The 57,432-nt window shown below is 68.3% G+C and carries 54 protein-coding genes, 1 tRNA gene and 2 pseudogenes (1 of these 57 only partly in view); 27 read left to right on the top strand and 30 right to left on the bottom strand.

Annotated features, from left to right (window positions below; translation table 11 throughout):
• The 5 genes from A5757_RS01120 to mdlC form a co-directional block, all read right to left on the bottom strand.
• A partial coding sequence (locus A5757_RS01120; protein WP_156618090.1) for a DUF222 domain-containing protein occupies window positions 1-628 on the bottom strand: 628 nt, incomplete at its 3' end.
• 78 nt (window positions 629-706) lie between these two features.
• Complete coding sequence (locus A5757_RS01125) at window positions 707-1,531, bottom strand: alpha/beta fold hydrolase (protein WP_082929253.1); 825 nt, start codon at window positions 1,529-1,531, stop codon at window positions 707-709.
• A gap of 4 nt (window positions 1,532-1,535) precedes the next feature.
• On the bottom strand, window positions 1,536-3,407 hold the full coding sequence (locus A5757_RS01130; RefSeq protein WP_066828131.1) for an FAD-linked oxidase C-terminal domain-containing protein: 1,872 nt from the start codon (window positions 3,405-3,407) through the stop codon (window positions 1,536-1,538).
• Window positions 3,400-3,807 carry a tautomerase family protein gene (locus tag A5757_RS01135; protein ID WP_066828132.1) on the bottom strand — a complete coding sequence of 136 codons (408 nt, stop codon included), beginning with the start codon at window positions 3,805-3,807 and terminating at the stop codon, window positions 3,400-3,402. The genes A5757_RS01130 and A5757_RS01135 overlap by 8 nt, the downstream gene beginning before the upstream one ends.
• A gap of 3 nt (window positions 3,808-3,810) precedes the next feature.
• Window positions 3,811-5,427, bottom strand: coding sequence for a benzoylformate decarboxylase (gene mdlC, locus A5757_RS01140; RefSeq protein WP_066828133.1), 1,617 nt, complete (start codon window positions 5,425-5,427; stop codon window positions 3,811-3,813).
• Window positions 5,428-5,603: 176 nt separating this feature from the next.
• On the opposite strand from mdlC, the gene A5757_RS01145 reads away from it, so the two are divergent.
• Window positions 5,604-8,366 carry a LuxR family transcriptional regulator gene (locus tag A5757_RS01145; protein ID WP_082929254.1) on the top strand — a complete coding sequence of 921 codons (2,763 nt, stop codon included), beginning with the start codon at window positions 5,604-5,606 and terminating at the stop codon, window positions 8,364-8,366.
• Window positions 8,367-8,376: 10 nt separating this feature from the next.
• Here the strand turns inward: A5757_RS01145 and A5757_RS01150 are convergent, their stop codons facing one another.
• Window positions 8,377-10,650 carry an ATP-dependent DNA ligase gene (locus A5757_RS01150; protein WP_156618091.1) on the bottom strand — a complete coding sequence of 758 codons (2,274 nt, stop codon included), beginning with the start codon at window positions 10,648-10,650 and terminating at the stop codon, window positions 8,377-8,379.
• Between the two features lie 438 nt (window positions 10,651-11,088).
• On the opposite strand from A5757_RS01150, the gene A5757_RS01155 reads away from it, so the two are divergent.
• Window positions 11,089-11,670 carry a hypothetical protein gene (locus tag A5757_RS01155; RefSeq protein ID WP_369815900.1) on the top strand — a complete coding sequence of 194 codons (582 nt, stop codon included), beginning with the start codon at window positions 11,089-11,091 and terminating at the stop codon, window positions 11,668-11,670.
• A 60-nt stretch (window positions 11,671-11,730) separates the two neighbouring features.
• Here the strand turns inward: A5757_RS01155 and A5757_RS01160 are convergent, their stop codons facing one another.
• From A5757_RS01160 to A5757_RS01180, 5 genes are read right to left on the bottom strand one after another with little or no spacing between them, the layout of a single operon-like run.
• A complete protein-coding gene (locus A5757_RS01160) occupies window positions 11,731-12,816 on the bottom strand; it encodes an ABC transporter ATP-binding protein (protein WP_066828134.1) in 1,086 nt (361 codons plus the stop codon).
• A 12-nt stretch (window positions 12,817-12,828) separates the two neighbouring features.
• On the bottom strand, window positions 12,829-13,698 hold the full coding sequence (locus tag A5757_RS01165) for a carbohydrate ABC transporter permease (protein ID WP_066828135.1): 870 nt from the start codon (window positions 13,696-13,698) through the stop codon (window positions 12,829-12,831).
• Window positions 13,698-14,678, bottom strand: a complete 981-nt coding sequence (locus tag A5757_RS01170) for a carbohydrate ABC transporter permease (protein ID WP_066828136.1) — start codon at window positions 14,676-14,678, stop codon at window positions 13,698-13,700. The genes A5757_RS01165 and A5757_RS01170 overlap by 1 nt, the downstream gene beginning before the upstream one ends.
• Window positions 14,678-16,048, bottom strand: a complete 1,371-nt coding sequence (locus A5757_RS01175; RefSeq protein ID WP_066828137.1) for a sugar ABC transporter substrate-binding protein — start codon at window positions 16,046-16,048, stop codon at window positions 14,678-14,680. The genes A5757_RS01170 and A5757_RS01175 overlap by 1 nt, the downstream gene beginning before the upstream one ends.
• Before the next feature lie 13 nt (window positions 16,049-16,061).
• Window positions 16,062-17,081 (bottom strand): sugar-binding transcriptional regulator, encoded by a 1,020-nt coding sequence (locus A5757_RS01180; RefSeq protein ID WP_231983849.1) that lies wholly within the window; start codon window positions 17,079-17,081, stop codon window positions 16,062-16,064.
• A 127-nt stretch (window positions 17,082-17,208) separates the two neighbouring features.
• On the opposite strand from A5757_RS01180, the gene A5757_RS01185 reads away from it, so the two are divergent.
• The 14 genes and pseudogenes from A5757_RS01185 to A5757_RS01245 all read left to right on the top strand — a co-directional run bounded on the left by A5757_RS01185 (window position 17,209) and on the right by A5757_RS01245 (window position 27,932).
• Complete coding sequence (locus A5757_RS01185; protein ID WP_066828139.1) at window positions 17,209-18,636, top strand: mannitol dehydrogenase family protein; 1,428 nt, start codon at window positions 17,209-17,211, stop codon at window positions 18,634-18,636.
• On the top strand, window positions 18,633-19,571 hold the full coding sequence (locus A5757_RS01190) for a carbohydrate kinase (protein WP_066828140.1): 939 nt from the start codon (window positions 18,633-18,635) through the stop codon (window positions 19,569-19,571). Before A5757_RS01185 ends, A5757_RS01190 begins: the two co-directional genes overlap by 4 nt.
• Window positions 19,571-20,356 (top strand): annotated as a pseudogene (locus A5757_RS01195) (Ku protein); the annotation flags it as partial. The gene A5757_RS01190 and the pseudogene A5757_RS01195, both read left to right, overlap by 1 nt.
• A 72-nt stretch (window positions 20,357-20,428) precedes the next feature.
• Window positions 20,429-20,542: pseudogene (locus A5757_RS24005) on the top strand (hypothetical protein); the annotation flags it as partial.
• 118 nt (window positions 20,543-20,660) lie between these two features.
• Complete coding sequence (locus A5757_RS01200; RefSeq protein ID WP_066828142.1) at window positions 20,661-21,452, top strand: SDR family oxidoreductase; 792 nt, start codon at window positions 20,661-20,663, stop codon at window positions 21,450-21,452.
• Window positions 21,453-21,461: 9 nt separating this feature from the next.
• Window positions 21,462-22,541, top strand: a complete 1,080-nt coding sequence (locus tag A5757_RS01205) for a diacylglycerol kinase (protein ID WP_066828143.1) — start codon at window positions 21,462-21,464, stop codon at window positions 22,539-22,541.
• Window positions 22,542-22,566: 25 nt separating this feature from the next.
• A complete protein-coding gene (locus A5757_RS01210; RefSeq protein ID WP_066828144.1) occupies window positions 22,567-22,851 on the top strand; it encodes a hypothetical protein in 285 nt (94 codons plus the stop codon).
• Between the two features lie 4 nt (window positions 22,852-22,855).
• A complete protein-coding gene (locus A5757_RS01215) occupies window positions 22,856-23,104 on the top strand; it encodes a hypothetical protein (protein WP_369815901.1) in 249 nt (82 codons plus the stop codon).
• Between the two features lie 52 nt (window positions 23,105-23,156).
• Window positions 23,157-23,351, top strand: coding sequence for a hypothetical protein (locus A5757_RS01220; protein WP_308195017.1), 195 nt, complete (start codon window positions 23,157-23,159; stop codon window positions 23,349-23,351).
• 99 nt (window positions 23,352-23,450) lie between these two features.
• The gene (locus A5757_RS01225; protein WP_066828146.1) at window positions 23,451-24,677 is read left to right on the top strand and encodes an Nramp family divalent metal transporter; all 1,227 of its coding nucleotides are present in this window, start codon (window positions 23,451-23,453) and stop codon (window positions 24,675-24,677) included.
• Window positions 24,678-25,751: a poly-gamma-glutamate hydrolase family protein gene (locus tag A5757_RS01230; RefSeq protein ID WP_066828147.1), complete on the top strand. Its 1,074-nt coding sequence runs from the start codon at window positions 24,678-24,680 to the stop codon at window positions 25,749-25,751.
• Window positions 25,752-25,784: 33 nt separating this feature from the next.
• Window positions 25,785-26,552, top strand: coding sequence for a DUF1365 domain-containing protein (locus A5757_RS01235; protein ID WP_066828148.1), 768 nt, complete (start codon window positions 25,785-25,787; stop codon window positions 26,550-26,552).
• 76 nt (window positions 26,553-26,628) lie between these two features.
• Window positions 26,629-27,210, top strand: a complete 582-nt coding sequence (locus A5757_RS01240) for a sigma-70 family RNA polymerase sigma factor (RefSeq protein WP_066828149.1) — start codon at window positions 26,629-26,631, stop codon at window positions 27,208-27,210.
• On the top strand, window positions 27,207-27,932 hold the full coding sequence (locus A5757_RS01245) for an anti-sigma factor domain-containing protein (RefSeq protein WP_066828150.1): 726 nt from the start codon (window positions 27,207-27,209) through the stop codon (window positions 27,930-27,932). The genes A5757_RS01240 and A5757_RS01245 overlap by 4 nt, the downstream gene beginning before the upstream one ends.
• On the opposite strand, the gene A5757_RS01250 is transcribed toward A5757_RS01245, so the two are convergent.
• Window positions 27,915-29,030: a glutamate--cysteine ligase gene (locus tag A5757_RS01250; RefSeq protein WP_066828151.1), complete on the bottom strand. Its 1,116-nt coding sequence runs from the start codon at window positions 29,028-29,030 to the stop codon at window positions 27,915-27,917. The genes A5757_RS01245 and A5757_RS01250 overlap by 18 nt on opposite strands.
• A gap of 186 nt (window positions 29,031-29,216) precedes the next feature.
• Between A5757_RS01250 and A5757_RS01255 the strand changes: the two genes are divergently transcribed.
• From A5757_RS01255 to A5757_RS01265, 3 genes are all read left to right on the top strand, one after another.
• On the top strand, window positions 29,217-30,041 hold the full coding sequence (locus A5757_RS01255) for an LLM class F420-dependent oxidoreductase (protein WP_066828152.1): 825 nt from the start codon (window positions 29,217-29,219) through the stop codon (window positions 30,039-30,041).
• Window positions 30,042-30,069: 28 nt separating this feature from the next.
• Window positions 30,070-30,142, top strand: a tRNA-Arg gene (locus A5757_RS01260).
• 346 nt (window positions 30,143-30,488) lie between these two features.
• Window positions 30,489-30,674 carry a hypothetical protein gene (locus A5757_RS01265; RefSeq protein ID WP_156618093.1) on the top strand — a complete coding sequence of 62 codons (186 nt, stop codon included), beginning with the start codon at window positions 30,489-30,491 and terminating at the stop codon, window positions 30,672-30,674.
• Between the two features lie 100 nt (window positions 30,675-30,774).
• On the opposite strand, the gene A5757_RS01270 is transcribed toward A5757_RS01265, so the two are convergent.
• Together A5757_RS01270 and A5757_RS01275 are read right to left on the bottom strand one after the other, a co-directional pair.
• Window positions 30,775-31,155, bottom strand: coding sequence for a DUF4189 domain-containing protein (locus A5757_RS01270; RefSeq protein WP_156618095.1), 381 nt, complete (start codon window positions 31,153-31,155; stop codon window positions 30,775-30,777).
• 135 nt (window positions 31,156-31,290) lie between these two features.
• Complete coding sequence (locus A5757_RS01275; RefSeq protein WP_066828155.1) at window positions 31,291-31,974, bottom strand: GAF and ANTAR domain-containing protein; 684 nt, start codon at window positions 31,972-31,974, stop codon at window positions 31,291-31,293.
• 276 nt (window positions 31,975-32,250) lie between these two features.
• On the opposite strand from A5757_RS01275, the gene A5757_RS01280 reads away from it, so the two are divergent.
• Window positions 32,251-32,697: an Hsp20/alpha crystallin family protein gene (locus A5757_RS01280; protein ID WP_066828156.1), complete on the top strand. Its 447-nt coding sequence runs from the start codon at window positions 32,251-32,253 to the stop codon at window positions 32,695-32,697.
• 51 nt (window positions 32,698-32,748) lie between these two features.
• On the opposite strand, the gene A5757_RS01285 is transcribed toward A5757_RS01280, so the two are convergent.
• On the bottom strand, window positions 32,749-33,171 hold the full coding sequence (locus tag A5757_RS01285; protein WP_066828157.1) for a hypothetical protein: 423 nt from the start codon (window positions 33,169-33,171) through the stop codon (window positions 32,749-32,751).
• A 77-nt stretch (window positions 33,172-33,248) separates the two neighbouring features.
• On the opposite strand from A5757_RS01285, the gene A5757_RS01290 reads away from it, so the two are divergent.
• Entirely contained in the window at window positions 33,249-33,695 is a 447-nt protein-coding gene (locus A5757_RS01290; RefSeq protein ID WP_066828158.1) for a cupin domain-containing protein, read from the top strand.
• Here A5757_RS01290 and A5757_RS01295 read toward each other — a convergent pair.
• The 14 genes from A5757_RS01295 to A5757_RS01360 all read right to left on the bottom strand — a co-directional run bounded on the left by A5757_RS01295 (window position 33,685) and on the right by A5757_RS01360 (window position 49,941).
• Window positions 33,685-34,410, bottom strand: coding sequence for a 3-keto-5-aminohexanoate cleavage protein (locus A5757_RS01295; RefSeq protein ID WP_066828159.1), 726 nt, complete (start codon window positions 34,408-34,410; stop codon window positions 33,685-33,687). The two genes, A5757_RS01290 and A5757_RS01295, sit on opposite strands and share 11 nt — an antisense overlap.
• Before the next feature lie 18 nt (window positions 34,411-34,428).
• Entirely contained in the window at window positions 34,429-35,202 is a 774-nt protein-coding gene (locus A5757_RS01300) for a VOC family protein (protein WP_066828160.1), read from the bottom strand.
• 70 nt (window positions 35,203-35,272) lie between these two features.
• Entirely contained in the window at window positions 35,273-36,697 is a 1,425-nt protein-coding gene (locus tag A5757_RS01305; protein WP_066828161.1) for an aldehyde dehydrogenase family protein, read from the bottom strand.
• Between the two features lie 27 nt (window positions 36,698-36,724).
• Window positions 36,725-38,437 (bottom strand): thiamine pyrophosphate-binding protein, encoded by a 1,713-nt coding sequence (locus A5757_RS01310; protein ID WP_066828162.1) that lies wholly within the window; start codon window positions 38,435-38,437, stop codon window positions 36,725-36,727.
• Window positions 38,438-38,439: 2 nt separating this feature from the next.
• Window positions 38,440-39,420 carry an acyl-CoA dehydrogenase family protein gene (locus A5757_RS01315; RefSeq protein ID WP_066828163.1) on the bottom strand — a complete coding sequence of 327 codons (981 nt, stop codon included), beginning with the start codon at window positions 39,418-39,420 and terminating at the stop codon, window positions 38,440-38,442.
• The gene (locus A5757_RS01320; protein WP_066828164.1) at window positions 39,420-40,586 is read right to left on the bottom strand and encodes an acyl-CoA dehydrogenase family protein; all 1,167 of its coding nucleotides are present in this window, start codon (window positions 40,584-40,586) and stop codon (window positions 39,420-39,422) included. Before A5757_RS01320 ends, A5757_RS01315 begins: the two co-directional genes overlap by 1 nt.
• On the bottom strand, window positions 40,583-41,524 hold the full coding sequence (locus A5757_RS01325) for a Gfo/Idh/MocA family protein (RefSeq protein WP_066828165.1): 942 nt from the start codon (window positions 41,522-41,524) through the stop codon (window positions 40,583-40,585). Before A5757_RS01325 ends, A5757_RS01320 begins: the two co-directional genes overlap by 4 nt.
• The gene (locus tag A5757_RS01330) at window positions 41,521-42,459 is read right to left on the bottom strand and encodes an acyl-CoA dehydrogenase family protein (RefSeq protein ID WP_082929256.1); all 939 of its coding nucleotides are present in this window, start codon (window positions 42,457-42,459) and stop codon (window positions 41,521-41,523) included. The genes A5757_RS01325 and A5757_RS01330 overlap by 4 nt, the downstream gene beginning before the upstream one ends.
• Entirely contained in the window at window positions 42,456-43,613 is a 1,158-nt protein-coding gene (locus A5757_RS01335) for an acyl-CoA dehydrogenase family protein (protein ID WP_197497224.1), read from the bottom strand. Before A5757_RS01335 ends, A5757_RS01330 begins: the two co-directional genes overlap by 4 nt.
• A 2-nt stretch (window positions 43,614-43,615) precedes the next feature.
• A complete protein-coding gene (locus A5757_RS01340) occupies window positions 43,616-44,773 on the bottom strand; it encodes a CaiB/BaiF CoA-transferase family protein (RefSeq protein ID WP_066828167.1) in 1,158 nt (385 codons plus the stop codon).
• Entirely contained in the window at window positions 44,766-45,680 is a 915-nt protein-coding gene (locus A5757_RS01345; protein WP_066828233.1) for an SDR family NAD(P)-dependent oxidoreductase, read from the bottom strand. The genes A5757_RS01340 and A5757_RS01345 overlap by 8 nt, the downstream gene beginning before the upstream one ends.
• 59 nt (window positions 45,681-45,739) lie before the next feature.
• Entirely contained in the window at window positions 45,740-47,590 is a 1,851-nt protein-coding gene (locus A5757_RS01350; protein ID WP_066828168.1) for an NAD(P)/FAD-dependent oxidoreductase, read from the bottom strand.
• A 61-nt stretch (window positions 47,591-47,651) separates the two neighbouring features.
• Entirely contained in the window at window positions 47,652-49,079 is a 1,428-nt protein-coding gene (locus tag A5757_RS01355) for an SRPBCC family protein (protein WP_066828169.1), read from the bottom strand.
• A 13-nt stretch (window positions 49,080-49,092) separates the two neighbouring features.
• Window positions 49,093-49,941 carry an SDR family NAD(P)-dependent oxidoreductase gene (locus A5757_RS01360; protein ID WP_066828235.1) on the bottom strand — a complete coding sequence of 283 codons (849 nt, stop codon included), beginning with the start codon at window positions 49,939-49,941 and terminating at the stop codon, window positions 49,093-49,095.
• Window positions 49,942-50,121: 180 nt separating this feature from the next.
• On the opposite strand from A5757_RS01360, the gene A5757_RS01365 reads away from it, so the two are divergent.
• From A5757_RS01365 to A5757_RS01390, 6 genes are read left to right on the top strand one after another with little or no spacing between them, the layout of a single operon-like run.
• The gene (locus A5757_RS01365) at window positions 50,122-51,720 is read left to right on the top strand and encodes an SMP-30/gluconolactonase/LRE family protein (RefSeq protein ID WP_066828170.1); all 1,599 of its coding nucleotides are present in this window, start codon (window positions 50,122-50,124) and stop codon (window positions 51,718-51,720) included.
• Window positions 51,721-51,737: 17 nt separating this feature from the next.
• Window positions 51,738-52,475 (top strand): GntR family transcriptional regulator, encoded by a 738-nt coding sequence (locus tag A5757_RS01370; RefSeq protein WP_066828171.1) that lies wholly within the window; start codon window positions 51,738-51,740, stop codon window positions 52,473-52,475.
• A complete protein-coding gene (locus A5757_RS01375) occupies window positions 52,472-54,067 on the top strand; it encodes an AMP-binding protein (protein ID WP_082929257.1) in 1,596 nt (531 codons plus the stop codon). Before A5757_RS01370 ends, A5757_RS01375 begins: the two co-directional genes overlap by 4 nt.
• A gap of 1 nt (window position 54,068) precedes the next feature.
• Window positions 54,069-54,845, top strand: a complete 777-nt coding sequence (locus A5757_RS01380; protein ID WP_066828173.1) for an SDR family NAD(P)-dependent oxidoreductase — start codon at window positions 54,069-54,071, stop codon at window positions 54,843-54,845.
• Complete coding sequence (locus A5757_RS01385) at window positions 54,842-56,317, top strand: AMP-binding protein (protein ID WP_066828236.1); 1,476 nt, start codon at window positions 54,842-54,844, stop codon at window positions 56,315-56,317. Before A5757_RS01380 ends, A5757_RS01385 begins: the two co-directional genes overlap by 4 nt.
• Window positions 56,318-56,362: 45 nt before the next feature.
• Complete coding sequence (locus tag A5757_RS01390) at window positions 56,363-57,022, top strand: SDR family oxidoreductase (protein WP_066828174.1); 660 nt, start codon at window positions 56,363-56,365, stop codon at window positions 57,020-57,022.
• Between the two features lie 12 nt (window positions 57,023-57,034).
• Here A5757_RS01390 and A5757_RS01395 read toward each other — a convergent pair whose 3' ends face one another.
• Window positions 57,035-57,432 carry the final stretch of a dihydrodipicolinate reductase gene (locus tag A5757_RS01395; RefSeq protein ID WP_066828237.1) on the bottom strand. 676 nt of this gene lie beyond the right edge of the window, so only the last 398 of its 1,074 coding nucleotides appear in the window; its start codon lies off the right edge, out of view; it ends in the stop codon at window positions 57,035-57,037.

A 57,432-nucleotide genomic window follows, 5' to 3' on the forward strand; every position in this document is an offset into this window, starting at 1 on the left:
GGTCATCGCGCTGTTTGTGCTTGGTCACGCCGCGCTTGCGGGCCCGTTCGGTGTCGTCCGGCTCGGGTCCGTCCTGGTCGAGCAGGAACAACATGCGATCAGCGCTGTCCTTGAGCTCCTTCGGACCGGCACCGACTGCAGCGCGGACCAGGTCGACTTCGAACTGCCCACGGGTGGCCGGGTCGACGAAGCCCGGCAATTTGTCGACGGCCTTGCGGATGACATCGACGTGTTCTCCGTTGATGAGCCCGTGGGCTTGGGCCATCGCGGTGGCGGGCAACTTCGGCGGCAGGCACGGCCCGGTCACCGACTGCCGCGGAGCCAGCAGGGCGGCTTCGGTCAGCCGGCGATTGGCCTCGCTGGTCGAGATGCGCCAGCGGACCGAGAGCACCTCTTTCCACGATTTGGCGCCCATCTCCTGCGGGGTGGCCTCGGCCTGCAGGCGGGCCAGCATGCGGTGGCTCACCGAGGGTAGTCGGCACACCAGGATTTCGAGTTCGTCAAGCGCTGCAACGAGATCCGAACGGGCCAGCAGATCGACATCACCGGCGGCCACCCCGTCGAAGGCAGCCCGCAGCGCGGTTACCGCCTCTCGCAGAGCCTCACCCGACATACTTCGAACATACATTCGACCACCGACAAAAATCCTCAGCCATCTGGATCAGAACGCACTCGGCCTTGGCGGTACGCCGGGTGTCCCAGGTCCTCACGTCGGCTGCGTGGCATCGATGGCCTGCTGGATCACTGCCGTCACCGCATCCGGATGCGAGATCAGCGTCAGGTGTGAGCCACCGTCGAAGACGGTGACCTGAGATCTCGCACGTTGCGCCATCGCATGTTCCGACGCGGGCGTGATGATCTGGTCACCGCTGCTGATGAAGTACCACGAGGGGACGTCCTCCCACGCCGCGAACCGCGACGGCGTCTCGAAGGCACTCGTCGACGCCGCCCGCTGGGTCGCCCACAGCCGTGTCGCCTGGTCGGCGGGCAGATCATTGCCGAAGTGCCGCAGGAAGATGTCCCTCTTCAGGTACAGGTCGGAGGCACCGGCGGGTGCACCGGGATACGGAAGTCGGTCGAACAGTTCGCTTTCCGGCTTCTCGTTGAGCACCGAATCGGCACCGCTCAGCGAGCCGTTGGTCTCGCCGACGGCCGGCGCCGCGGCGTCGACGTACACCAGCGCCTTGACATTGGGGTTGCCGGCCGCGGCATTGGTGATCACCGAGCCGCCGTACGAATGTCCGGCCAGCACGATCGGACCCCGCACCGTCGCCAGGAAACCTGCGACATAATCGGAATCGGTGGTCAGGTTCTCCAGTGGATTGGCGATCGCCCGCACCTCGTATCCCCGCTGCTGCAGGGCCGCGACGACGCCGTCCCAGCTGGAGGCGTCAGCCCACGCGCCGTGCACCAGCACGACGGTGGGCGGCAACCCGTCGAGAGGTGCCGCAGGCGCAGGGCCCGAGGCGGCGCCGAGCAGCGCAGCGGCCACGGCCACGGCGCGCAACCCCCGGGTCAGGAGGCCTGGCATCGATTCATCCCCTGACGCCGATCTTGAAGATCAGCGTGGCCAGCGCACCGAAAGCGCCTCGCGCACTGATGTAGAGCCGTTTGGTGTCGTAGCCGGCGACGTCCTTCATCGTTTCCGCCCCGAAGCGAGCCGGCGTCTGGCCGTCGATGACGGTGACGTCGGCCCCGAGCAGGGCGTGTCTGATGTGGTCCCGTTCGACGCCGGCGGCGGTGGCCACCAGCTCGCCGACGGAGCGCTCCGTGGCGGTGGTCGGGATCGCGACGCAGGTGACGCCCTGCTCGTCGAGGTAGCGGTTGACCGACTCGAGGGTGGCGTCGGCGCCGACGACGAAGCTGAGGTTGCCGAGATTGACCGCCATGTCGCTCTTACCGCCGATGGTCAACGGCGCATTCGGATCCGGTGCCCCGCCGCCGGCAAGGGCGGCCCGAACGGCCGCACCGAATCGGCTCACGTCCGGTTCGTCGGCGGATCGTTCGGGCAGCATGACGCCGGGGTTGAGCAACCCGGCTGGATCGAACGCGGTTTTGATCGCCCGCTGGGCGGCGACCTCCACCGGGGTGAAGCGCTCGGTCATGAACGGGATCTTCTCGGTGCCGACGCCATGCTCACCGGTGATGGTGCCACCGAGTTCCAGTGCGGCGGCGATGATCTCATTGTTGGCCGCTTCCAGGGCAGAGGCGGCCAGCGGATTGTCCCTGTCGTAGAACGTCGTCGGATGCAGGTCACCGTCACCGGCGTGCCCGCAAACCGCGATGAACAGCAGTCCGTCGGAGTGGCGCGCGGCGGTGCCCTGGATGGCCTCCTGCATCTCGGGGATCCGGTCCCTCGGCACGGTGACATCACCGATGAAAAAGCCCTTGCCGCTCTGCACCACCGAGTCGGGGGCGTGGAGCCGTCCGTACCAGAGCGCCTCGCGGTCGCTGTCTTCTTCGGCGATCCGCACCTCGGTGGCCCGCTCGCGCAACACCCGCTCGACGATCGGTTGGTCCCGCGCGACTTCCTCAGCGGTGCCGTCGATGTCGATGAGCACGATGGAGTCGGCGTCGAGCGGATAGCCGGTGTCGTAGAACTGTTGCAGCCCGGCGATTCCCGCGCGGTCGAGCCACTCCACCGCGGCGGGGACCACGCCGGTGGCGATGATCGCGGCGATGGTGTCGGCGGCCTCCCTGGCGGTGGCGAACGCACCCATCAGGCTGTGGGTGACCGCGGCGATCGGCCGCAGGGCGACGGTGGCCTCGGTGACGATGCCCAGCGTCCCCTCAGAACCGATGATGAGGCCCAGCAGGTCCGGCCCTTCGTCGTCGGCGCTGAACGTCGCCGTCGACCCGTCGGGCAGCACCACGTCGACCGACAGGATGTGGTTGTAGGTGACGCCGTATTTGAGGGCGTGCGGACCACCGGCGTTCTCGATGATGTTGCCGCCCACCGTCGCCAGGTGCGCGGAGACCGGATCCGGCGAGAAACACAGTCCGTGCGGACGCAGCGCCACCTGGAGATCGAAGTTGATGACACCGGATTCCACTTGGGCACAGCGTTTCTCAGGATGGATATGAAGAATCCGGTTGAGCCCGGACAGGTCCAGCAGGACCTGGCCCGCGGTGGGCATCATGCCGCCCGAGCAGTTCGACGCACCACCGCGCGGGACGATCGCCACACCGCATTCGGCGGCGAGCCGCATGATCGGTGCGATCTCCTCGCGGCCGTGCGGGCGGAGCAGCAGGCCGGCCACACCACCGACTCCCCAGAAGTCGCGGCCGCGTTCGACGAGGACGCCCCGGTCGGTGGTCACCTCGCCGTGGGCCGCGGCGGCAGCGGCGAACCGCTCGACGGCATCGATGCCGACGATGCGCGATGTGTCAGCGGTCGTGTCAGTCATCGTACTTGTGCTCCTTCAACCAGGCCTCTTCTTCCCCTGGCGCGGGTAACGCGCGGCCGCCCTCGACGGCGAGATGCGCTGGGCTGTTCTGGATCACGACCAGGACCCGCTTGGCGGGGATTCCGGTCACTCGGGAGGCGGCCGCAGCGATCTCGGCGACCAGTTGGCTGCTCTGGGCCTCCGGGTGACCGGTACGGACCCAACCGTTGATCAGCAGCGGCTGTGCGGGTTGTCCGTTGGTGTAGACGTTGTCGGGCGCCAACTCGTGGAAGACCACGTTGACGTAAGTGCCGGGGACGTGGTTGATCATCGAGTGGATCCTGGTCACTTCGGCCGCGAGTTCGCCTTTGACGTCCGTGCTCAGGACGGACGTCACCGTCGTACAGGTGTAGACCGGCATCGCTCAGCCCAGGACCGGGAGATGCGACTGGGTGGGTATCACGAGGACGGTGGGCCCGTCGGCCTCGAGCGCGGCCTTGAATTCCCGGGTCAGTTCCTCGGTGCTGCCGACCGTCGCCGTCCGGCATCCGAAACCGGCTGCCAGCAAGGCGATGTCGAGATCTGGTAGATCCAGACCGGGGACGTTGGGAGTCTCCTCGAGGATGGCGAACGACTTGAGCACGCAGTATTCGCCGTTACGTTGCACCACGAACACGATCGGGAGCTTGTGCTGAGCCGCGGTCCAGATGGCCTGTATCGAGTACTGGAATGATCCGTCACCGATTGAGGCGACGACGGTCCGCTTGACTCCCCGGGCGCGGTCTCCGAGCGCGACGCCCACCGCCGCGGGCACACCCCAGCCGATACCGCCGCTGCCGGTCGCGAAGAAGCTGCCCGGGCGTCGTGTGGGCCACCACCGGATGAGATCGGCCAACGTGGAGGTGGACTCCATGACGACCGCCGCATCCTCGGGTTTGACCGAGCTCAGCACCGCGTAGACGTCGTTGGGCAGCAGAGGTGCGGTGGCCATCGGGAGATCGCCGCTGAAGTCCCGGCTGAGCCCCGGCGGGGCCTTCCGGTCCGCCGGCACCTCCACCAGGTGCACGAGCTGTTCCAGGACGGTGCCCATGTCGCCGAGCAGGCTGTCGCCCACCGGCGCCACCGCGGCGAGGTGCGGGTCGCCGGTGACCTGGATCAGCTCGGTTCCTTCGGGCAGATACTCGCCCGGGATGAAGGGGTAGTAGCTGAACACCTGGGCGCCGATCACGATGACCAGGTCAAAGCCACGCACGGCGTCGGCGACGCCGGCGATGGTCAGCGGCAACGGCCCCGCATACAGGGGGTGGTCCTCGGGGAACGAGCACCGGGGCGCCAACGGACCGCCGTGGACCGGCGCCCGCAACTTCTCCGCGAACGCGATGCCGGCATCCCAGGCGCCGGCGCGGTCCACCTCGGGACCCAGCACCAGCAGCGGTCGCTGCGCCCGGCTGATCCGGTCGGCGAACTCGCGTAACCGGTCCTCGTCGGGCTGGACGCGCCGGCTGACCGTGCGCACCACCGCGGGGCCCAACGCCGGCTTGTTCCAGTCGTCGAGCGGAATGGACAGGAAGACCGGGCCTGCCGGCGGCTGGGTCGCCACCGCATATGCCCGCATGAAGGCTCCGGGCACGTCCTCGGCGCGCGCCGGTTCATAGGCCCACTTCACCCAGGGCTGCGGCATCAGCGTCGCGTCCGGATTGTTCAGATAGGGGTCGCACAGCGTCATCTCGCGGGTCTGCTGGCCGGCGGTGACGATCATCGGCGTATTCGCCCGGTAGGCCGCGATCAGGCTGCCCATCGCGTTGCCGGTACCGGCCGCAGTATGCAGATTCACCAGTGCCGGCTTTCCGGTGGCCTGCGCGTAACCGTCGGCCATCGCCAGCACCGACGCCTCCTGGAGGCCCAGTACATAGGTGAAGTCGTCCGGGAAGTTCTGCAGGAACGTCTGTTCGGTCGACCCCGGGTTCCCGAACACAGTGGTCAGCCCCAGCTTGCGGAGCAGATCGTAGGTGACCTGATGGACGGTCTTCTCGTCGGTCATGAGGTTTCCTTCGTCAACGGGTCGGGTAGTGGACTCGTCAAAATCAGACACCTTGCCGGGCCCGGGCGACCCCGTGGAAACCACGGGTCGCACGAAACCAGGCAGACCGGTATGGCCCTGGGCGGCCCATTTCTGATCGTGATTTCGGCCTGCCGTCGCGGCGCTGAGGTGCGAGGATGACCCGCATGGGCCGCGAGGACGCCACCCGCGCCGCGCTACTGGGGCGTCGCCGCGAGCAGCGCCTGCTGACCGAGTTGGTCGACCGCGGGCGCCAGGGCCGCAGCGGCACCCTGGTTCTGCGTGGCGATGCGGGCATCGGAAAAACGACCCTGCTCGGCGACGCGATTGCTGACGCACCCGACCTCCGGACCATCCAGATCAGCGGTGCCGAATCGGAGTTGGAGCTGGCCTACGCAGGCGTACAGCAACTGTGCACTTCTTTGCTGACCGGCCTCGATCGGCTACCGCAGCCACAGCGCGACGCCTTGGAGGTGGCACTGGGCCTACGGTCCGGCGCCGTACCGGACCGGTTGCTGGTGGGGCTGGCGATCCTGTCCCTGCTCGGAGAGGCCGGCGCCGGGCACGCGACCATCTGCGTCATCGACGACGCGCAGTGGGTCGATCACGCGTCGATGCAGGCGTTGGCCTTCGTCGCGCGCCGGTTGGCCGCCGACCCGGTGGTGATGATCTTCGCGGCGCGTCCCTTCGGCGCCGAGGAACTGGCCGGGCTGCCCGAACTCGTCGTGGGTAGCCTCGCCGATGCCGACGCCCGCGCCCTGCTCGAAGTCGTGCTGCCGGGCCGCATCGACGAGACCGTGCGGGAGAACATCCTGACCGAGGCGGACGGTAACCCGCTGGCATTGCTCGAGTTGCAGGGCGCGCTGGCACCCGCTGCGTTGGCGGGCGGCTACGGGCTGGCGGCCGCCGAACCGGTGGCGACGCGCATCGAGCAGACCTACGGCCGACGCCTGCGAGAACTGCCCCAGCCGGCGCGCACGCTTCTTCTGCTCGCGGCCTCCGAGCCCACCGGCGAGCCGACGTGGTTGTGGGCCGCCGCCGCCCGACTCGACGTGCCGGCCGACGCGAGTGTCCCCGCGGAGAAGAGCGGGCTCGTAACCGTGGATTCGCGTCTGCGGTTCCGTCATCCGCTGGTGCGTTCCGCTATCTACCGCAGCGCGTCGCCGTCAGAACGACAGCAGGCCCACGCGGCGCTGGCCGAGGTCATCTCGGGTCCCACTGCGGACGAGCACAGAGCCTGGCACCGCGCCCACGCCACGAACGCTCCCGACGAGGCGGTGGCGACCGCATTGGTCGACGCGGCCGAGCGGGCACGCCGCCGGGGCGGCGCGGCGGCAGCCGCGGCGTTCCTGGCCTACGCAGTGGAAGTGACGCCCGATCCCGTCGACCGGGCGGAGCGCGCCCTCGCGGCGGCCAGGGCGAAATTGGATGCCGCCGACCCCCCAGCGGCTACCAGACTGCTCGGCTGGGTGGCCGCGGCGGGGAGCGAATTACTCGATGCGCGAGCAGATCTGGTGCGGGCGAAGGTCGCCTTCGCGGCCCGGCGTGGTCGCGATGCACCACCGCTGCTGCTCGCCGCAGCCGAACGGCTGCGGTCGTTCGACCCCGTCCTCGCGCGGGAGACCTACCTCGAGGCGTTGATGGCCGCGATGATCACCGGCCGGCTGTACGCCGGCGAGCACACCTCGGCCGCGGCGATGGCAGAGGCGGCACGTCATGCGCCTCCCCCGTCGGATCCGCCCACGTCGGTCGACCTGTTTCTCGACGGGCTCGTCGTCCGGCTCACCGAGGGCCACGGCCCCGCAGCTTCGTTGTTGACGCGAGCAGTCGAGAAATATCTGGAGGACGACGAGGCCGGCACCGCCGATCCGCGCTGGCACGACATCACCAACCGGGTGATGCTCGATCTGTTCCTCCAGGACACCTACTACACCCTCAACGCGCGGCAGACCGCCATGTTGCGCGCGGCCGGCGAGCTGACGATCCTGTCCGCCGCTCTGACCACCCATGCGGGGGCGTGTGTCACAGCGGGCGACTTCACTGCGGCCGCAGAGTTACTCGAGCAGTCCGACGCCATCGCCACGGCAATCAGCGCACCCCCGCACCGGTCCATCCGCACCTACCTCGCCGCCTGCCGCGGGCGGGACGACGAGGCACAGCGGTTGGCGGAAGCCACGATCAGAGAGGCCACCGAACGCGGTGAAGGCAGCGAGGTCACCGTCGTGCTCTTTTCACTGGCAGTGCTGCACAACGGCCTCGCCCACTACGAGGACGCGTTCAGGGCGTCCGCCACGGCACTGGAGTTCGACGACGTCGGCATGACCGGCCATCTGCTCAACGAACAGGTGGAGGCCGCCGCGCGCACCGGCCGTCGGGACATCGCGGAATCCGCGGCCGGTCGGCTGATCGAACGCGCCGCGGCGTCACCGACCCCCACCGCCCTGGGTTATGCGGCGCGCGCGAGAGCACTGCTGTCCTCGGGACCTGACGCTGAACGCGAATACCTCACGGCGATAGCGGAATTGGAGAACGCCCCGCTCGATGTGCTCACCGCGCGCACGCACTTGATTTTCGGTGAGTGGCTGCGACGAGCGAACCGGCGTGCCGACGCGAGCAGCCGACTGCGCGTCGCCTACGAAAAGTTCGTTCAGATGGGGGCCGACGGTCTCGCCGAGCGGGCGCGCCGGGAGCTCCACGCGGCGGGTGAACCACAGCGCAAGGAGCGAGGTGACATCTCGATGACCACGCTGACGACACAGGAGAGCTACATCGCCCGGCTCGCCGGCGACGGCTACACGAACTCGGAGATCGCCGGCCACCTGTTCCTCAGCCCCCGCACCGTCGAATGGCACCTGAGCAAGATCTTCGTCAAACTCGGGGTGTCGTCGCGCCGCGAGTTGCGGCGCCTGCGCGGTGAATGAGCGTTCCGCACTACTCCCACACCACGTCATCCGGACTCTTGTCCGGCCGCAGCCCGCGCCAGCTGGCCTGTCGGAGTCGTCCGTCCGACGTGCGTTCGCTGTAACGCACCTCCCCGACCAGTTCCGGCCGCACGAAGGTCACCCCCTTCGAATCCTGGGTGGGAAGCCTTGCGGCGAAGGGCGATTCATCGGTGTGCAGCGGTTGCAGGGTTTTCTTGAGGTCGGCCAGCGCCTTGTCGGTGAATCCGGTGCCGACGCGGCCGGCGAACTCCAGGCCGTCCGGCCCGGGGATACCGAGCACCAGCGCCCCGATACCGCTGCTGCGACCGCCTTCACCCTGCCGCCACCCGCCGATCACGACTTCCTGGGTCATCCACAGTTTGTCCTTGATCCACGCCGACGACCGTCGCCCGGGCTGATACGTCGAGTCCCATTTCTTGGCGACGACCCCTTCCCATCTGCGTTCGCGCGCATGCTCGAGCGCCTCCGGCCCGTCGCCGTCGAGCAGGTCGGGGACGATGAGACTGCCGCCTTCGGCGAGGGTTTCGAGAATTCTCCTGCGATCGCGGTACTTCGCCTTGAGCAGCCAGCGCCCGTCGAGGCGCAGGATGTCGAACGCCCAGAACTCGACGCGGGTGGCGCGGGCGCGGTTCTGCATCTGTCCGAAGCTCGGCACCCCCTTCTCGTCGAGCGCGACGATTTCACCGTCGAGCGTCACATGATGGTCGGCGAGATCGGCTGCCAGCGCGCGCAATTGAGGGAACTCGGCGGTGACGTCACGCCCGCTTCGCGACTTCAGGCACAGCGTGCCGTGGTCGGCGTCGACGAGCAGGCGGTATCCGTCCCACTTACCCTCGAACGCCCACTGTTCGGCGGAGTATTTCTCGATCGAGCCGTGAGTGGCGAGCATCGGCGCGAAGTCCTCGAATGTGGGGTTCGCCTGCTCCTTCATCCGGTGCGCGAGCCAGTTCTTACCGTCGGTCTGGATCAGGGCGTAGCGGCCGTCGATCTTGCTGCCGTGCAAGGTGACGATGACTTCGCCGCCCTTCGCCGGACCGTCCGGCGCATGATCGTTGAACTTCTCGGTCTCATAGGTGCCGGTATCCCAGACGATCATGTCCCCGCCGCCGTACTCCCCTTTCGGGATGGTGCCGTGGAAGGTCAGGTACTCCAGCGGATGGTCCTCGGTGTGTACGGCGAGCCGGTTCTCAGCAGGACTCTCGGGCAGGTTCTTGGGCACCGCCCAGCTGACCAGCACACCGTCGCGTTCCAGGCGCAGGTCGTAGTGCAGCCGTCGCGCGTGGTGTTCCTGGATGACGAAGCGATCGTTGTTGCCGACTTTCGGCGGCCGCGGTGGCACCGGCTCCGGCGTCTTCGACGGATCGCGCATGCTGCGGTATTTGGTCAGCCGATCCTCGACAGGCACCTTGTCGTCGAGATCGGCGAGCAGATCGCCGAACTGCTCGATGCGCTCGAGGACCTCGTCGAAACGCAGATGCCGTAGATCGGGGTCGGCGAACTCGTCCCAGGTGCGCGGCGCGGCGACCGTCGGCTCGTCGCGGCCCCGCATCGAGTACGGCGCGATGGTCGTCTTGTTGCCGTTGTTCTGGCTCCAGTCCAGGAACACCTTGCCGTCGCGCAGGCTCTTGGTCATCGTCGCGGTGACCTGTTTGGGCATCGTCTTCTCGAGCTGCTGGGCCACCCGCTTGGCGAGCACGGAGGCGCCCTGGCTGCTGATCGGCTCGTCGAGCGGCACGTACAGGTGCAGGCCCTTGCTGCCGCTCGTCACCGGATACACCGTCAGCCCCATCCCGGTGATGAGGTCGCGGACCTCGTGGGCCACCTCGCAGAGCTGTCGGAACGTGACTCCTTCGCCGGGATCGAGGTCGAACACCACGCGGGTAGCCGGGCCGGGCTTCAGGTCACCCGGTTCACCGACGAAGCGCCACTGCGGGACGTGCACCTCCAGCGACGCCTGCTGTGCCAGCCACGCCAGACCTTCGCGGGTGTTGATCAGCGGATAGGTGGTGGTGCCGGACTTGTGCACGATCGTGCCGCGGTCCAGCCAGTCCGGGGCGGAGCTGGCCAGCTGCTTCTCGAAGAACTCCAGCTCGCCGACGCCGTTGGGCCAGCGTTTACGGGTGACCGCCCGGCCGGCGATGTGCGGCACCATCGCCTCGGCGACGTTGACGTAGTACTCGAAAACCTCCGCCTTGGTGGTACCCGTCGCCGGGTACAGCACCTTGTCCGGATTGGTCAGGCGCACCCGACCGTAATGGTCCATCACCTCTTTCCCCACGACTGAGTATTACCCCTTTGACCCGCTCGGCCCTCGCCGAGTTCTACCTGAGGGTTGTTCCGCACGTCCGACAACGACCCTCACGTCGAACTCGCCGTCCACAGCCGCCGCTTTGTCCACAGGCCGGGCCCCGCCGCGCCCGCGACGGTCGCTTCGCGTCGGGTGGCCGCAACAGCATTCGATGCATGCCAGAACCCCTGATTGGAGTCGAAGCCATCGCCGGCGGTGCGTTGACGCGCGGACAACTGCGGGCGCGCTACGCGCCGCGCACTATTCTCCTCCAACGCCTCGGCCGCCTGGCTGTGGACCGGGCGCCGCGGCGTCATCGCCGGCCGAGCCGCCGCCGCGTTGCACGGTGCGAAGTGGGTCGACGCGACGACGCCAATCGAGATCATCGCCGAGCACGGCCGCCGTAGAGACGGTGTGATCGTCCGCGAGGAGAGGATCGGCGACGAGGAGGTCGCCTACCTCGGCGACCTCCCCGTCACCTCGCCGGCGCGCACGGCATTCGACCTCGCCCGCCATCTTCCGCGCGTCGCCGCCGTCGTTCATCTCGACGCCTTGGCCGCCGCAACGGGCGTGCGCGCTGCCGACACCGCGCCGTTGTTCCTGCGCTACCGCGGGGCGCGAGGCGTCCGGGCCGCGACCGTCGCACTGGGCCTGTTGGACGCCGGTGCCCAATCACCGCAGGAAAATCGGCTGCGTCTCACACTCATCGACGGCGGCTTGCCCAGGCCCAGGACACAGATCCGCGTCACCGACGGATATTCGGAGGCCTTCATCGACATGGGGTACGACGAGCCGAAGGTCGGTCTCGACTACGAGGGGGCGCATCACGCGACGAATCGGGGCCAGTACGTGCACGACATCGGCCGCGCCGAACTCCTCGACCGCGAAGGCTGGATCGACCTTCGCGTGGTGGCCGAGCACAGCAAGCTGTTCATTCTGCACCGCGTCCGGCAAGCCTTCGCCGAACGCGGTTGGAAGCCAACGACTTCTACGTGAGGGTCGTTTCCCACGCCGAAGCACGACCCTGGCGTAGAACTCGTCGCGAGCAGACGCCGGCTAGTTCAACCGCTCACCCGTCTGCGGGTGGAACAGGTGCACCGCACCCTCGGGATGGCGGTCCAGCCGCACCGTGTCGGCCAGCCGCGGCGCCGTACGCGGGTTGCACCGCGCCACCAGTTCGACGCCTGAGCCCGAGCTGGCGTGGGTGTACACATACGCCTCGCTGCCGAGGTCCTCCACCAGGTCGACGACGACTTCGACGCCCCCGGAGTCGACGATCTCGAGCTGCTCGGGCCGGATACCGAAAGTGACCTCGGACAGTCCCGCCTCGCTCACCTTGGTCAGGTCGTCGCGTTGCAGCACGAGCGTGGAGTCGCCGACCTTCAACCCGTCGGGCACCACCGGCAGCGTGACGAGGTTCATCGCGGGCGAGCCGATGAAGCCGGCGACGAACGCGTTGGCCGGCCGGTCGTACAGATCGTTGGGCGACGCGAACTGCTGCAGTTTGCCGAAGCGCAGGACCGCCACCCGATCCCCCATCGTCATGGCCTCCACCTGATCGTGGGTGACGTAGACGGTGGTGGTACCCAAACGCCGCTGCAGCGCGGCGATCTGGGTGCGGGTCTGCACGCGCAGCTTGGCGTCCAGGTTCGACAGCGGCTCGTCCATGCAGAACACCTGCGGCTCACGGACGATGGCGCGACCCATCGCCACGCGCTGGCGCTGCCCGCCGGACAGCTTGGCGGGCTTGCGGTCCAGGAACTCGGTGAGGTCGAGGATTTTGGCCGCCTCCTCGACTTTGCGGCGCCGCTCGTCGGCCGACACTCCGCGCAACTTCAGGGCGAAGCCCATGTTCTCGGCGACGGTCTTGTTCGGGTACAGCGCGTAGTTCTGGAACACCATCGCGATGTCCCGGTCCTTCGACGGCACGCCGACCATGTTCTTGCCGCCGATCTCGATGGCGCCTTCGTCGATCTCCTCGAGACCTGCGAGCATCCGCAGCGCGGTGCTCTTACCCGAACCGGACGGCCCGACCAGGACGACGAATTCACCGTCGACGATGTCGAGGTTGAGCGAATCCACCGCGAGCTTGTCCGAACCCTCGTAGATGCACGAAGCGTTCTTATACGTGATCGATGCCATTGGTCGCTTCCTTTACTTGATCGCGCCGAACGAGAGTCCGCGCACCAGCTTGTTCTGCGCCAACCACCCGCAGATGATGACGGGCAGTGCGGCCATGGTCGCGGCCGCCGACAGGACGGCCCAGTACTGCCCCTCGCCCGCGATGAAACCGACGAGGTAGACGGGCATGGTCTGGGCGTTCACCGCGGTGAGGTTCACCGCAAAGAAGAATTCGTTCCACGCGAAGATCACGCAGATCAGCGCGGTGGCCGCGATACCGGGTGACACCAGCGGCAGGATCACCTCACGCACGGATCGCCACAGGCTGGCGCCGTCGAGGCTGGCCGCCTCCAGCAGTTCAGCGGGCACTTCGAGGAAGAACGACCGCATCATCCACACCGCGATCGGCAGATTCATCGCGGTGTAGAGGATGACCAGCGCCCAGATATTGTCCAGCAGGCCGATGTTCGACACGATCACGTACAGCGGCAGGATGACGGCCACGATGGGCAGCATCTTGGTGCTCATGAAGAAGAACAGCGCGTCCTGGGTCTTGCGTACCGGCCGCAGCGACAGCGCGAATGCCGCGGGCACGCCGAGAAGCAACACGATCACCGTCGAAAGACCGGTCGCGAACAGCGAATTCAGCATCGCCGGGCCGATGGCCTGATCGAACACCGCCGTGAACTGGTCGAGGGTCGGGGTGAAGAACAGTGTCGGCGGGCTGGTCGCGGCGTCGCCCTCCTGCTTGAAGGCGGTCAGCACCATCCAGAACACCGGGAAGAAGAACCCGAGCGCAACCAGCCAGGCCACCACGCCCCACGGACTGAACTTGCGGCTCTTCTTCTTCGACTTGACGGCGGGTTCGGTTGTCGCCGAATCCTTCTCGACTGTGGTAGTCATCAGGCCGCCTCTTCCTTTCCGGTGAACGATTTGAAGATCAGCCGCAGCGCGAAGTTGGCGATGACGATCGTGAAGATCACCACCACGACGCCCATGGCCGCCGCCTGGCCCATGTCGAAGCCGAGGAACGCGCGCTGGTAGATGTAGAACGGCAGATTCGCACTCGCGATGCCGGGCCCACCCTGGGTCATCATGTAGATGGCGTCGAAAGTGTTCATCAGATAGATCGCGCCGAGCACGACGCCCAGCTCGATGAAGCGCCGAAGGTGGGGCAGCGTCAGCTCGCGGAAGAGCTGGAGGGCGCCCGCACCGTCGACTCGACCGGCCTCCAGGATGTCGCGAGGCATCGACTGGAGGCCGGCGAGGATCAGAAGCATCATGAACGGAGTCCACTGCCAGATCAGTTCGACCATCACCATCGTCAGCGGGAACTGGCCGATCCAGTCCACCTTGCCGACACCGACCAACGACAGCAGCCAGTTGAGGATGCCGTTGTTCGGATCGAGGATGGTCGTCTTCCAGATCAGCGCCGCCGCAACGGGTGTGACGAGGAACGGTGTGATGAGCAGGGTCCGGACGATGCCGCGCCCGAGGAACGCCCGGTCGAGCAGCAGTGCCAGCATCAGGCCCAGGAACGCCGAGATCAGCACCACGCCGACGATGAGGACGACGGTGTTGAACGCCACCGACCAGAATTGGCTGTCCTTGACGACGGCGACGTAGTTCTGGAATCCGACGAACTGACGTGATCCGGGACGGACCAGGTTCCACGACAGCGTCGAATAGTAGAGCGTGAACAGGAACGGGATCTGCGTGACGAGAATCATGAAGATCAGCGCCGGCAACAGCGGTCCACGCCGCCGCCAGCCCTCGGCCCGGCTCACCCCGGCGCCCTGAGCCGCCTTGATCTTCCGGACCCGTTCGGCCACCGCCTGTTCGGAGGCGTCGGCCTCGGATGCGGTTTCGGAGGTAACGGTCATCACTTCTCCTGGTAGGTCCGGCCGACGACCTCGGCGTATTCCTGCGCCTGATCGAGCGCCTCGTCCACCGACTTCTGTCCGGCGATCGCCGCGCTGATCTGCTGGCTCACCCGCGTCCCGAGGTCCTGGAACTCCGGGATGCCGACGAACTGGATCCCGGTGTAGGGCACCGGTTCCACGGTCGGCTGGTTCGGCGTGGCGTTCTCGATCGACCGCAGTGTGAGCGGCCCGTACGACTGTGAGATCGCCTCGTATTCAGGCAGTTCGGTGTAGGTCGACACCCGGCTGCCCGGTGGGACGCGGGCCCAGCCCAGCTTCTCGCCCACCAGCTTCATGTAGTCCTTGCTGGTCATCCAGGAGATGAACTTCCATGCGCCGTCGGGGTTCTTGGCCCCCTTCGGGATGCCGAGGGCCCAGGTGTAGAGCCATCCGGAATTCGGCTTCTCGACGATCGGGGCCGGCAGATAGCCGATCTTGCCCACCAGTTCCGGATACTCCTGGGGATCCTCGAGCACCGAGACCGCCGACGTCGCGTCGTACCACATCGCGGTCTGGCCTTGGCCGAACAGGTTGGCGCACTCCTGGAAACCTGTCGAGGCGGCGCCGAGTTCGCCGAAGTTCTTGACCGTGTCGACGTAGAAGTTGACGGCCTCCTTCACCTCGGGGCTGTTGAGCTGCGCGTTCCACTGTTCGTCGAACCAGCGTCCGCCGAAGGTGTTGATCACCGTGTCCAACGGAGCGAGCACCTCACCCCATCCGGGCTTTCCGCGCAGACAGATCCCGGCGCGGTCGTCGGTCTTGAGCTGCTCCGCCCACTGCGCGACCTCCGGCCACGTCGGCTGGTAGTCCGGGCTCTGGTCGACGGTGATACCGGCCGCCTCGAACAGGTCCTTGCGGTACATCAGGAACGACGATTCGCCATAGAAGGGCACCGCGTACATGTCGCCCTCGTAGGACAGCGATTCGCGCAGCGACGAGATGAAATCCCCTTCGTCGTAGCCGGGTGTGTCCGCCATGTACTCCGAGAGGTTCACCAGCCAGCCGTCCCTGGCCCACTGCGGCGTCTCGAAATTGCTGATCATGGCGACGTCGAATTCGCTGCCGCCCATCGCCGCGGACATCGTGATCTTGGCGCGGGCCTGATTCTCCGACAGCGTGATGAACTTGAGCTTGGTGCCGGGGTTTTCCCGCTCGAACTCGCTCGACAGCTGCTGGGCGTCGGTCATCTGTGAGTTGGACACCAACGCGATCGTGACCTGATTGTCCGAGGCGCCGAGGCTGCCTGCGCCGGAGCAGCCAGCGGTGAACGCCAGTGCGGCCGCGGCCGTACATGCCGCCAACCGGTGGAGCACTCGTCGTCGAGTCTTCACGGGGAACCTTCCTTCACAACTCTTGGGAGCGGGCCAGCAACCAACGGGCACAGTCGATGTCGCAGACGAGCAGTTTGGCCAGCCCGCCGCGCAGCGCGGCGAGCGTCGCGTGGTGTTTACCGGCGCCGCTTGAGATCAGCAGCGATTTGCCGCACTCCCGGACATCTTCGAGCGGCACCGAGACCGCGCGCTGCTGCAGTTCGGTGTCGACGGGTTTGCCCTCGGCATCGAAGAAGCGGCCGCCGATCTCACCCACCGCGCCGGCGGCGATCTGCTCGTCGAGCATGCGGGAGTCGAGATAGCTGCCCTCGAACAGCGTGGTGGACGTCGACACGGCGCCCACCCCGAACATCATCACGTCGGCGCGCCTACCCGCTTCGAGCGTCCGCGAGATCACCGAATCGCTGCGCATCGACGCCACCGTGCTGGGGTCGGCGTACAACGGGGCCGGCAGCCGGATCGTCTCGGCGTGCAGCAGGTCCGCGCACCGGCCCAGGATCAACTCCACACCGGTTTGATAGGCCGCACTCGACATCGCGCCGTCGAGCTGGACCACCGCGCGACAGGTGGCCACCCCGGGGGACATCGCCGTCGCGACCGCCACCTGCTCGGGCCCCCAGGTGAATCCGAGGACGTCGTCGGGAGCGAGCCTGCGCAAGAGCAGCGCGGCGGCCGCGCGCCCGACGCTGGCGAACGCCGACGGCCGGCCCGGCGCGCCGACGTCGGCACCGTGCCCGGCCACCACCACCTCGGTCAGTCCGAACCGGGCTTCGAGCTCGCGCTCCTCGTCGGCGTGCAGGTCGTCGCGCAGATCTGGCGGCACCACGACGTCGATGCGCACCAGCCCCCTGGCCTTGGCGCGGGCCACAAGCCGGCCCGCGGTCGGTCGGCTGACACCCAACCGCGCCGCGATCTGCGCCTGGGTCAGGCCGTCCAGGTAGTAGAGGGTCGCCGCCCGCAGCGCCAGCCGCAGATCCTCCGGAGCGCGCGCAGCCGGCTGGCCGTTCACCACCGATGCGGGAGCTGACGCCACCCGGACACTCCTCTCTCCACCGTGAGCATATGCTCACGGGTGCGTGTAGATGCTCATCACGCTAGCATGGGGGTGTGACGCAGACAACACTCCGGTTTCCGCGCTTCGACGAAGGTGTGCAGGCCGCATGAAGCTCAACGCCGAAACCCTCGGACGATTCGACGTCGCCAAACCCACCTACCCGCGAGACGAAATCACGGTTGGCATCGTGCATTTCGGTGTCGGCGGGTTCCACCGCGCGCACCAGGCCATGTACGTCGACCGCCTACTGCAGCAGGGCGACGCCCCCGAGTGGGGTATCTGCGGGATCGGCGTACTGCCTGGAGACCGCAAGATGGCCGACGTCCTAGCCGAACAGGACGGGCTGTACACCCTCATCCTGGAGAACCCCGATGGCACCCGGGAGGCGCGGATCATCGGTTCGATCGTGGACTACCGGTTCGCCTCGGACGATCGGGATGGCGTGATCGAATTGCTCGCCGCGCCGACCACCCGCATCGTCACCCTGACGATCACCGAGGGCGGGTATGACGTCGCCTCGCTCGAGGACGACGCCGGCAGCGTGTTCGGACTGGTGACCGCCGCGCTGGGCCGCCGCCGCGACCGGGGGGTGCCCTCGCCGACCATCGTCTCCTGCGACAACATCGAAGGAAACGGAGAGGTGGCCCGCGCGGCGTTCACCGCGTTCGCCGAGCGCACGGATCCCGAACTTGCCGAGTGGATCACCGCCAACACCCGGTTCCCCAACTCGATGGTCGACCGCATCACACCCGTCACGACGCCGGAGGTCACCGCGAGCGTGCGCGCGGATTTCGGGATCGAGGACGCCTGGCCGGTGGTCGCCGAACCGTTCACCTCCTGGGTGCTGGAAGACGATTTCGGCGACGGCCGGCCCGCCTTTGAGGAAGTCGGGGTGCTGCTGGTCGACGATGTCACCCCGTACGAGCTGATGAAGCTGCGGCTGCTCAACGCCAGCCATCAGGCGCTGTGCTATTTCGCCTACCTCGCGGGATACCGGTTGGTGCACGACGCCGCCGGCGATCCGCTCTTCGCAGAACTCCTGCGTCGCTACATGGATCTCGAGGCCGGTCCGACGCTCAAGCCGGTGCCGGGCATCGACCTCGACGACTACAAACGCACGCTCCTCGAGCGGTTCGCCAATCCCGGTGTGCGCGACACGATTGCGCGGCTCTGCTACGGGTCCTCTGATCGCATCCCGAAGTGGCTGCTACCGGTCATCCGGGAGAACCTCCGCACCGGTGCGCCGATCCGGCTGTCGACCGCCGTCGTCGCCAGCTGGGCGCGCTACGCGGAGGGCGTCGACGAGGACGGCGAACCGATCGATGTCCAGGATCAGCTGGCCGACACTCTCGTCCCACTGGCCCGCCGCCAGCGGGAGAACCCCACCGCCTTCATCGAGAACCGTTCGGTGTTCGGCGATCTCGTCGACGACGAACGGTTCGTCACCACCTATGTCAACGTCCTCACCGCCCTACATCGTGACGGCGCCCGGGCCACCCTGGAGGCGCTGCTGGACCGGGAGCGCACGTCATGACCGACCGGGCGCTGGTCATCGGTGAGGCGTTGATCGACATCGTCGTTCGCGACGGTGAGGTGACGGGCGAACACGTCGGCGGCAGCCCGCTCAACGTGGCGGTCGGCCTGGGCCGGTTGGGCCGGGGCGTCGACTTCCTCACCCACATCGGCGACGACGACCGCGGCCGCCGCATCACCGACCACCTCGCCTCCTCCGGCGTCGACCTGGTCCGGGGCAGCACCGGCGCCGCGCGCACCCCGACGGCGCGGGCGACGCTGGACGCGGCCGGTTCAGCGCAGTACGAATTCGACATCGACTGGCAGCTCTCGGGGACGCCGGAGGTCACGCCTCCGCTCGTCGTGCACACCGGGTCGATCGCGACAGTGCTCGAACCCGGTTGCCTGGCGACCGCAGCGCTCGTCGACACCTATCGGCCGTCGGCGACCGTGACGTTCGACCCGAACGTGCGGCCCGCGCTAATCGACGACCCGCAGGCGGCGCGCACCCGGATCGAGCGGCTCGTCGAACGCTGCGACGTCGTCAAGGTCAGCGACGAGGACCTCCGCTGGATCGACCCCGAGCGGTCACCGAAGCAGACGGCCCGCACCTGGCTGGAACTCGGACCGTCGGTCGTCGCGGTGACCCTCGGCGATCAGGGCGCGTTCGCCATGTGCGCGGCGGGATCGGCCCGCGTGGCCGCGCCGGCGGTCGACGTCGTGGACACCGTCGGCGCGGGCGACGCATTCATGGCCGGCGTGATCGACGCGCTCTGGACCCTCGGCCTGCTCGGCGCACCGCAGCGCGGCGCTCTGCGCGGTATCGGATTGGACGCGCTGCATGTGATGCTGCAGACCGCCGCGCTGAACTCCGCGCTGACGGTGGCCAAGGCCGGGGCCGACCTGCCGGACCGCGCTACCCGCGATGCGGCGCGGACATCGGCCATACTGGGCTGATGCGGTCCATCTGGAAGGGCTCGATCGCCTTCGGCCTTGTGAACGTGCCGGTCAAGGTCTACAGCGCCACCGAAGACCATGACATCAAGTTCCACCAGGTGCACGCCAAGGACCACGGCCGGATCCGCTACAAGCGGACGTGCGAGGTCTGCGGCGAGGTGGTGGAGTACCGCGACATCGCCAAGGCTTTCGAATCCGACGACGGACAGTCGGTCATCATCACCGACGAGGACATCGCGACGCTGCCCGAGGAACGCAGCCGGGAGATCGAGGTGCTCGAGTTCGTGCCGGCCAGCGACCTCGACCCGCTGATGTACGACAAGAGCTACTTCCTGGAACCCGACGGCAAGTCGTCGAAATCCTATGTGCTGCTTGCCAAGACGCTCGCCGAGACCGATCGCGTAGCGATCGTGCACTTCGCGCTGCGCAATAAGACCCGGTTGGCGGCGTTGCGGGTCAAGGACTTCAGCAAGCGCGACGTGATGGTGATCCACACGCTGCTGTGGCCCGACGAGGTGCGCGATCCCGACTTCCCCGTGCTCGACAAGGAAGTCGAGATCAAACCGGCCGAGCTGAAGATGGCCGGTCAGGTCGTCGAGTCGATGACCGACGACTTCAACCCCGACCGCTACCACGACGACTACCAGGATCAGCTGCAGGAGCTGGTGCAGGCCAAACTCGAGGGTGGCGAGGCGTTCGCCGTCGAGGAGCAGCCGACCGAACTCGACGAAACCGAGGACGTGTCGGACCTTCTGGCCAAGCTCGAGGCGAGTGTCAAGGCGCGCCGGTCCGGCGGGAAGTCGTCCGCGGACGACGACTCCGAGGACGACGACTCGGACGACGACGACTCGGACGACGACGACAAGCCGGCCAAGAAGACCCCGGCCAAGAAGACCGCCGCCAAGAAGGCCCCCGCGAAGAAGACTGCCGCCAAGAAGGCCCCGGCAAAGAAGACCGCCAAGAAGGCGGCCGCGAAGAAGTCCTGAGCGGACCGCGTCCACCGGTTACGTAACTAGAACCTGTTCCAGAAACCGCCCTCGCCGCGGCCCGCGCCTTGCTAGCGTGACGCCCGCGAGGGAAAGGGAACCCATGATCCTGGACAGATTCCGGCTCGACGACCGTGTCGCCGTGGTCACCGGCGCGGGCCGCGGATTGGGCGCCGCGATCGCGGTCGCCTACGCCGAAGCCGGTGCAGATGTGCTGATCGCGGCCCGTACACAAGGGCAGCTCGACGAGGTCGCCGAACAGATCCGCAGCACCGGCCGACGCGCCCACGTCATCGCCGCCGACCTGGCCCGCCCCGAGGCGACGGCGGAGCTGGCCGCTGCGGCGGTTGAAGCGTTCGGGAAACTAGACATCGTCGTCAACAACGTCGGCGGAACCATGCCCAACGCCCTGCTCGGCACGTCGACCAAGGACATGCGCGACGCCTTCACCTTCAACGTGGCCACCGCACATGCGCTGACGACCGCCGCCGTCCCGCTCATGCTCGAACACTCCGGCGGCGGCAGCATCGTCAACATCACCTCGACGATGGCGCGGTTGTCAGGTCGGGGTTTCGCGGCCTACGGCACCGCGAAGGCCGCGCTGGCCCACTACACCCGCCTCTCGGCACTCGACCTCGCCCCGCGCGTCCGCGTCAACGCGATCGCCCCCGGGTCGATCCTCACCTCAGCCCTCGACATCGTCGCGAGCAACGACGAACTGCGCGAGCCCATGGAGAAGGTGACCCCGATGCGCCGCCTCGGCGATCCGGCCGACATCGCCGCCGCCGCCGTCTATCTCGCGTCACCGGCCGCCGACTACCTGACGGGTAAGACCCTTGAGGTCGACGGCGGCCTCACGTTCCCCAACCTCGACCTCCCCATCCCCGACCTGTAGAGGACATCCATGGCGATCCGCGTCGCACACATCGGCACCGGCAACGTCGGCGGACATGCGCTGACCCAGCTCATCACCGAACCGCAGTACGAGCTCACCGGCGTGTGGGTGTCGTCGGAGGCCAAGGCGGGCACCGATGCCGCCGATCTCGCCGGCCTGCCGGACAAGACCGGCGTCCTGGCGACCAACGACCTCGATGCGCTGCTCGCGACCCAACCGGACTGTGTCGTCTATACGGCGATGGCCGACAACCGGTTGCCCGAGGCGCTCGAGGACTACCGCCGCATCCTGGCCGCCGGGATCAATGTCGTCGGCAGCGGTCCGGTGTTCCTCCAGTACCCCTGGCAGGTGCTGCCCACAGAACTCATCACCCCGATCGAGGAAGCAACGCGCACCGGCGGCTCGACGCTGTTCGTCGGCGGCATCGACCCTGGCTTCGCCAACGACCTTCTGCCGCTTGCCCTTGCGGGCACCTGCCAGAGTATTCAGCAGATCCGCTGCATGGAGATCATCGATTACGCCACCTACGACAGCCCGACGGTCATGTTCGACGTCATGGGCTTCGGCAAGCCGCTCGATGACCTGCCGATGCTGCTGCAGCCGGGCGTGCTCAGCCTGGCGTGGGGTTCGGTGGTGCGCCAGCTCGCCGCGGGTCTGGGCATCGAACTCGACGAGGTGACCGAGACCTTCGTTCGCGAGCCCGCACCCGAGGACTTCGAGATCGCGTCGGGCCCCATCGCCAAAGGCACTGCGGCGGCGCTGCGTTTCGAGGTGCGCGGTGTCGTCGACGGCAACGTCGCCGTGGTGCTCGAACACGTGACGCGCCTGCGGGAAGACCTCTGCCCGGATTGGCCGCAACCGGCGCAGGAGGGCGGGTCCTACCGCATCGAGATCACCGGCGAACCGACCTACTCGTTGGACCTGTGCCAGAGCAGCCCCAACGGGGATCACAACCGCGCCGGACTGGTCGCCACCGCCGCGCGAATCGTCAACGCGATCCCCGCAGTCGTCGCGGCCCCGCCCGGCATCACGACCACACTCGCTTTACCTCTCATAACTGGTAAAGGGCTGTACGCTGCTGGACAATAGCTGTAAGCCGATAGAAGGACTGCCTATGCGTACTACTCTGCGCTTCCTCGTTCCTCTCGCTGCAGCCGCGGGCGCAGCCGCTGCGATCGCCGCCGCTCCGACCGCCATCGCGAACCCGAACACGCCGCCGGACCCGAACAAGCCCTGCCTCAACGCGCCGCCGAACGCGCTCGGTGAGCAGACGCAGACGTGCCCGCCCTGGGACACCCAGTTCGCCACCCAGCCGAGCCAGCTCCACAATCAGTCCACATACCTGTACCCGGGCTTCGACAGCTTCTACGGTGCCGGCACCGTGGTGGATTGGGGCTGACGCGGTGCTCAAGACCTTCGGCGTCATCGCGCCACTCGTCGCTGCCGGCGCGATGCTCTTCGCACCGACGGCGGCCGCGCAGCCCAACTGCGTCAACACCGGCCAGACCGCCTTCGGCGGTTCGACCACCGTGTGCCAGAGCCCGGGCAACGCACAGATCACCACCTCCCCGGGCGCGGTCCCGGGGGCGTCGTACCTGTACCCGTACGGCGACCTGTACTACGGCCCCGCGCTGATGATCGGACCCTGGTAGGAAATCCGCCATGCGGATTCGGGCGCGCTCCCTCGGACCACTGTCAGTGGCCGTGGGAGTCGCCGCCCTACTGAGTGCGCCGGTTGCCACGGCCACTCCGAACTGCGTCAACACCTCGCCCACCACGACTGTCTGTGAAACGGGCGGCAGCACCCAGATCGTCACCTCACCCCCGCCGATGAACTACGGAAACTTCGGCTTCCCGTTCTACGGCTACGGCCTCGGCGGGCTTTTCATCGGAATCTGACAGATCCTCGGCGTTCCCGGGGTGCCGCTGCGTTACGCCTCCGAGGTTTCGGCTACCCTCACTTTTCGATTCGACCAGCCGGACAACTGAGGAGGCCGCGTGCTGCCACCTGCCGAGACCCGTCAGCGGCCGACGTGGCTGCTGTTCGGCCCCGCGTTCGTCGCCGCGATCGCCTACGTCGACCCGGGCAATGTCGCCGCCAACGTCAGCGCAGGCGCGCAGTTCGGCTTTCTGCTTGTCTGGGTGATCGTGCTGGCCAACATCATGGCCGGTCTGGTGCAGTACCTTTCGGCCAAACTGGGCCTGGTCACCGGCCAATCGCTCCCCGAGGCCGTGGCCGACAACACCCGCACCAGGACCCGCATCGCGTACTGGCTGCAGGCCGAACTGGTCGCCATGGCCACCGATCTCGCCGAGATCGTCGGCGGGGCGATCGCGCTGTACCTATTGTTCGACCTACCCCTGCTGCTGGGCGGTGTCATCACCGGCGCGGTGTCGATGGGGCTGCTCGCCGTTCAGAACCGCCGGGGCCAGAACGTGTTCGAGCGCGTCATCACCGGCCTGCTGCTGGTCATCGCCATCGGATTCCTCGCCAGTCTGTTCGTCGCACCGCCGTCGGCGGCCGACGTGGCCGACGGATTGGTGCCGAGATTCGACGGCGCGGAGAGCGTGCTGCTGGCCGCAGCGATGCTCGGCGCGACCGTCATGCCGCATGCGGTGTACCTGCACTCCGGGCTCGCCCGCGACCGGCACGGCCACCCGGACGCCGGTCCGCAGCGGCGCCGGTTGCTGAAGGCGACGCGCTACGACGTCGCGCTGGCGATGTTGGTCGCCGGCGCGGTCAACATGGCGATGCTGCTGGTGGCTGCGACGAATCTGCAGGGTATGGAGAACACCGATTCGATCGAGGGTGCGCACGCCGCGGTGCAGCAGACGCTGGGGCCGACGGTCGCGTTGTTCTTCGCCATCGGACTGCTGGCCTCCGGGTTGGCATCGACATCGGTGGGCGCGTACGCCGGCGCCATGATCATGGGCGGCCTGCTGCGGCGCTCGTATCCGCTGCTGTTGCGTCGGCTCATCACGCTGATCCCGGCGCTGGTCATCCTCGCCATCGGGGTCGATCCGAGTCGGGCGCTGGTGCTCTCGCAGGTGGTGCTGTCGTTCGGCATCCCGTTCGCGCTGATCCCGCTGATCCGGCTCACCAGCAATCGCACCCTGATGGGTGGGGATGTGAACCATCGCCTGACCAGCGCATTGGGTTGGGTGGTCGCCGCGTTGATTATCCTGCTGAACGTGGTGCTGATCTATCTGACCGTGATGGGCTGAATGCCCCGGTCCGTCCGGCATGCCTACTTCGCGTACGGGTCCAACCTGTGCGTGCGGCAGGTGGCGCAGCGCTGCCCCGAGGCCGCCGAACCCCGGCGCGCAACGCTGGCCGACCACGACTGGCTGATCAACGAGCGCGGCGTCGCCACCGTCGAACCCGTCGACGGCGCGCAGGTGCACGGCGTGCTGTGGCAGGTGTCGGACCGCGATCTGGCCACTCTCGACAGCGCTGAGGGCGTCCCCGTCCGCTATCGCCGCGACCGGCTCACCGTGCAGACCGACGACGGGCCGGCCCCTGCGTGGGTGTACATCGACCACCGCGTGGAGGCGGGACCGCCGCGGCCGGGCTATCTCGAACGCGTCATCGACGGCGCCCTGCATCACGACCTGCCGCACCGCTGGATCGAGTTTCTCCGCCGGTGGGACCCGACGCACTGGCCGCAACGCGGTCACCTAGCGGACACCGCTGCGCCCCAGTCGCTTTCGGAGTTGCTCGCCGATCCGGCGGTGGTGGAGCACTGCACTCTGCGATCCCGGTTCGGCTTCCTGGCCATCCACGGCGGCGGGCTTGAACAGATGACCGGCGAGATCGCGACTCGCGCCGCCGACGCCGCGGCGGCGTCACTGTACGTCGTCCGTCACCCCGACGGCTATCCCCACCATCTGCCGTCGGCGCGCTACCTGGCCGACGAGTCGGCCCGCCTCACCGAGTTCCTCGACCACGTCGACGTTGCGGTGTCGCTGCACGGTTACGGCCGCGTGGGGCGCAGCACCGAGCTGCTGGCCGGCGGACGACATCGCGTCCTGGCCGCGCATCTGGCCGCACACATCGACATCCCCGGCTACCGCGTGATCACCGATCTCGACGCGATCCCCCGCGAACTGCGCGGGTTGCATCCCGACAACCCGGTCAACCGGGTCAGGGCCGGCGGTGCGCAACTCGAACTCCCGTCGCGGGTCCGCGGCCTGAGTCCGCGCAGCCCGCTGCCGGGCGATGACGGCCTCTCCCCCGCCACCTCGGCGCTGGTCCACGGCCTGGTGGCCGCCGCCCGGACCTGGGATCGGCAGTCCTGACGTTCCGGCCATCCATCCGGGCCACGGCTCCGAATGGAGAGTGTGGAGAGGGAACAGACACCGGCGATCTACCGGACCCGTGTCACACACCTACGTCGGGCACCGGTGCATCACTATTTCGAACACAACAGCTACAGCTGGTACGTCGACGTCGACGACCTGCCCCGCCTGCCGGGTTGGCTCGCGCCGTTCGCACGGTTCGAGGCGACCGACCACTTCGACGGGGCGGCCGACGACACCCTGCGGGACCGCGTCGACGCGTTCCTGGCCCGGCGCGGCATCGACCTCGGCGGCGGGCGTGTCACCGCCCTGCTTCAGGCCCGCGTGCTCGGCTACGTGTACAACCCGGTGAGTCTGTACTGGTGCCATGACGCCAAGGGCGTGCTGCGCCACGTCATCGCCGAGGTGCACAACCCCGCCGGCGAGCGGCACGCGTATCTGCTTCCACCCTGCGGGCCCACCCCGACGATGGTGCACAAACAGCTCTACACCTCCAGTTTCACCGGCGTCGACGGTTACTACCTGGTGCGCGCCCCACGCCCGGAGGACCGGCTGGACATGACGGTGTCGCTGCACCGCAGCGACCAGCCCGCGGTCGTCACGACCCTGCGCGGCAGCCGGCGTCCGGCTACCGCAGGGCAGTTGCTGCGGTTGCAGTTCACCGCTCCGCTGGCGCCGTGGACGACGGCGATGAGCATGCGTATTCAGGCGGCGATCCTGCGGATGCGGCGTGTCCCGGTGGCGCCGCGTCGAGCGGCCGAGCGCCTGCCGGTCGACACCCGGCAGGTGGCGCAAGCGTGAAGCGTGAGGCGCCGCCCACCGAAGCCCGTTGCTGCGCAGCCCGTTTCGCGGGCAAAACGCCAGGATGGCCATAGTTGTGACTGCACTACTACCTGCGGTTAGGCTACCGCTCGTGACCAGCCATCTCGACGATCTCCTGCGTCGGGTCGGTGAGCGCGACGTCGATGCCTTTGCCGCGTTCTACGACGCGACCCGTGCGCGCGTGTACGGCTTGGTCACCCGGGTGTTGCGGGACCCGGGATACAGCGAGGAGACCACGCAAGAGGTCTACCTGCAGGTCTGGCGGTCCGCAGCCGGATACGACCCCACGTCGGGGTCGCCGATGGCGTGGCTGATGACCCTCGCGCACCGCCGCGCAGTCGACCGCGTGCGCAGCGAACAGGCCGCCTCGGACCGCGAATCGCGCTACGGCGCCCTGACGGTCGACCCGGCCATCGATCACGTCGCCGACTCGGTGCTCCTGCTCGACGAGCAGCGCCGTGTGGTCGACTGCCTGGATTCGCTGACCGACGTCCAGCGCGAGGCGATCCAGCTGGCCTACTACGAGGGTCTGACCTACGTCCAGGTTTCCGAGCGCCTCGCGGCGAACCTCGCGACGATCAAATCGCGGATGCGCGACGGCATCCGCGGCTTACGGAACTGCCTGGGAATCTCATGACCGAACCGACGAACTCCGATCTGCTCGACCTCGCGACACCGTTCGCGCTCGACGCGATCCCGGGCGCGGAAGCAGACGAGATCGACCGGCTGCTGGCCGCCGCCCCGCGGGATCTGGCCGAGGCCTTCGCCCGCGAGGTGCGCAGCGTGCAGGAGACAATGGCGGTGCTGTCGGCGTCGACCGCAGCCGAGCCGCCCCCGCAGCTGCGGGAGAACCTGCTCGCCGCGATCACGGCGGACCCCGTGCGCGAGCTCCGTCCGCGCCGCGAACCGCGTGCACCGTCCCGGTGGCAGCGCACAGCGCTGGCCGCCGCCGCGGTTGTCGCGGTGGGCGGCGCCGCACTGGGAGTGGGGCTCGCGCTCCGCCCGGACACCCCACCCTCAACCGCTGAGCAGGTGTTCGCCGCGCCCGACGTGCAGACCGTGTCCACTCCCATCGCCGGGGGCACCGCGACGGTGGTGTACTCCAAGGAGCGCGACGCCGGCGTGCTGGTGATGAACGACGTCCCGCCGCCAGAACCCGGCACGGTGTACCAGATGTGGCTGGTCGGCGCCGACGGTCCGCAGTCGGCCGGAACGATGGACGACGAGGCGGTCTCGCCGTCGACCACCGCGGTGCTGCAGCGCATCGACTCCTCGCAGCAGCTGGCGTTCACCGTGGAACCACCCGGCGGTTCGCCACGGCCCACCTCACCGGTCATCGCGTCACTCTCCCTGGCCTGACGTTCCCGCGAGCGTCGCGGCGGCGGCGTCCTCGATCACGTCGAGCACCTCGTGGCGCCGGCGCCAGGACGCCTGCTGGCGTATCGCACCGTTGCCCTGCGCGTCGAGGCGGGCCAGTTCGTCGCGAACCAGTTCGGTGTCGCCGACCGCGGTCAGCGCGGGAGTGATGTGCTCGACCAGCCGGTCGAGCAGTTCCCGGGCCGGGACCGGTGCGTGGGACTCGAAGAGGTCGACGGCCATCCCGTCGAGGCCGTCGCGCGCTGATCGCCAGTAGGCCGCCCGCAGGGCGAGCGGCGAGAGGTGCGGCAGCCCGGCCCGGCTGCGCTCGTCGTCCAGCAGCGTCATCACGGTCCCGCGCACCAGCGCGGTGAACAGCACGGTGTCGGCGATGGTGGCGGGCACATCGGCGACGCGCACCTCGATCGTCGGGAAGGCGGCCGACGGCCGGACGTCCCAGTAGATCATGCCGTCGTCGAGCATCGCGCCCGAGCGCTGCATCATCGCCACCACCGCGTCGTACTCGTCGGCGGATTCGAAGTGCGGGGGCGGGCCGGCGCTCGGCCACCGCGCCCACAGCATGTGGCGCCAACTGGCATAACCGCTGTCGGCGCTGCGGTAGATCGCGGAGTTCGCGGTGACGGCCAGCAGCAGCGGCAGCCACGGGCGCAGGCGGTTGCTGACGCGGATGGCGGCCTCCCGTGTCGGCATGGCGACGTGGACGTGTGCCCCGCACACCCCCTGCTCGCTGGCGACCATGCCGAACCGTTCGGCGATCTGGTGGTAGCGCGGGTTGTCGGTGATCGGGAAGTCGTGGGGCACCGCGGGCGGCACCGCGACCGCCAGCAGGCGGGCGCCGCTGGCCTCGGCCGCCCGGGCCGCGACGGTGCGTAACCGCACGAGGTCGTCCCGGATCTCGGCGAGGTTGCTAGACACCGCAGTCGCCGTCTCGACCTGGCAACTGGTCAGTTCGAGCTGGAGCTGCACCCCGTCGGTGGCGGCGTGGTCGGCCACCGCGCGGTTGAGCGCGACGGGTTCGCCGGTGCCGGGATCGACGAGGAGGAATTCCTCTTCGACGCCGATCGTAGGGTGGGTGGCCATGTCGTCGCCGCCGGGATCCTTCCCTGAAGCATTGATCCGGCCCGTCGGACGTACTCACGACGGGCCGGATCTGGTGGTTGGTCTGTGTGGTTGTCCTCCGCGGCGCCGCGAAGTGTGCGGAGCATTAGTGCCCCTGTCGACACGCGATCAAACCCGTTTTACTGAGAAACTGCTTAGGATCGCTTGGTGATCGGCGACTTCCGCTTCGGCATCGGCCTGCATTCCGCGACATCGCTGGTGGCGGTGCAGAACGCGGCGCGACAAGCCGAGAAGCTCGGGTTCGACGTACTGCATGTGCCCGACCATCTCGGCGCACCGGCGCCCTTCCCCGTGCTGACGGCCGTCGCCACCGCGACGACGAGGCTGCGGCTGGGCACGTTCGTGCTCAACGCCGGGTTCTACAAGCCGGCGCTGCTGGCCCGGGATGTCGCGGCGTTGCGGGAGCTGTCGGGCGGCCGCCTGGAGCTCGGGTTGGGCGCGGGGTACGTCCGCCGGGAGTTCGAGGCCGCCGAGATCCCGTTCCCGACGGCGCGGCAGCGCGTCGAGTATCTGCAGCACGTGACGGAGTATCTGCGCACGAATGTGCCCGACGTGCCGCTGTTGATCGCCGGTAACGGCGACCGCTTGCTGACGGTGGCCGCGCGATACGCCGACATCATCGGTTTGACGGGTGGCGACCGGGCGCCCGAGGGCGACAGCGATCCGTTGGCCGACCGGATCGCGTTCGTCCGTGACGCCGCCGGCGAGCGGTTCGGCCAGCTGGAGTTGAACGTGGCGATCACCGCGATGCCGATCGACGACAGCGGGCAGCCCGATCTGACCATCCCGCGCCAATTCCTGCCGCATCTGACCGACGAGCAGCTGCTGCGACACCCGGGCGTGCTGTCGGGGTCGACGCGGGACATGGCCGACCGGCTGCGGCATTACCGGGACCACTACGGGATCAGCTACATCATCGTGCAGGCGCCGCACGCCGAGCCGTTCGCGAAGGTCATCGCGCAGCTGCGCTGACCGTGCCGGGCGGTAAGCTCCTCGCGTCGCCCCCGTAGCTCAGGGGATAGAGCACGGCTCTCCTAAAGCCGGTGTCGCAGGTTCGAATCCTGCCGGGGGCACAACGCGTTTTTGCAGGTAGAAGCCCGTTCACCCCAACGCAGTAGCGCCGCGCGACAATGAGCACGTTCCGGCTCGGTTGCACCCCGGCGGCAGCCGATTCTGACCCTTGAAATGATCTCTGACCTGGGCGTACCTTCAGATCAGGCCGGGGGATTCGAACGGCGGTTCGGATCAATATCAATCCCTGGGGGCTGCCATGCCACTACTCAGCACACCAACCAGCCGCCCCGTGACAGCCCATGACGCGGCTCAGCACCCCGGCATGCCTGAAGGGCCACACCCGCTCGAGGTGGCGCTGATCCACCGCACCGGGGAGCGGCCGGTATGAACGGCGGCGGCTCCCTGATGACACTGGTGGTCGCGGTCCTGGTGTTCGTGGCCAGCGCGGCCGTCTCGACGCTGGGCTACGTCGCGGCAACCTGGGCTGTCCAGCGCGCCACGGTCAATACGGTCAGCTGGACCACAGCCGCGTCCTTGGCGGCGTTGGCCTGCTGCGCAGGTATGGCCCTGGTGATCGCAGGCCACCCGTGAGGCCCGGCTGTCGGGTAGCGACTGCGCGGCGATCTTCAGTCACATGTCGACTGAGCGGCAAGCAATCACCTAGTCGCTCGGCTTTTTTGAGTCGCCGCGCTCAGCTACACGCCCCGCCGACGACGCGGCAGCCCGGGCCGTGTCGACTGCACGACATCAACGCCATCCGTTGGGCACCGGCGATGTCCCGGTCCACGCCCGACGCCCAGGCCGCGTTGGGCGCCTGCGCGACGACGCCGCAGCTCTTGGTGAAGTTCACCACGGTGCGGCAGTCGCGCGCATTGCACAGGCCGATGGCCGCCCGCTCGGCTTCGAGGGCCGAGTTGAAGCCCTTCGCGTAGCCCACCTTGCCGGTGTTCACCGAGACCGCGATCGCACCCCATCCCAGCGCGCCGGCGGTCGGCGCCGCGACGGCCGCACCGCCGGTCAGGCCGGCGGCCAGCAGCGAGACCGCAAGCACACGCCGGAGAGCCACTCGCATAGTGCGGAGGGTATTGGGCCTGGGCATGCACGGGCAGCCCGGCGACCGAAGCGTTACGCGTTCGCGTTCACTTTGCAGTGAGATCGCGATCCGGCTCGGTACGGCGATCTGTGTGCATTCTCAACGCGTCGACCGTCAGCCGCGCGTGTCGATCACCTGCTGCGCGATGTCGACCAGCCGGGTGTTGCTGTCCTGCGACAGCCGCCGCATCATCTCGAAGGCCTGCACGTCGTCGACCTTGTAGCGCTCCATGATGATGCCCTTGGCCTGGCCGATGCGGTCGCGGGTCGACAGCGCCGACTCGAGCTGGGCGCCCTGACGACTCGCCAACACCGCCGCCGCCGCATGTGCGGCCAGCACCATGCCGATCGTCTCGGCCTCGGTGTCCCAGACGCGGGGCTGGAAGCCGAACAGATTGAGCGCACCGGCCGTCCGGTCGGCGGTGTACAGCTTGAACGACAGTCCGCTGAGCACGCCCATCTCCACGCACGCCGGCGAGTACCGCGGCCACCGCGGCTCGTCTCGAAAATCGTCGGTGCGCACCACGATGTCGTCGAGGGCCGCCTGCACGCACGGCCCCTCCTCGAACTTCATCTGCAACTCGTCGAGAAGGTGCGGTAGCTCTGTCACCTCCGCCAGCGACTCGAAACTGCCCCCTTTGCCGATCAGGAGGATGCCCGCGGCGTCGACGCCGGGGATGAGTTCCTTGGCCGCCGACGTGACGCCGGCCAGGACCGCTTCGAGAGACCGGGGCGCGGCAACGCTGCGCGCCAGTTCGGCCATTCGCAGGGCCAAGTCGTGCTGATGCGACTGGGTCATAGACCGCAGTCTTCCCGATGTGACACTCGTGCACACGCGAACGTTTGTGATGTCCAGACAGGGGCATGCTCGGGTGCAGGCGAGCGTGGCGGTCGACCACCACTCTGGCCGAGGTCTCGCCGGTTCAGACACGAGCCGGTGAGACCGCCCTCCTGCCCGCGGATCGGCCCAACGAAATCTGGCACTCTCCGGTGTCGAGTGCTAATCTCGGTGTTGCACAGTGATTGGTCGCCCGCCAGGGTGGCGGGCTCCGGAACGACGAGGAGGTGCATTGCTGTGCTTCGCTTCGACCCCTTCAGCGATCTCGACGCCTGGACTCGTGCTCTCACGACCAACCAGAGCGGATCGACCCGTACCCCCCGGTTCATGCCGATGGACCTCTGCAAAATCGACGACCACTACCTGCTCACCGCAGATCTCCCGGGCGTCGATCCGGGCTCGGTAGACGTGAATGTCGACAACGGCACCCTGACGATCTCCGCCCACCGCACCGCCCGCTCCGAGGACGCCGTGCAGTGGCTGGCCAACGAGCGGTTCTTCGGCACCTACCGTCGCCAACTCTCCCTCGGCGAAGGCATCGACTCCTCCGCCATCACGGCGACCTATGAGAACGGCGTGCTGACCGTAACGATCCCGATGGCCGAACGGGCCAAGCCCCGACGCATCGATGTCGCCCACGGCGGCGGCCAGAAGTCCATCAACCCCACCGTCGACGCCGGCTGAGCCGGACTCGGGGCCGCGGGCGGATTCCCATCCGTCCGCGGCCTCGCCGCGTCAGCGGGTCGCGCGTCCGGACAGCGCGGTCACCAGCGCCCATACCGAGCACAGCACCGCGACGACGGCGAGCGCCCCCGCGATGTACAGCCCGTAGTCGGCCGTCACCGGCTCTTTGACGTTCACCCGGTAGTACCACACGGTCAGTCCGGCGATCAGCGCCGAGAGGGCAAGGGCCGCAGCCGAAGCCGTCCGCACCGACAGCCCGCGGGCGCTCATCGCGCCGGCGATCAGCAGCGCCGACGCCAGCAGCACGATCAGCTGACCCGCACCGAACCGCGGGGCGAGCACAATGCTGCCCACCGCGCCGCCGATCGCGTTCGCGCGCCCCCCGCCCTGCGCGCTGGTGACCAGCCACGGCAGCCATGCGCTGACCGCCAGCGCGGCCGCACACACGGCGATCACCCACCCGGGACGCAGCATGCTCGGAGCCTATCGCGCGCAATCCGCCGCGCCACCGCACTACGCTGGGGGCTTCCGTCGACCCAAGGTGGTGCCGCGTGAGTGAACTCCCGGGCTGGGCCCGTCAACTCGACCTGTCGCCGCACCCCGAGGGGGGCTGGTATCGCGAGACCTGGCGCAGCGAGCTCACGGTCACCCAGTCGGCGCTACCGCCGGACTACACCGGACCGCGCAGCGCGGGCACCGCAATCCTGTTCCTGCTGATGCCGGGCCAACAGTCGGCCTGGCACACCGTGCGCAGCGCCGAAGTCTGGCTGTATCACCGCGGCAGTCCGCTGCTGCTCGAGATGGGGCCCGAACACGATTCGGCGACAACGCATCTGCTCGGTGGCGACATCGACGCCGGCGAACATCCGCAGTTGGTCGTCCCCGCCCGGCACTGGCAGCGCGCCCGGCCCCGCGACGACGAGCCCACGCTGGTGAGCTGTGTTGTGGTGCCCGGCTTCGACTTCGCCGACTTCGAGCTGGGCGCCGCTATCGACTGAGCAGATCGACCGCCGCGGACACCAGTGCCGCATTGTCCGGAGCCACCGAACCGTCGGGCAGCAGCAACGTGTCCTCCAGCCCGACCCTGGTCTGCACGCCGCGCGCGCCGGCGTGCCTCAACAGCGGCCAGAAGCTCTCGTCGAGTCCGTGCAGCAGGACCGGCGCAGGCGATCCGACCGCCTGCACCTGGTCGAGCAGGCGGTCGGCGAGTTCGGTGTCCGCGTCGGGCTGTAGCTCGATCATCACCCGCATGCAGTGCTGGGCAAGGTCACTGGCCGCCCACGATGCGGCGGCCTCGGCGTGGAAGATCCCGACCTCGACGCCGAGACCCTTACCGAGCAGCACCTCCGCCAGCTCCGGGGAACCCGGCTCGTGCCAGTTCAGCGACGCGAAGTCGGGCAGCACCTCCCACGCCTCGACGGCCTGTCTGCGCTTGTCGGCGTCGGGCAGTGCCCAGAACCCGGTGGTGACGCCGAGCGGCAGTCCGGGTGCGGCGTGCCGGACGGCCGACACCGCAGCGGCGACGTCGTCGGGCAGCAGCGAGTCGACGCCGTCGGCGGACTTGGGGTGCATGTGCACGGCCTTCGCTCCCGCCTGATGCGAGGCGACCGCCGCCTCCGCCAGTTGCTCCGGGGTGACCGGAAGACGGGGATGGGCATCGGGTGTGCGCGCACCGTTGATGCACGCCTTCACGTAGATCATGGGGTTCGGCATACCCCATCTTCACGTGTGTCAGGCCTCCAGGGAGGACAGGTTGAATCGGGCGCCCGTCGGGTCGGCTACCGCCGCGAGCCGGCCGTAGGGCGTGTCCTCCGCGGCCCGCACCACGGTGCCGCCGTGCTCGACGATCAAGTCGACAGTCTTGTCGACGTCGTCGGATCCGAGGAAGACGCTCCAGTCCGACGGCTGGCCTTCGGCGAGGTAGTGGCTGCCGTCCATCACCCCGAGCAGCGCCTCTCCCTCGAACACGGCTGTGCTGTAACGGAACTCGTCGGTATCGGAGACGGTGTCGATCTGCCAGCCGAACACCTGCCGGTAGAAGTCGAGCGCCGCGCCGTAGCCGCGGGTGGTGAGCTGGTGGTAGACCGGGGCGCCGTGCGCACCGACGAGCTCATAGCCCGGGTGCCCCGTCGGCTGCCACAGCCCGACGAATCCGCCGGCGGGGTCGGTCAGTATCGCCATCCGGCCCTTCTCCGGAATATCCATCACGCCGCCGCAGCTCGTGCCGCCCGCCGCGGACGCGGCCGCGACGGTGGCCTCCACGTCGGCGGTGTGCAGATAAGTCGTCCAGCCGTCGGGTGCGTTCCACTGCGGATCGTTGCGCATCAGGCCGGCCACCGGGTGGCCGTCTTTGGCGGCGATGACATAGCCGCCGTACTCGGGGCCCGACGTCTCGAACGTCCACCCGAACACCGCTGCGAAAAACGACTGTGCGCGGTCGAGGTCGGACGTGGCCAGGTCGATCCAGGTGGGGGCGCCCAGCGGCGCAGAGCAGCGAACGGTCATCGGAGTCTCCTTCGGGTGGGGCGGTCGTCATTTCGACCGCCCCACCGACGGAAACTCATCGATTTCGGCGCTACTGGGGCGCGTAGCCGAGTGCCGCCTTGGTCTCCAGGTACTCGTCGAACGCGAACTGACCCCACTCCCGGCCGTTGCCGCTGCGCTTGTAGCCGCCGAACGGTGCGCTCATGTCGAAGGCGTGGTTGATCGCGACGGAGCCGGCGCGGATCCGGCGGGCCACCGCGCGCGCCTTGTCCAGGTCGGCGGCCGAAACGTAGCCCGCGAGACCGTATTCGGTGTCGTTGGCGATCTCGACGGCCTGGTCGAGGTCGTCGTAGGCCAGGATGCACAGCACGGGCCCGAAGATCTCCTCGCGCGCGATGGTCATGTCGTTGGTGACGTTGGCGAACACCGTCGGCTTGACGTAGTAGCCGGACTCCAGACCCTCGGGCCGACCCGGACCACCGATGACGACGGTCGCGCCCTCGTCGACGCCGGACTGGAGGAGCTTCTGGATCTTCTCAAACTGTGCCCGGGAGGCGACCGGACCGATGGCGGTCTGATCGGAGGGATCACCCACCTTGACGGATTCCACTGTCGTGCGTGCGATTTCGATGGCGTCGTCCATCCGCGACCGGGGCACCAGCATCCGGGACGGGGCGTTGCAGCTCTGTCCGCTGTTGACCATCATCACCTTGACGCCCGCGGTCACGCTGTCGGCGAAGGCCTCGTCGTCGAACACGATGTTGGGGCTCTTGCCGCCGAGTTCCTGCGTCACCCGCTTGACCGTCGGGGCGGCGTTGCGGGCCACCTCGACACCGGCCCGCGTGGACCCGGTGAACGAGACCATGTCGACGTCGGGGTGGCTGGAGATCGCGGTGCCGACCCCCGGGCCGTCGCCGTAGACGAGGTTGTAGACGCCGGCGGGAGCGCCCGCTGCGTCGACGATCTCGGTGAAGATCTGCGCCGAGTACGGCGCCACCTCGGAGGGCTTGAGCACCATCGTGCAACCGGTGGCCAGCGCCGGGTAGACCTTCACCGCGATCTGGTTGATGGGCCAGTTCCACGGCGTGATGAGGCCGCAGACGCCGATCGGTTCCTTGACCACCAGCGTCGAGCCGTGCTGCTCTTCGAACTCATAGTTCTTCAGCACGTCGATGGCCGTCATCAGATGCCCGAGACCGAGTTTGACCTGTGAGCCGGCCGCCAGCGACGGCGGCGCGCCCATCTCCTCGCTGACCGCGTCGGCGAGATCGTCGACACGCTTCTGGTATTCGGCGAGGATGGCCTGCAGCAGGTCCAGCCGCTCCTCGCGGCTGCTCTGCGACCAGCTCGTGAACGCGCGGCGGGCCGCCTGCACGGCCACGTCGACGTCGACCGCCGAGCCGATGGAGATCCGGCCCGACGCCTGCTCGGTGGTCGGATTGTCCACGTCGAGGGTGTTGGGCCGCACGGGGTCGACCCACTGGCCGTCGATGTAGAACTTCAGGTATTCACGCATGGGTTCAGCCTTCCCTATCCCGGTGCCCTACTGGGTGCCTTCTGCGTACCACGTGCGGAACCGGTCGTATTTGGGCATCTCCTCCGAGTTGGCCGTCGGATCGATACACACGTGCACCACCCCGACCTTGCCGCTCGCATATGCGCGGGCGATCGCCGGGCCGATCTCGTCTTCCTTCTCGACGTATTCGCCGTGGCAGCCGAAGCCCTCGGCGATCTTGTCCATCCGGACGTCTTTGCTCCAATGCACACCCGGTTGCGGAGAGGGCTGCTCGAACGTGCGCTTGTACACGCCGACCTCCAGACCCCACTGGTGATCGACGCCGACCACGCACACCAGCGGCAGGTTCAGCCGGGCCGCGGTCTCCAGCTCCGCGATGTGGAACAGGAACGCCGAGTCGCTGGTCAGCAGCATGACCGGGCGCTTACCGCCCTCGGCCACAGATGCGCCGACGGCGTAGGGCAGGCCGGTGCCGAGGTGCCCGAAGTTCTGATTCCAGATCACGTCCCGCGGTTTGGACTGCGAGTAGGTCCACTGGAAGATGACGGTCGCACCGCCGTCGCGCACCATGATGGCGTCCTCGAGTTCCTTGAACGCCTTGGTGGCTTCGACCACGTAGCGGGCCGGGTGGATCGGCGACCGTCCGGTCGGGGCCTCCTCGGCCACCCGAGCGAGCTCGGCGGCGTCGGATTCGACCAGCGACTCGAGATTGGGCGACGGAGCCCGCGGGGTGTCCCGCAGTGCCGCGACGAGCTGCGGGACGACGCCGCGCAGATCTCCGACCAGTGGCACATCGAACGCCCGGTTGACTCCGATGGCCGTCGGATCCTGTTCGACGTAGACCCATTTGCGGGTGTCGTTCTTGCCGGCCCAGTGCTGGGTGCGGCCGTAGTGCATGGGCTCACCGAGTTCGGTGCCCAGCGCCACGCACAGGTCGGACTGCTCGACCGCCTCGTTGGCGGCCGGCGAGAACAGGTACGGGAACGTGCGGTCCTCGAGGCCGGGGATGAACGACGTCCCGCCGGAGGTCTGGATGACCGGGCAGTTCATCAGCTCGGCGAGCTCCCTGACCTGCTCCTGGGTGCGTGAGGTGTGCACCCCGTGACCGACCAGCAGCACCGGGTGCTCCGCGTTGCGGATCAGCGCCACGGCCTCGGCGACCTCGCGCTCGCCTGCGCCCTGGTTCACCAGCCGGTACCTGTTGGGCGGCAGCACCTCCGGCAGGTCCAACTCCTCGAGGATGACGTGCGACGGGAACTCGACGTACGTCGGCCCCGGCGTGCCGGACATCGCCTGCCGGATCGCCTCGTGGATGATCTCGTCGGTCTGGTCGGCGTACTCGATGGAGCTGCTGTATTTGACCGACGCCGCGACCAGCGGCTCCTGCTGCACGAACTGGATCCGCCCGCGGCGCACCCGGCGCTCGGTGACCCGGGCCCGCTGACCGCCGAGGAAGATGACCGGCGAGTTCTCGACGAGTGCGCACTGGATCGCCCCGGCGATGTTCGCCATACCCGGGCCGAGGGTGCCGATGCACAGTCCGGGTCCACCCGTCATCCGGGATGCCGCCTCGGCCATGAAGCCGGCGCTGAGTTCGTGGTGCGGGGCGACGACGGACCAGCCGCGTGCGTCGGCCTCGGTGAACATGTGCACGAAGTTCGGGTCGGGGATACCGAACAGCGTGTTGACGCCCTCTGCCTCGAACAGGTCGAGGATGCGCTTGTAGACGGGGACACCCATGGTCATTTCCTTTTCATTTGGTATCGGGCGGCGAGTCTGCTGCGGTGTGCCGCAGGGGATCCGAACAGCGAACGATTGAGCGCAGCGCGTTTGAGGTAGACGTGCACGCCGGCCTCCCACGTGTAGCCGATGCCGCCGTGCAGCTGCATGGCCTTGCCGGCGACGGCGACGGCGGTCTCGCAGGCGTGTGCTTTGGCCATCGCCGCGGCGAACTCGCAGTCGGCGGATCCGTCTGCGACAGCAGCGACGGCGTCGTCGACGAGCTGGCGGGTGACGGCGATGTCGACGAGCATGTCCGCGCAGGCGTGTTTGACCGCCTGGAACGAGCCGATCGGCCTGCCGAACTGGTGGCGCACCTGCGCATAGGACACGGTGGCGGCGAGCATCGCCTCGGCCAGGCCCAGGCTGTCGCAGGCGATCGCCACAGCGGCGCGATTGTGCAGTCGGCGGACGGCGGCCTCGGAATCCCCTGCGAAGCGCAACATCTCGGGTTGGTCCTCGGTCCGCGCCGATACGGCGGCAAGCCGGCGGGTGTCGTCGACCACCGGGACGGGGGTGAGCGTCAGGTCGGCGACGGCGACAGCGCCGTTGACCACAACGAGCAGTTGGTCGGCGCCGTCGGCGTCCGGTACGAAGTCCAGGGATTCGAGCGCGACGGCGACCCTCCGCTCACCCGAGGCCACCTCGGTGAGCAGCCGGTTTCGAGTGTCGCTGGGCTGCAACGCGTTCAGTGTGCCGACGGCCAGGACAGCGCTGCCCAGATAGCTGTTGGCGGCGGCGGCCCGTCCGATCTCTTCGCAGATGACCGCCACCTCGGCGAAGGTCGCGCCCGCTCCCCCGAATTCGTCGGGCACTTCGAGGCCGACCCAACCGGCGTCGACGAGAGCCGACCAGTCCGCGGCGGTCTCTTTGGCGAGGACCTCCCCGGCGACCGACCGCAGCTCGTCGTGGAACTCCGCGAATTCGCTTCCCGCCCTGCCCATCACACCGCGCTCGGTTCCCGGGGCAGGCCGAGGCCCCGCTCGCCGATGATGGTGCGCTGGATCTCGCTGGATCCGCCCGGGATCGTCCACTCCCAGGAGCCGATGAAGTCCAGCACCCACGAGCCGGACTCCCAGCTGCTCGACATCGGTCTGGAGATCTCGGTGTGCGCGGCGAGTCCGCCGATCTCGGCGCCGAAGTCGGTGAGCCGCTGCAGCAGCTCGCTGTAGTACAGCTTGACGATCGACGCGTCGGCGGGTCCACCGGTTCCGGCGGCCTCGTGGTTCTGCACCACCTTCCGGCACAGTCCGCGCAGTCCGGTGATCTCGGTCTCGAAGCGGGCGAGCCGGTCGGCCACGATCGGGTCGTCGACCGGGCTCGCCGCCACCAGTCTGCGGAAGCCGGCATTGCCGAGCCGTTCGGCGAGTTCGAGCATCGTCATACCGCGTTCCGCGCCCAGCGTCGCCTGCGCGACCTGCCAGCCCGTGTTCTCCGGCCCGACCAGGTTGCTCTCGGGGATCCGGACGTCGTTGAGGAAGATCTCGCAGAAGTGCGAGTCGCCGATGGCGTTGCGGATGGGGCGCACCTCCACACCGGGGGTGGTCATGTCCAGCAGGAAGTAGGAGATGCCCTTCCGCTTCGGCGCATCGGGATCGGTGCGGGCCAGCAGGAGACACCAGTCGGCGTGTGATCCGCCACTCGCCCAGAGCTTCTGGCCGTTGACGACGAATGTGTCGCCGTCGCGCCGTGCCGTGGTGCGCAGGCTCGCCAGATCCGAACCCGCCTCGGGTTCGGAGAAGCCCTGCACCCAGATCTCCCCCTCGGTGATCGCGGGTAGATGCCTGTGCCGTTGTTCGTCGGTGCCGGCGACCAGCAGGGTGGACGCCGCGTGGTGAATGCCGACGAACGCCAGCACCAGCCGCGGGGCGTCGTGCGCGGCCAGCTCCTGGTACAGCACGATCTGTTCTTCCACGGACATACCGCCGCCCCACTCCCGGGGCCAGTGCGGAACCGCGTAGCCGGCCCGGTGCAGTTCGGCGAACCACTCCTTCTGGAAGCGCACGAATTCGGCGTCGTCGACGCCGGTCTGCTGCCGGCGCCAGTCGGTCGGGATGTGGTCGGCGCACCACGCCCGCACCTGCGCGCGGAACTCCTCGAGGTCCGTCATGGGTTGCCCCGCAACCGGTCCATCACCTTCGCGACGGCGACCCCGTCATCGAAGGACGGGGTGATCTGCGTTCCGGTGCGCACGGCGTCGACGACCGCCCGCAGATGACCGGTCACCGCTGGGTCCGGGGCGCGAGGTGCCGGCGTGGCGAATTCGACGGTCTGCGTGTCCTTTCCGGGCCGGGTGATGACGAGCCGGGTGTCGGCGATCAGTTCGAGGGATCCCGCGTCGCCCAGCAGGAGTGCCCGCGGGGTGCCGGCGACGGCGGCGGTGAAGCCGGTGTCGTGCGCGGCGGTGGCGCCGTTGTCCATCCGGAACCACGCGGTGTACGCGTCCTCCGCCGTGGCCGTGCGCATCGTGCCGTCGGAGTCCGGGTGCTGCGGGTCGTCGGTACGGGTGAGACCACCGCAGTCCGCGACCTCGCTGCCGAACAGGAACCGCGTGTAGTCGATCAGATGCGAGCCATACGCGCCGATCCACCCGCCGCCGAGTTCGCGGTCGTTGAGCCAGCCGTACCGCCGGCCGCGCAGCCCGCTGCCGAACCACGTCCACTGCAGATGGGACGGCGTGCCGACATCGCCCGCGTCGACCCGGCGCTTGATCTCGGCCCACGACGGACGCAGCCGGAACTCGAAGTTCAGGAAGTGCAGCACCCCGGCGGCCGCGGCCCGGTCGCGCATCGCCTCGGCGTCCGCGGTGTTGCAGCCGAACGGTTTGTCGCACAACACCGGGATGCCCCGGGTGACCGCGGCGTCGACGTGGGCGCGATGCAGGAACGGCGGTGAGTGCACCGACACCAGGTCGGCGCCGGCATCCAGTGCGCGCGCAACCGCGTCATCGTCGCGCGGGCTGACGATCTCGACGTCGAGACCGAGGTCGCGGTAGGCCGGGGCGGCGGCGTACTTGCCGAACCCGGTCCCGATCACCAATGCCTTCACACGATCTCCCCGCTGTAGAGGCCCGTCAGACCGCGACTGCCGACCCGACTCGTGAGCCGGTCCCGGGTGGCGGACAACCCGAGGGGCAGCCGGCGCAGCGGCTGGCTGTAGCGCGACAGCCACGACAGCGTGGTCTCGTCGCAGAAGCCCACTGCGCCGTGCAGTTGATGGCACACGCGGAAGACCACTTCGGCCGCCTCCAGCGCCGCCATCCGCAGGGCGAGCGCGTCGTCGAGTGCCTCGGGCCGCCGTTGCGCGATGCTCCACAGGGCATACTTGGCCAGGATGTCGACGCCGCTGCGCTCGACTTCGGCGTCGGTGAGCTGGAACTGCACCCCCTGGAACGACGACAGCGTCTGACCGAACTGTTTGCGCAAGCTGATGTGCGCGACGGTGAGTTCGAGTGCGCGGTCGAGCATGCCCAGCAGCGTCCAGCACGACAGCACGATCGCCGGTGCGAGGTCGGCTGCGCCCGCGTCGTCGACCGCGGACAGTTCCAGCTCGGTGACGAACGCCGGCCCCGCCGCGCCCTGCCCTGTCACGGTACTGCGCCTGCCGTCGAGATCGACTGCCGCCCAGTGCCCTTCCAGGCCGGCGAGCGCGGCCGACGGTCGGTTGGCAGCGACCACGACCAGCCCGTCGGTGGCCAAATCTTCTGCGCGGGCCAGCCGTTCGGCGACCGGATACGGCGTGGCCCAGTAGCCCGCGCTGCGGCACAGCGCCGCGGCGGCCTCCAATTCGTCGGCGTCGCCGCGCACGTCGAGATCCCAGGCACCCAAGCCCGCCAGCACCGGGCCGACGAGGGTTTCCCGCTCGGCGGGTTTGGCCTCGGCCTGCTGCACGAGCAGGTCACCGCCGGCGGCCTCCAGGGCCTGCCGGGCCCCGCGGCCGAATTCTCCTGCATCGTCGGACAGTTCGAACATCGGCCCGGTCATCGTGCCGCCGCCAGGAGCGCGCGGGACAGCAGAATGCGCTGCATCTCGATGCTGCCCGAGGAGACGGTCGACGCCTGGGAGTACCGCCAGTGGTCCTCCACCTCGCCGAGGAACCACGGTGCCCGCGGGTCGTCATGCGACACCTCGGCGGCGATGTCGGACAGCACTTCTGCGCTGTCCTGGTCGAGTTTCGTGACCGCGATCCGGTAGGCGGCGGCGTCACCGGGGGTGATCCGCCCGCTGCTCTGCAGCGACACCACTCGGTAGGCCAGCAGCCGGGCCCGGCGGCAGTGGGTGAGCATGCGCACCCAGCGGCCGCGCAGTTCGGCGGACAGTTCACTCCAGCGGTCGCCGAGCACGGTGGGCGCGGCCAGCAGCAGCCGTTCACAGCGTGCGTAGCGGGCGATGCCGACGCGTTCGAAGGCCATCACGTCCTGCACGATCGACCAGCCCGCGTCGACGGTGCCGAGGACGTCGGCCTCGGTGACCCGAAGGTCGTCGAAGAAGACCTCGTTGAGATGGTGCGGGCCCAGCATGGTGCGGATCGGGCGCACCTGGATGGCCGGATCATCCATGGGGACGAGGAATATCGTCAAGCCGTTCTGTTTGCGCTCGCCCCGGGAGGTGCGGGCGAGCAGGAAGCACCACTGCGCCATCGTCGCGTAGGAGGTCCAGATCTTCTGACCGCTGATCAGCCAACCGTCTCCGTCTTCGACACGACGCGCATGGGTGCGCAGCGACGCCAGGTCCGATCCCGCCTCGGGCTCGGAGAACCCCTGACACCAGATCACCTCCCCGCGGGCGATCGGCGGGAGATGCCGGCGCTGCTGGTCCTCGGTGCCGTGGCGCATGATGATCGGCCCCACCCAGTTGACGCCCATGTACTGCGCCCCGCGCGGTTCGTGGTGCGCCCACATCTCCTCGCGGACCACCGTCTGCTCCCACACCGACGCACCGCCGCCGCCGAACGCCGCCGGCCACGCCAGGCACAACAGTTCGCGCTCGGCGAGCAGCCGGCAGAACTCCTGTGCGGTCTCGAGGTCGGCGGGATCGTCGGTGAACGCGCCCAGGAAGTGTTCCGGCACATGCTCGCGGACGAGGTCGCGCAGGTCGCTGCGTAGCGCCTCGGCGCGCGGTCCGAGGTCGAAGTCCATGCTCATGCCAGTTCCACCTTCTCTGCCAGACCGAGTTCGCCCAGCACTTCGGCGGTATCGGCACCCAGCTCCGGCGCCGCACCCCGGACGCGGCCCGGTGTGCGCGAGAACCACGTCGGCACACCGGGAAAGCGCACCTTGCCCTGCGGTGTGTCGAGAGTTTCGAACATCCCGACGGCGTTGAGCTGCGGTGAGTCGAACAGCGCATCAAGGGTGTTGATCGGCGACGCGGGGATCTCCAACGACGCGAACAGGGAGAGCCACTCCTCGGTGGTCCGCTCCAGCATCGTCTGCCCGAGCAACCCGTAGACCGTGTCGATCTGTTTGGCCCGCATGGCCAGGGTGGTGTACTCCTCGCGATTCCACGTAGGCCGCACGGCGTCGACGAACGCCTTCCAGTGCTTGTCGTTGTAGATCAGCGCGGCGACGTAGCCGTCCTTGGTCCGATAGGGGCGGCGGTTCGGCGCGACGGTGCGCGGGTAGACGGCGGGGCCGAGCGGCGGATCGAACATCGCGCCGTTGGCGTGCTCGACCAGCATGAAGGACGCCATCGTCTCGAACATGCTGACTTCGACTTCCTGGCCCTCGCCGGTGCGCTCGCGGTGGAACAGCGCCATCATCGTCGCGTAGAGCGCGGTGAGCCCGGTGACCTTGTCGGCCATGATCGTTGCGACGTAGGTGGCGTCGCCGGTGAGCTGCTTCTGGACGGCAGGCAGCCCGCATTCGGCCTGGATGGTGTCGTCGTAAGCGGGCCGGTCGGCGTCGGGACCGCGCCGGCTGTACCCGTAGCAGTTGGTGTAGACGATCTTCGGGTTGATCCTCGCCACCGACTCGTAGTCGAAGCCGAGCTTGGCAATCGCCTTACCCCGCATCGAGTGGATGAACACGTCGGCTGTCTCGATCAGCGAGCGCAGCGCCGCGGCGCCGTCGTCGGATCTGAGATCGAGGACCACACTGCGCTTTCCGCGGTTCACATTCATGAACACGCCGTTCATACCCGGTGTGGGACCCAGTGCGACGTTGCGGGTGATGTCCCCCTCGGGCGGCTCGATCTTGATGACGTCGGCGCCCATGTCCGCCATGATCTGCGTGCAGTAGGGACCCATCACCACCGAGGTGACGTCCAGCACCCGGATCCCGTTCAGTGGACCGTCACTCATGATTCGCCGCCCCGCCGAAGCTGTATCGAATGTGATCGCTGTGGCCGTCGGGGACCGGCGCGAACACCAGGGGCGCCCTATCGTCGCGGATGGCGTCGATGCCCGCTGCGACGTCCTCGATCGACCAGTCCGGCTTGTACAACCCCGGCGTCTCCGCGACGAAGGCCCTCGCCACGCGGCCGGCGATCGCTACGTACATCTCGCCGGTGACAGAACAGGTTTCGTGCGCCAGCCAGCCCACCGTCGGGGCGACCAGCTCCGCGCCCATCGGCGGATACGCCGACGTGTCGATCCCCTCGGCCATCCGGGTGACGGCGGCCGGCACGATGACGTTGCTCTTCACGCCGTGCGCGGCACCCTCGATCGCCGCGACGTTCGACAGGCCCACCACCCCGGCCTTGGCCACCGCGTAGTTCACGACGTCGTGGTTGCCGTAGAGGCCGCCGATCGACGACGTCAACACGATGCGGCCGTATCCGGCGTCGCACATCGCCGGGAACGCCGCACGCACCACGTGGAAGGCACCCCGCAGATGCACGTCGAGCACCGCGTCGAAATCCTCGTCGCTGATGTCACGCAGCGCGGCGCGACGGACGTTGCCCGCGTTGTGGATCAGGATGTCGATGCGGCCGAACCGGTCGAGCGCCGCGGCGACGATCGCGCGGCCACCATCGGGTGTGCTCACCGAATCCGTGTTCGCGACGGCCTCTCCCCCCGCGGCGGTGATCTCGTCGGCCACCTCGCGGGCAGGCCCCGCGTCGGAGCCGGAGCCGGTGAGGTCGCCGCCCAGATCATTGACCACGATCTTCGCGCCGCGCTCCGCCAACAGCAGGGCGTACGCGCGACCGAGCCCGCGGCCCGCTCCTGTGACAACGGCGACGCGACCGTCGAATCTCAGTTCAGCCACGCGCTCCCCCGTCATGCGTCACACCGCGGCGGAAATCCGTGCCGATCTCCGCCCTGGCGTTACACAACTCCGAGCTCCAACCCGTCGAGATCGCCCTTGTCACGCCATTCGGTGATCAGCTCATCGAAGGCGTAGAAACCGGGCGAGTAGAAGTCGCCGAGGAAGGCGCCGTTCTTCTCCGCGCCACCGCGGCCCTCGTTGTTGTAATAGCCCGGGGTGCAGGACAACTCGAAGGCCGAGTTGTCGATCGCCAACTCGCGGACCGTGTGTATCCAGGAGTCCTGCCCCTCCTGGGTGGGCTCGACCGTGATGGCGCCGCGGTTCTGCGCCTCCGCGATGATGTAGGCGATATGCCGGGCCTGCTGCTCGAACATCGCGGTCGTGTTGGCCGACACCCCGCCCTGGATGAAGCCCATGAAGAACTGGTTCGGAAACCCGCGGCTGGTCATCCCGTGCAGGGTCTTGTAGTCGTCGTGCCAGTAGTCGAACAGTGACAGCCCGTCGCGGCCCACGATGCGGTCGATGGCGTACCGGCGGCTGATCTCGGTGGAGATCTCGAAGCCACTGGCGAAGATCACGCAGTCGACCTCGTACTCGACGCCGTCGGCCACGATGCCCTTGCTCGTCAGCCTCTCCACACCCTTGGAGGCCGAGACGTCGACGAGCTTCACGTTGGGCCGATTGAACGTCGCCAGGTAGTGCTCGCTGGAAGTCGGTCGCTTGCACATGAACCGGTAGTACGGCTTGAGTGCCTCGGCGGTCGCGGGATCCTCGACGATCGCCGCGACGCGGCGACGCAGCCGCTCCATGATCTTGTAGTCCTCTTCCTCGCGGAACGCCATGATCTGTTCGATAGTCACCGCGGCGGGATCCGGACTGGACGCGATCCGGGCCGTTAGGTTCCTGCCCAGCTCCGTCCAGAAGTCGCACACCAGATCCGGCTCACCGAAGACGACGCCGACGAACGGGGACCAGTTGTGGAAGTTGCGCTTTCGCTCTTCCTGCCACCCCGGTTGCAGCGACGCGGCCCAGGCCGGATCGGTCGGCGGATTGGAGCGCTGGTCGACCGACGACGGCGTCCGCTGGAACACGAACAGCTCCTTGGCGTCCCGGCCGAGGTGCGGTACCAGCTGGATACCGGTCGCCCCGGTGCCGACGAGGGCGACCCGCTTGTCCGCGAGTTTGTGCAGCCCGCCGTCGGAGTCACCGCCGGTGTAGTCGTAGTCCCAACGCGCCGAGTGGAACACATGTCCGCCCGCATCGCGATACTCCTTGATGCCGGGGATTCCGGGTAGTTTCGGGCGGTTGTAGGACCCCTGGGCCATGACGACGAAGCGAGCCCGGATGTCGTCACCACGGTCCGTGCTGATCTGCCAGCGCTGTGATGGATCGTCCCAGCGGAGTTCACGCACCTGGGTGGAGAACAGCGCGCCGTCGTAGAGTCCGAAGTGCTTGCCGATGTTGCGACAGTGCTGGAAGATCTCGGCGCCGTCGGCGAACTTCTTGCTCGGCATGAAGTCGAGCTCTTCGAGCAGCGGGATGTAGCAGTACGCGTCGTTGTCGCACTGGATGCCCGGGAAGCGATTCCAGTACCAGACCCCGCCGAAGTCGCCGGCCATGTCGATGACGCGGATCCCGTCGACGCCCGCCTTCTTGAGATACGCACCGGCCAACAACCCGGCGAATCCCCCGCCGAGGATGACGACATCGGCGTCCTCGGTGATCGGATCACGCTCGGTCCGCGTCGTGTAGGGGTCGACTTCGGCGAACTCGGCGAAATCACCCTCGAGTTCCAGGTACTGAGCGGCGCCTTCCGGCCGCAGCCGCTTGGCACGTTCGGCGGCGTACTTCTCCCGCATCGCGGGGATGTCGACATCCGTTGGGGTGTCGGTCGGACCGCACGTGGTCATATCTCTCCTCCCGTGGTTTCGGTGTACTCCGTCGCGCTCAGCGCGACCAACTACTCCGAGATCACAACTCCTGGGGTTCGCCGGTGCCCATGTACTTCGAGAGCTGGTAGTGCAGGTTGACGGTGCTGCGTTCGCGGTACGGGTTCGGCCTCGTGCCGGGGAAACCGGCAGACTTCATCCCCTGCTGCACCGCGGCCATGTTCGAGAAGTCCTGGGGCAGCACCGACAGCCAGTTGGGTGAGTCCTTCGGGGTGTAGGCCCACTCTGTCTCGGGCTCTTCACCTTTCGGGTACAGCTCGAACACCGCGACCTCGAAGATGCACTTGTTCGGGTCGTAGCTCGGATCGGGTCGCGCCGAGTAGCACAGCGCACTCGTCAGACCCTGACCGATCTGGAAGTTCGGGAACAGCTGCCAGGCGGTGCCGCTCTGACCCAGGATGTCGGGTGGGATCGTCGGCCAGATCACGCCACGCGCCTCGTCGTCACGTCGGGCCGAGGCCAGCCAGTGCTGCAGGACCTTGTCGGGTGGGGTGCCCTCGGGTAGTTCGTCGACGAGCCGTTTGGCCGCGTTCACCAGGGTTTCGGTGGTGGTCGCATTGGTCTGCTCCCAGGTGTACATCTGCATCTCGGCGGTGGTGACGCGCGGGTCGTCGCCGGTGCCGAGGCGGATCTTGGATTTGGTCTCGTCCATGCCCTTGGGCGCGTCGTAGCCGATGTTGCTGTGCTTGCCCTGGGCTTTCGCCCAGCCCTTGAACTCGCCGAACTGGTTGAACTCGGGGTGGGTGGTGAACACGTGGTAGGTCTCGTTGAACGCCTCGAGCGCGACCTTCCAGTTGCAGTCGAAGTACAGCCATTTGCGCCACTTGTAGCGCATGTTCTGCAACCCGAACGGGTCCAGGATCTTCGAGGCCGGGAACAGGTAGTCGGCCAGCGATTCGCAGTCGGGGTCCATGTTGATGAACAGCCAGCCACCCCAGGTGTCGACCTGCACGGGTGCCAGATGCGTGTTCTCCGGCGTCAGCGTGCCCTGCCAGTCGTCCTGCTCGCGGATGTGCGTGCACGCCCCGTCCAAACCGTATGTCCAGCCGTGGAATCCGCAGACGAAGGACTTCCGGGCCCGGCCCAGCGCGTTCTTCGCGCCGTCGGGGGTGTCGACGAGTTTACGGCCGCGGTGCATGCACACGTTGTGGTGGGCCCTGAACGACGAGGAGCTGTTCCCAGGCCCGGTCCGCACGATGATGATCGAGTCGTCGAGGATGTCGTAGGTCAGGTAGCTGCCGACCTCGGGGATCTCTTCGACGCGGCCGACCTGCTGCCACACCTTGCGCCACAGCCGGTCCCGTTCGGCGCGGGCGTACTCCGGCGAGATGTAGGCCTCCACGGGAATGGTCATCGGTTCCGACAGATCCTCGGCGATCTGACCGGTCGAGTCGTCCGGGGTGGCGTCCACCTCGATGGCGGCGTCGAGATCGGATTCGGTGTGGGTCAAGGGATCTGTCCTTTCAGAACCGGCTGATGGATCTGCGGAAGGATTCGTCTTTGAGGAACAGCGACGTGTTGTCGGCGCCCAGATGGGTCCACTTGAGGTTTAGTCCACCGTCGACGAGCAGTGTCTGGCCGGTGATGTAGCTCGACATCTCCGAGAGCAGGAACAGGATGGCGTTGGCCTGCTCCTCGGGGGTGCCGCGCCGCCCCATGGCGATGGCGGTGCGGTCGCGCTGCGGATCCTCGTCGACGTAGGTGGCCGACGCCGCGGTCTCGGTCACGCCGGGGGCGACGGCGTTCACCCGGATGTTGTCCAGTGCGAGTTCGACGGCCATCGTGCGGGTCATCGCGACGACGGCGGCTTTGGCGGTGCCGTAGGCGATGTGGAACGGCGCGGTGTTCAACCCGCTGATCGAAGACACTGAGACGATCGACCCCTTCAGACCTTCGGCGCGCAACTCCCGACTCACCGCCTGACTCATGAAGAACGCCGTCTCGAGGTTCGCGGTGAACAGCGCCCGCCAGTCCTCTCGGGTCACCCGGGTCGACGGCATCCACGTCGCCGGAGCTGCTCCGCCCGCGACGTTGACCAGGCCGTAGAGGTCGCCGTCCGCCGCACGGGTCGCCTCGATCACCTGGGCGATCCCGTCGTCGGTGGATGCGTCGGCGGCCACCGGGATGACCGCCAGCCCCTCGTCCGCCAGCGGTGCGACGTGCTGATCCAGGTTGTCGCGGTTGCGGCTGACCGCCACGACGGTGGCGCCGGCCTGCGCGGCGTAGCGGGTCACGGTCGTGCCGATGCCGCCACCGCCGGCACCCGAGACCACCACGACGCGGCCCTCGAGGCCGAGCGATGGTGCGGTCATCGCCATCTTGCCGACCAATTGTCCGGACAACATATGGTGTTCTGCATATTGGAGAACATCATTGCCCAGCGGATATCGGCCGTCAAGGTCCGGGGGCGGATGCTGCTGCCCTATTGTCTGGACTAGTACGGCTTGATAGCGTCTCGGCGAAATCGGCGGACGGAAGGATCCCGACCAGGTATGTCCAGCTCGCTGCAGCAGGCCCGGTACGCCCAGGAGAATTCCCCCGAGACGGCGCCGGGCTGGCAGCTGCACCGCGTCACGCCACCGAGCCGTCTGTTCGGCGCCAACGGCCTGCGCACCGGCCCCGACGGCCGCATCTACATCGCGCAGGTGACCGGTAGTCAGATCAGCGCCCTCGACCTCGACAGCGGCGCCATCGAGGCCGTCAGCCCCAAGGGCGGGGACATCATCGCCCCGGACGATCTGGCGTTCGACGACGCCGGAAACCTCTACGCGACCGAGTACTACGACGGTCGGATCAGCGTGCGCGAGCCGTCGGGCCGCACCCGGGTACTGCGTGACGACCTGCCCGCCGCCAACGGCATCACCGTCCATCGGGGCCGGTTGTTCGTCAACGAATGCCGCCAGGGCGGCCGGCTGATGGAACTCGACCTCGCCGGCGGTGCGCCGCGCGTCCTGGCCGAGAACCTCGCCGGACCCAACGCCATGGAGGTGGGCCCCGACGGACTCCTGTATTTCCCGCAGATGATGGCCAACGAGATCTGGCGCATCCACCCCGACGGCGGCGAACCCGAACGCGTCGCCGCCGAGCTCGGGGCGCCCGACGCAGTCAAGTTCGACGCCGACGGCTTCATCATCTCCACCCAGGTCGCCTCGGGTCAGGTGCTGCGCATCGATCCCCGCTCCGGGACACAAACCGTTCTGGCGCAACTCAATCCGGGGCTCGACAACCTCACGATCGCCGACGGACGGTTGTTCGCCTCGAACTTCACCGGTGAGATCACCGAGGTCCTCTCCGGCGGCGGCACCCGCGCACTGCTGCCCGGTGGCCTCAACTGGCCACACGATCTGGCCATCGGCGACGACGGCCGGTTGTACGTCGCCGACGGCACCTACTTCTACGCACTGCAACCCGACGGCTCGCTCGAGACCGTAGCGATGCTGTTCACGCCGGGCTACCCCGGCTACCTGCGCGGGCTCGCGGCCGCGGGCGGTGGCGACTTCCTCGTCACGACCTCACTCGGTCAGGTCGGGCGCTACCGGCCCGGAGGCGAAACCGACTATCTCGCCGCCGGATTCGACCGGCTGTACGGTATCGCCGTCGACTCCGACGGCACCGCGGTCTTCGCCGAACTCGGCGCGGGCCGGGTGCACAGCCTGCGCGCAGGCCGGACCGAGGTGCTCGCGACGGATCTGCAGGAGCCGGCCGGGGTCGCGTTCGACCTCGACGGCGCGCCAGTGGTGACCGAGTCGGCGGCAGGCCGGATCGTCCGGCTGACCGGCGGACGCGCCGAGACGGTGCTCGACGGGTTGGGATGTCCGCAAGGGATTCTCGTCGACGGTACGACGGCGTACGTCGTCGACGCCGGCGCCAAGGAGGTGGTGGCCGTCGACCTGACCACCGGCACCCGCGAGACCATCGCCGGCGAGCTGCCGATCGGCGCGCCTCCTGGAGTGGAGCCCAAGCCGCTGAGGGGGATCCAGCCGTTCTCCGGTCCGCAGGGGCCGTTTGCCGGCATCACCCGGGCCCCCGACGGCACGCTGTTCGTATCCGCGGACGGCGACGGCAGCGTCCTCGCCCTGCGCAGGACGTGAGGGGAGCCGGATCCGCGATGACAGTGAGCCCGGCGGAGCACCGCTATCTCCAGGTCGCACGCACGCTGCGCAAGGAGATCGTCGACGGGGTGTACCCCGTGGGCACGCAGCTGCCGACCGAGCACGCCCTGTGTGACCGCTTCGAGGTGAGCCGCTACACCGTGCGCGAAGCGTTGCGAAGGCTGCGGGAGGACAACCTGATCGCCTCCCGTCCCCGCGCGGGCACGCTCGTGGTGGCCCGGCAGGCGACGAACGCCTACGCCCAGGACGTGATGACGATCAACGACCTGCTCGCGTTCGCCGAGGGCGCCCAGTTCGTCATCGACTCCAATGCCATGGTGACCGTCGACGACGCGCTGTCCAGCCGCACCGGGCTGGAGGTGGGTTCAGAGTGGCTGGCGGTACTGGGATATCGGCGCGCCGGCCCCGACGCCGCCCCGATCTGCCGCACCGAGTACTACGTCAACCGCGCGTTCGCCTCGGTGGGCCGGCTGCTGCACCGGCACACCGGACCGATCTTCCCGCTGATCGAGGATCTGTTCGGTGTGAGCATCGTCGAGGTGCACCAGGCGATCTCGGCGATCGTGCTCGAGGACGACCTCGCCGCGCGGCTGGCTGCCGACGCCGGTGCGGCGGCCCTGGAGATGCGCCGCGCGTACACCACGTCGGACGGTGAGATCGCCCAGGTCACCGTCAACACCCATCCGTCCTCGCGCTACCGGCATTCAATGACGATGCGCCGGGTCAAGGGCTGATCGCGGTGGTCCGCAGGGACGATGCGCGTGCGGCCGACGCCTACCGGCGCGGCCTGTGGGTCCGCACCACCTTGGCCGACGCGCTGCGTGACGCAGCCAAGGCCACCCCGGACCGGGTGGCACTCGTCGACGGCGACATCCGGGTGGACTGCGCGACGCTGTACGCGCGGGCACGGGCACTGGCCGGGGTCATGGTGGACCGGATGCCTGCGGGCAGCGTGGTGTCGTTCATGCTGCCGAACTGGCATGAGGCGGCCGTCGTCTATCTCGGCTCGACCCTGGCCGGGATGGTCGCCAACCCGATCCTGCCGTCGTTGCGCGACCGAGAGTTGGCGTTCATCCTCGCCGACGCGCAGAGCCGAATGGTGTTCGTTCCCGAGACGTTCGGTCGTCACGACTACGCGGCGATGATGACCCGGGTGGTCGACGAGATCCCCGCGCCGCCGGAGGTCGTGGTGGTGCGTGGTGACCCCGGACCCCATACGCCGTATGCCGCGCTCGCGGCAGCGCCGGCCGGACCCGGACCGCTGCCGGTGCTGGACCCGGATGCCGTGCGGATGCTCCTCTACACCTCCGGGACCACGGGACGACCCAAAGGTGTGCTGCACAGCCATAATTCGCTGCACGCCCTGATTCTCCAGCTGCGGGACCACTGGATGATCGACCCCGGGGACACCTTCCTGGTCCCGTCGCCGATCGCCCACATCGGCGGATCCATCTACGCCTTCGAGTGTCCGCTGCTGCTCGGGACGACCGCGGTGCTGATGGAGAAGTGGAACGCCGAGCAGGGCGTCGCGCTCATGCTCTCCGAACGCTGCACCCATATGGCCGGGGCCACCCCCTTCCTAACTCAGCTGCTGGCGTCGACACAGCAGGCCGAAACGAGGTTGCCGGACCTGAAGGTGTTCATCTGCGGCGGGGCGTCGGTGCCGCCGTCGCTGATCCGCAGCGCCGCTGAATATTTCGAGCGCGCAGCGGTGTCGCGGGTGTACGGCTCCACCGAGGTGCCGGTCACGACGGTGGGCGCACTCGACGATCTCGACCACGCCGCCGACACCGACGGCCGACCCGGGCTCGCCGAGATCAGGCTCGCCGACCATTCGGCCGCACCTGCCGGCAGCGGGGAGATCTGTGCCCGCGGTCCACAGATGCTGATCGGCTACCTGCACCCGGAGGACGAGACCGAGTCCTTCGACGCTGCAGGCTTCTTCCGCACCGGGGACATCGGTCAATGGGTGGACGGGGACCACCTGGTGGTGACGGGCCGGGCCAAAGACATCATCATCCGCAACGGGGAGAACATCTCGCCGAAGGAGGTCGAGGACCTGCTCGTCGGCCATCCTGCGATCGACGAGATCGCCGTCGTCGGCGTCCCCGATCCGCGCACCGGTGAACGCGCGTGTGCGGCGATCGTCACCACCGCGTCGCCGGGGCCGGACGTCACGGAGCTGCGGGCGTTCCTGACCGCCCGCGGACTGGCCACGTTCAAGGCGCCCGAACACGTCGTCGTCTGGGAGTCGTTGCCCAAGAACGACGCCGGCAAGGTGCTCAAACATCAGATCAGGGCAACGCTCATGGAAGAAGGCGACTGACATGCAGGTGGCGATCGTCACGGGGGCGAGTAGCGGCATCGGGTTCGGCTGTGCGGAACGGCTGGCCGCGGACGGGATGGCCGTGCTCGCGACCGGCCGCGACGAGGCGCGGCTGGCCGAGGTCGCCGAGGCCGTCGGCGATCCCGACCGGGTGGCGACCCTGGCGGTCGACCTCACCGCCGACGACGCGCCCGCCCGCATCGTCGACGCCGCGCTGCAACGGTGGGGCCGCATCGACTTCCTGGTCAACAACGCCGGCGTCGGCAGCCCGAAACCGCTGCACGAAACCGACGACGAGAGTCTGGACTACTTCCTGGGCCTGATGCTGCGCGCCCCGTTCCGGCTCGCACGGGACGTGATCCCGCACATGCGATCCGGGTCGGCCATCATCAACATCACGTCCACCTTCGCGGTCGTCGGCGGTCTGCGCGGCGGTGCCTATTCGGCGGCCAAGGGCGGGATGACGGCGCTGACCGCCCACATCGCCTGTCAGTACGGACCCCAGGGCATCCGGTGCAACGCCGTGGCCCCAGGCGTCACCCTCACCCCCATGGTGGCCCACCGGCTCGAGGACGAACGTTTCCGCAAGATCAACACCGAGATGACGCCCTATCCGCGGCTGGGCACGGTGAACGATCTTGCGAGCACGGTCGCGTTCCTGTGTTCCGACGGCGGCAGTTTCATCAACGGGCAGACGATCGTGGTGGACGGCGGTTGGAGTTCGACGAAGTACCTCTCGGACTTCGCACTGAATTCGGAGTGGGTCGCCCGAGCATGAATCTGTTCGGCCTGCTCGATCAGGCTGCGGCCCGATTCGGTGACCGCGGTGCGGTGTACCTCGGCGACCGGCAGGTGCACACCTGGTCCTCGCTGCGGGAGCGGTCGCTGCGGCTGGCTGGCTCTCTGACGGGCGTGGGTCGCGGCGCGCGGATCGCGGTCGCCAGCGAGAACCGTACGGAGATCGTCGAATTGATGTTCGCGATCTGGGCGGCCGAGTGCGTGTTCGTCCCGCTGAACTACAAACTCCACCCGCGCGAGATGACGCAGATCCTCGCCGACGCCGACGTGTCCCAGGTGTTCGCCTCACCGAAGATCGCGGCCGAGCTGAGCCCGGCGGCACCCCTCGAGGTGATCGGCGGTGAGGAATACCAAAGCCGTTGCACCGCAGCACCGTCCGCGGTACCGCGGACCACGGACCCGGGCGATCTGGCGTGGCTGTTCTACACCAGTGGCACCACCGGCCGGTCAAAGGGGGCGATGCTCTCGCACCGCAACCTGATGGCGATGACGGTGTCCCATCTCGCCGACTTCGACTCCCCCGACCAGAACTGCAGCCTGATCCACGGCGCCCCGATGTCGCACGGCTCGGGGCTCTACGTACCGCCCTACGTGCTGCGCGGCGCGCGGCAGGTGGTGCCTGCGTCGAGCGCCTTCGAACCCGACGAGTTCCTCGACCTGTGCGACACCCATCCGGGCTGCAGCGCGTTCCTCGCCCCCACCATGGTGGCGCGCCTGGTGCAGACCGGCCGCGAGCGCCCCCGGAATCTGAACACGATCGTCTACGGCGGCGGCCCCATGTACGTCGACAGCCTCAAGAGGGCGATGGCCGCGTTCGGACCCGTGTTCGTCCAGCTGTACGGCCAGGGTGAGGCGCCGATGACGATCACGGGTCTGCGCCGCCAGGATCACCTCCGTGATGGTGTTCCGGCTCCCGACACTGTCCTCGGGTCGGTCGGATACCCCCGCTCCGGCGTCGACGTCGCGGTACTCGACGACGCCGGCCGACCCGCCCGGGCCGGCGAGATCGGCGAGATCGTCTGCCGCGGAGACGTGGTGATGAGCGGCTACTGGCGTAACGCCGACGCCACCTCAGCCACGCTGCAGGACGGGTGGCTGCGCACCGGGGACATGGGCTCGTTCGACGCCGACGGCTACCTCACGCTGCGCGACCGCTCGAAGGACGTGGTGATCAGCGGCGGCAGCAACATCTACCCGCGCGAGGTCGAGGAGCTCCTGCTGGAGCATCCGCAGGTGCTCGAGGCCGGCGTCGTGGGCGCACCGGACGAGGAATGGGGTGAGGTCGTCGTCGCGTTCGTCGTCGGCGACGTCGCCCCGGACGCGTTGGACGCCCATCTGCTGGAGCGCATCGCGCGCTTCAAACGGCCCAAGCGCTACGAGTTCGTCGACGAACTCCCGAAGAACAGCTACGGCAAGGTGCTCAAGCGGGAGTTACGCGAACGGTTGAGGTGACCCCGCTGACGTTTCCGCTGCCGCCGGACGGGAATCCTTTCCGTCATGCGCGTAGTGATTGCCGGTGGACACGGAAAGATCGCATTGCTCCTCGAGCGGCTCCTGTCGCAGCGGGGTGATGCGGTGGCGGGCCTGGTCCGCAACCCCGACCACACCGCGGACCTGGCCGACGCGGGCGCCGAGGCCATCGTGGTCGATCTGGAGAAGATCTCCGCCGACGACCTGGCCGGTCACCTCACCGGCACCGACGCGGTAGTCTTCGCCGCCGGGGCGGGCGCCGGGAGCGGACCGGAACGCAAGAAGACCCTCGACCGCGACGGCGCCATCCTCCTCGCGGACGCCGCCGAAGCGGCGGGCGTGCGCCGGTACGTGATGGTCTCGTCCATGGCGGCCGACGCGAACGCACCGGACGACGTCGCCGACGATGCGGTCATGGTGGAGTACCTCCGGGCGAAAGGCGCTGCGGATGACGACATCCGGCGCCGGGACACGCTGGACTGGACGATCGTGCGGCCGGGTCTGCTGACCGACGACGACGGAACCGGCCAGGTGCGGATCGCCGAGAAGACCGGCCGGGACAGCATTCCGCGCGCCGACGTCGCGGCGGTGCTGCTCGCGGTGCTCGACGACCCGCAGACCGCGGGCCGGACGTTCGAGGTGGTCTCGGGCGACCGGTCGATCGCCGACGCGCTCGCGGCCCAATAGCTCGGGCCCCGCTCACCACATCAGGCCGCGGACCATCGCCGTCGGCGGGATCTCCTCCAGGGCGATCAATCCGGCCGGCGCCCGGCAGACCCAGTCGATCGCGTTGACCGCCCGCGCCGCCGTCGACACGCAGCCGGCCTCGGTGACGTCGAGCACAGGATGCGACAGGTGGGTGCTGACCTCGACACGCGGCTCCCCTTCGACGATGACCCTGTGCACACCGGTCATCCCGGCGGGCGGGAACTCCCAGTCCGGGGCGGCCGCCGCCGTCAGCCTGTTGATGTGTTCGACCGTGATGACCGGGACGCCACTGCGGACCCCCTCGACGGCGAACCGCGCTGCCGCGAGATGCCCGGGTTCGACCGTGGTCATCCGGCATTCGATGCGTTCCTCGGTGTACCAGGGTTCGA

It is taken from the genome of Mycobacterium sp. 852013-51886_SCH5428379, from assembly GCF_001665575.1.
Taxonomy (GTDB): domain Bacteria; phylum Actinomycetota; class Actinomycetes; order Mycobacteriales; family Mycobacteriaceae; genus Mycobacterium.

Bases quoted from the DNA above. Each gene is read 5' to 3' on its own strand.
- A5757_RS01340 (WP_066828167.1), bottom strand. From the start codon at position 44,773: ATGAGTGACGGTCCACTGAACGGGATCCGGGTGCTGGACGTCACCTCG.
- A5757_RS01200 (WP_066828142.1), top strand. From the start codon at position 20,661: ATGATCCTGGACAGATTCCGGCTCGACGACCGTGTCGCCGTGGTCACC.
- A5757_RS01385 (WP_066828236.1), top strand. From the start codon at position 54,842: ATGAATCTGTTCGGCCTGCTCGATCAGGCTGCGGCCCGATTCGGTGAC.
- A5757_RS01190 (WP_066828140.1), top strand. From the start codon at position 18,633: ATGACCGACCGGGCGCTGGTCATCGGTGAGGCGTTGATCGACATCGTC.
- A5757_RS01145 (WP_082929254.1), top strand. From the start codon at position 5,604: ATGACCCGCATGGGCCGCGAGGACGCCACCCGCGCCGCGCTACTGGGG.
- A5757_RS01365 (WP_066828170.1), top strand. From the start codon at position 50,122: ATGTCCAGCTCGCTGCAGCAGGCCCGGTACGCCCAGGAGAATTCCCCC.
- A5757_RS01320 (WP_066828164.1), bottom strand. From the start codon at position 40,586: ATGACGGACCTCGAGGAGTTCCGCGCGCAGGTGCGGGCGTGGTGCGCC.
- A5757_RS01135 (WP_066828132.1), bottom strand. From the start codon at position 3,807: ATGCCGGTCTACACCTGTACGACGGTGACGTCCGTCCTGAGCACGGAC.
- A5757_RS01270 (WP_156618095.1), bottom strand. From the start codon at position 31,155: ATGCGAGTGGCTCTCCGGCGTGTGCTTGCGGTCTCGCTGCTGGCCGCC.
- A5757_RS01160 (WP_066828134.1), bottom strand. From the start codon at position 12,816: ATGGCATCGATCACGTATAAGAACGCTTCGTGCATCTACGAGGGTTCG.
- A5757_RS01170 (WP_066828136.1), bottom strand. From the start codon at position 14,678: ATGACCGTTACCTCCGAAACCGCATCCGAGGCCGACGCCTCCGAACAG.
- A5757_RS01380 (WP_066828173.1), top strand. From the start codon at position 54,069: ATGCAGGTGGCGATCGTCACGGGGGCGAGTAGCGGCATCGGGTTCGGC.
- A5757_RS01250 (WP_066828151.1), bottom strand. From the start codon at position 29,030: ATGGCCACCCACCCTACGATCGGCGTCGAAGAGGAATTCCTCCTCGTC.
- A5757_RS01125 (WP_082929253.1), bottom strand. From the start codon at position 1,531: ATGCCAGGCCTCCTGACCCGGGGGTTGCGCGCCGTGGCCGTGGCCGCT.
- A5757_RS01350 (WP_066828168.1), bottom strand. From the start codon at position 47,590: ATGACCACGTGCGGTCCGACCGACACCCCAACGGATGTCGACATCCCC.
- A5757_RS01205 (WP_066828143.1), top strand. From the start codon at position 21,462: ATGGCGATCCGCGTCGCACACATCGGCACCGGCAACGTCGGCGGACAT.
- A5757_RS01275 (WP_066828155.1), bottom strand. From the start codon at position 31,974: ATGACCCAGTCGCATCAGCACGACTTGGCCCTGCGAATGGCCGAACTG.
- A5757_RS01300 (WP_066828160.1), bottom strand. From the start codon at position 35,202: ATGACCGTTCGCTGCTCTGCGCCGCTGGGCGCCCCCACCTGGATCGAC.
- A5757_RS01210 (WP_066828144.1), top strand. From the start codon at position 22,567: ATGCGTACTACTCTGCGCTTCCTCGTTCCTCTCGCTGCAGCCGCGGGC.
- A5757_RS01295 (WP_066828159.1), bottom strand. From the start codon at position 34,410: ATGCCGAACCCCATGATCTACGTGAAGGCGTGCATCAACGGTGCGCGC.
- A5757_RS01165 (WP_066828135.1), bottom strand. From the start codon at position 13,698: ATGACTACCACAGTCGAGAAGGATTCGGCGACAACCGAACCCGCCGTC.
- A5757_RS01185 (WP_066828139.1), top strand. From the start codon at position 17,209: ATGAAGCTCAACGCCGAAACCCTCGGACGATTCGACGTCGCCAAACCC.
- A5757_RS01360 (WP_066828235.1), bottom strand. From the start codon at position 49,941: ATGACCGCACCATCGCTCGGCCTCGAGGGCCGCGTCGTGGTGGTCTCG.
- A5757_RS01130 (WP_066828131.1), bottom strand. From the start codon at position 3,407: ATGACTGACACGACCGCTGACACATCGCGCATCGTCGGCATCGATGCC.
- A5757_RS01265 (WP_156618093.1), top strand. From the start codon at position 30,489: ATGACACTGGTGGTCGCGGTCCTGGTGTTCGTGGCCAGCGCGGCCGTC.
- A5757_RS01330 (WP_082929256.1), bottom strand. From the start codon at position 42,459: ATGACCGGGCCGATGTTCGAACTGTCCGACGATGCAGGAGAATTCGGC.
- A5757_RS01370 (WP_066828171.1), top strand. From the start codon at position 51,738: ATGACAGTGAGCCCGGCGGAGCACCGCTATCTCCAGGTCGCACGCACG.
- A5757_RS01390 (WP_066828174.1), top strand. From the start codon at position 56,363: ATGCGCGTAGTGATTGCCGGTGGACACGGAAAGATCGCATTGCTCCTC.
- A5757_RS01310 (WP_066828162.1), bottom strand. From the start codon at position 38,437: ATGGGTGTCCCCGTCTACAAGCGCATCCTCGACCTGTTCGAGGCAGAG.
- A5757_RS01305 (WP_066828161.1), bottom strand. From the start codon at position 36,697: ATGCGTGAATACCTGAAGTTCTACATCGACGGCCAGTGGGTCGACCCC.
- A5757_RS01285 (WP_066828157.1), bottom strand. From the start codon at position 33,171: ATGCTGCGTCCCGGGTGGGTGATCGCCGTGTGTGCGGCCGCGCTGGCG.
- A5757_RS01315 (WP_066828163.1), bottom strand. From the start codon at position 39,420: ATGGGCAGGGCGGGAAGCGAATTCGCGGAGTTCCACGACGAGCTGCGG.
- mdlC (WP_066828133.1), bottom strand. From the start codon at position 5,427: ATGACCGACGAGAAGACCGTCCATCAGGTCACCTACGATCTGCTCCGC.
- A5757_RS01235 (WP_066828148.1), top strand. From the start codon at position 25,785: ATGGAGAGTGTGGAGAGGGAACAGACACCGGCGATCTACCGGACCCGT.
- A5757_RS01335 (WP_197497224.1), bottom strand. From the start codon at position 43,613: ATGGACTTCGACCTCGGACCGCGCGCCGAGGCGCTACGCAGCGACCTG.
- A5757_RS01150 (WP_156618091.1), bottom strand. From the start codon at position 10,650: ATGGACCATTACGGTCGGGTGCGCCTGACCAATCCGGACAAGGTGCTG.
- A5757_RS01230 (WP_066828147.1), top strand. From the start codon at position 24,678: ATGCCCCGGTCCGTCCGGCATGCCTACTTCGCGTACGGGTCCAACCTG.
- A5757_RS01245 (WP_066828150.1), top strand. From the start codon at position 27,207: ATGACCGAACCGACGAACTCCGATCTGCTCGACCTCGCGACACCGTTC.